The organism is Bacillus sp. ATD (assembly GCF_050585765.1).
GTDB classification, from domain to species: Bacteria; Bacillota; Bacilli; order Bacillales; family Bacillaceae; genus Bacillus; species Bacillus stercoris.
Window position 1 is genome coordinate 1 of record NZ_JBOBQH010000015.1, and the last position, 55,249, is coordinate 55,249.

Sequence of the window (55,249 nt, forward strand, 5' to 3'; positions counted from 1 at the left end):
TTACCCAAGATCGAGAAAAACAAACAAATACAAACACCGAGAGCTTATATAGCCCATATACTGATTCCAAGTTTCAAAAAGATCTAAATAGTGTATACAATAGCCGTTTTAAGGAGAGGCTAATTGTACGGAGGTGGAGAAGGTGGACGAAACAGCTAAACTTAATCATACATGTGTGATTTGTGATCAAGAGAAGAATAGAGGCATTCATCTTTATACGAAATTCATATGCTTAGATTGTGAGAGAAAAGTAATTTCTACATCAACTTCTGATCCTGACTATGCTTTTTACGTGAAAAAACTAAAGAGCATTCATACACCGCCATTATATTCATAGACCTGAAAAGGTCTTTTTTTGTACGCTTCATAATAAAAAGAAGATGAAACTTGTTTAAGGGTTGAACGTAGTAGATAATAATATTAAAACTGAGTATAGACACAGGAGTCGATTATCTCATGCAGAGATTTTTTCACTTTTTGATGTGGAGTTTAACTAGCAGTGCGACTTTTGTTTTCATAGGGATATTGTGCTTTTTCGGTTTAAATCAGTCGCTTTTTTTATCTCTTGTTTATGGGCTTGCTTCAGGAGCAGTCGTATACACAGCAGGTATCTGGAATGCAAGAAGGTTATTTCTTAAAAAGCATGAATTGACAGGAAGAGAGTATGCTTACATTAAGGAAAACCTAGAGGAAGCAAGGCGGAAAATCATACGTCTTAGAAAAGCATTGTTTCAGGCTAAAAGCATTCAAATGTTTAAGCAAAATGCGGAAATCCTTAGGCTTGTCAGAAGGATTTATTTGCTAACCAAAAAAGAGCCAAAGCGGTTTTATCAGGCAGAGCGATTTTTTTATCAAACTCTCGATTCGGTTGTTGAATTGACAGAGAAGTATGCTTTTCTATCATCTCACCCGAAAAAAAGCAAAGAATTGTCGATGTCGTTAAGTGAGACACGCATCACTCTTACTGAATTGACCAAGCGTTTAGAGGAAGATTTAACTCAAGTAATGGGTGATGAAATTGACGAGTTGCAATTTGAATTAGATGCAGCAAAACATTCATTAAAGAAATAATGGAAGAGGGTAAAAGCGATGAACCGAGATCAAAGCGACCTTCATATAGATGAATTATTGGCAGACCCTTTTGGTGGTGATATAGAGATATCAGGTTCGGAGGCTGTAAAAGCAGAGAAAGAGCAAGTACGGCTTGTTGATGTTCTTCCTGAGGAAAACAAGGAAAAAGCAATTCAGCTTGCTGGACAGATTGATCATAAAAATATGCAAAGCATTGTCTTATACGGTTCACAAGCTCAGTCTAAACTGCTGAACTTTTCTCATGATATGATTAACCATGTTCAAAAGAAGGATGTCGGAGAGATTGGCGAAATACTTGGAGAGCTGATGAAAAAGCTGGAGCAAGTAAATCCTGATGATCTTCAATCTAAGAAAAAGGGTTTTTTGGCACGCATGTTTGGAAGAGTATCAAATTCTCTTCAAGAGGTGCTGTCTAAATATCAAAAGACCAGCGTGCAGATAGACAGAATCAGCTTGAAGCTGGAGCACTCTAAAAATGCTTTAATCAGTGACAATAAGCTATTAGAGCAGTTATATGAAAAAAATAAAGAGTATTTCGCAGCGCTGAATGTTTATATTGCTGCAGGAGAACTGAAGCTGGAGGAATTAAAAACAAAAACAATTCCTGAACTGAAGCAACAGGCTGAATCGAGTGATCATAACCAAATGGCCGTTCAAGAAGTAAATGATTTGATGCAATTTGCTGACCGATTAGATAAAAGAGTGCACGATTTGCTGCTGAGCAGGCAAATTACAATCCAAAGTGCTCCGCAAATCAGACTGATTCAAAATACAAACCAAGCGTTAGCTGAAAAGATCCAGTCATCCATTGTGACAGCGATTCCGCTTTGGAAAAATCAAGTTGCGATCGCACTGACACTTTTAAGGCAGCGGAATGCAGTGGATGCACAGCAGAAAGTATCGGATACAACCAATGAGCTTTTGCTGAAAAATGCGGAGCTTTTAAAAACCAATACAATTGAAACCGTACGGGCAAATGAACGAGGCCTAGTTGATATAGATACCTTAAAAAAGGTGCAGGAAAGCTTAATAAGCACGCTTGAAGAAACATTGACTATACAAGAAGAAGGACGGATCAAACGCCGTCAGGCAGAAGAAGAGCTCATGATGATGGAAGGCGACCTAAAGCAAAAGCTGCTTACAATAAAGGAAAGGTAGTTACCAGTAAGTCTGGCTTTAAGTTCTGTCAGAGGCACGATATAATAAAGTGTAAGAAGACACATTCAAAGGATTGTTTTCATGAACACACCTTTATATAAAGCATTAATTCAACATGCGAGAAGAAATTCTCATTCATTTCATGTTCCGGGACATCACAATGGAGATGTCTTTTTTGATGACGCTAAGTCAATATTCGATCCGCTACTCACCATTGATGTAACTGAACTGGCAGGGCTGGATGATCTCCATCATCCTTCCGGGGTAATTAAGGAAGCGCAAGAGCTTGTCAGTCAATTATATGAATCGGCCGAAAGTTTTTTTCTGGTGAACGGTACGACTGTCGGAAACTTAGCGATGATTTTATCTGTTTGTGAACCTGGTGATACAATTTTGGTTCAAAGAAACTGTCATAAGTCTGTATTTCATGCTGTTGATTTGGCTGGTGCAGAGCCGGTTTATCTCGCACCTGACGTTGATCCAGCGATGCATGTGCCTATGCATGTTCCGCTTGGTACAATTAAAGAAGCCTTGGCAGCATATCCTGATGCGAAAGGCTTGGTACTGACCAATCCCACATATTATGGGCATAGTGCTGATTTGACCGAAATCATTACGGAGGCCCATCATTACGGGATTCCTGTTTTGGTGGACGAAGCACATGGCGCACATTTTATTTTAGGAGAGCCTTTTCCAGTCTCAGCTTTAAAAATGGGGGCAGATATTGTTGTTCAGTCGGCCCACAAAACGTTGCCTGCCATGACGATGGGCTCTTATTTGCACCTCAACAGCAGCTGCAGAGTTGACAGGGATCGGGTGGCAGAGTATTTAAACCGATTACAAAGCAGCAGCCCGTCTTATCCGATTATGGCTTCGTTAGACATTGCCCGTGCTTATGTACAGCATATTATAGAAGAACAAAAGCTTCCTGACATTTTGCAGCGAATACAAACACTTAAACAAACGTTTGATTCACTTACAAATGCAGAAGCTGTTAACCCTGCTAATACACAGGTTATAGCGGACCCGCTGAAGCTTACCATTCGTTCAAAACGCGGGCATTCTGGCTATACACTGCAAAGCATATTAGAGCGTGCTAACATATTCACTGAGCTTGCTGACGAAAATCAAGTACTGCTCGTTCTCCCACTGGGAGGAAAACGGAGAATAAACGCTGAAACCATTAGAAGCATTGATGAGGAGATTGAGAAAACGCCTCCGGATCAGCCGTTTGTTCCTGCAGAATGGGGAGCGCAGCCTGTTACTGTCTTGCCTTATCAAAAAAAGGTCTTACATTCGTTTAAGAAAGAATATGTGGACTTTGGGGAAGCAGCAGGCCGGCTGAATGCAGAGGATATCATCCCTTATCCTCCGGGTATCCCGATGATTATGGCGGGAGAAAGAATAACAAAAGAAAGTGTGCAAAAGCTCAGCCGCTTGATCAGCATGAAAACGCATGTTCAAGGGAATATGAAAATCAAAGAGAAACAACTACTTGTTTATATAGAAGAGGAGAAATCATGAGCGGTTTATTTATTACATTCGAAGGTCCTGAAGGGGCGGGGAAAACAACTGTTCTCCAGGAAATCAAAAACATACTTTCAGCTGAAGGCCTTCAGGTTATGGCAACTCGAGAGCCGGGCGGAATAGATATTGCAGAACAAATTCGAGAGGTTATTCTGAATGAGCACAACACATTAATGGACCCAAAAACAGAAGCGCTCTTATATGCGGCTGCGAGACGCCAGCATTTAGTTGAAAAAGTAAAACCTGCTTTAGAAGAGGGGCATGTCGTTCTTTGCGACAGATTCATAGACAGTTCGCTTGCGTATCAAGGATATGCAAGAGGACTTGGGATTGATGAGGTCCTGTCCATTAATGAATTTGCCATTGGAGATATGATGCCCCATGTAACGGTTTATTTTTCAATTGATCCGGAAGAAGGACTGAAGCGTATTTATGCAAACGGCTCACGGGAGAAAAATAGGCTCGATTTAGAAAAACTGGACTTTCATACAAAGGTACAGGAAGGTTATCAAGAGCTGATGAAACGATTTCCGGAAAGATTCCATTCAGTTGATGCCGGGCAATCTAAAGACCTTGTCGTTCAGGATGTTCTAAAGGTGATCAATGAAGCGTTGAAAAAAATTCAATTGTGACCTGTTTCCCAATAGTTGATATAATAATGTAAACGAGATCATGTTGTTTCCAATCTAAAGGAGGCCTTCACAGATGAAATTGATAGTGGCAGTTGTACAAGATCAGGACAGCAACAGACTTTTGAAAACCTTAACGGATCACAACTTCAGGGTCACAAAGCTTGCGACGACGGGAGGATTTCTTAAATCAGGCAATACAACGTTTATGATTGGTGTTGAGGATATACGCGTCAATAAAGCGTTGAGTCTTATTAAAGAAAACGGACAGAAACGTGACCAAATGATTGCCCCTGTATCTCCAATGGGCGGAAATGCTGATTCTTATGTCCCTTATCCAGTCGAAGTTGAAGTTGGCGGAGCGACAGTATTTGTCCTTCCAGTCGATGAATTTCATCAATTTTAAGGATTTGAAACTGTGAAAATTAATAAAGATATACGTACATTTATAGATAATAAGCAGCTTCCCTCTGTGAAAACATCTGAGATCACAGCATCATTTAAAACATCAATGGAAAACCAAAGCAGCAAATTGAAACTTGATCAGCTTACCAGGCTGTTATCCGACATAGAGGCATTTGGAAAAAGGCTGACGAAATCGCGGAACTTTAAAGACTTAGCGAGATTTAAAGGACTTGTGAAACGTTTTGTCAAAGAAGCTGTGGACAGCGGCCTTTCACATGAAACGTCGAAAAGCTTTGATCTTTACGGGAACAGCAGAACGCTGGGACTTGTGAAAGAAATAGATGAAAAATTGATACAGCTTACAGAAGAGATGATGGATCAGGAAAAACCGGCAATTGATTTGCTGGAGCGTATTGGCGAAATAAAAGGTTTATTGATTAACCTTTACACATAGAGAGTGATACAATGGCAATATCCTGGAAGGAAATGAACGAGCTTCAGCCCAGAGTGATGAAGCTTTTATATAATAGTATTGAGAAGGACAGATTATCACACGCTTATTTGTTTGAGGGGAAAAAAGGAACAGGCAAGCTTGATGCCGCGCTGCTTCTTGCAAAAAGCTTCTTTTGTTTGGAGGATGGCGCGGAGCCTTGTGAGAGCTGCCGAAACTGTAAACGGATAGAGTCGGGGAACCATCCCGATCTCCATCTTGTTCAGCCTGATGGCTTATCAATCAAAAAGGCGCAAATTCAAGCGTTGCAAGAAGAGTTTTCTAAGACCGGGCTTGAATCGCATAAAAAGCTGTATATTATTTCGCACGCAGATCAAATGACAGCAAATGCGGCGAACAGCCTGCTGAAATTTTTAGAAGAACCGAATAAAGACACAATGGCCATCCTCATCACTGAGCAGCCCCAAAGGTTATTGGATACCATCATTTCAAGATGCCAAACCCTTCCCTTTCAGCCTTTGCAGCCAAAAGCAATTGAAGACAGACTGATCGAACAGGACGTCTCGCCTCATATGGCAAGGCTTCTGGCCAACATGACCAATAATGTGGCAGAAGCAGTCGAATTAAGTCGAAATGATGAGTTTGCAGAGTCTAGAGCGAAAGTGATAAAATTGTATGAAGTCCTACACCAGCGGAAAGGACATGCCTTTTTCTTTATTCAAGATCAATGGATGCCCTTTTTCAAAGAAAAAACCCATCAAGAAATGGGTCTTGATATGCTCTTATTGATATATCGTGATGTGTTGTCCATCCAAATAGGAAATGAAGATAAATTGATTTATCAAGACTTATTCCAATCAATAAAACAGCATGCGCTACAATCAACACAACAAAGCGTTACGAATCAGATACTTGCTGTTTTAGAAGCAAAGAAACGGCTTCATTCCAATGTGAATGTACAAGGATTAATGGAGCACTTGGTGTTAATGTTGCAGGAGGGATAAGCTTGTACAATGTAATTGGTGTCCGCTTTAAGAAAGCGGGTAAAATATATTATTTTGATCCGAATGGATTTCATATAGAACATGACAGCTGCGTAATTGTAGAAACTGTCAGAGGCGTTGAGTACGGTCAGGTCGTGATTGCAAATAAACAGGTGGATGAGCATGATGTGGTGCTTCCCCTTCGAAAAGTGATACGTGTGGCTGACGAGCGCGATCTTCTCATTGTAGAAGAGAATAAACAAGAAGCACTATCAGCATTTGATATCTGCCAAAAGAAAGTGATTGAACACGGCTTGGATATGAAGCTGGTCGATGTTGAATTCACGTTTGATCGCAATAAAGTCATTTTTTACTTCACTGCTGACGGCCGAGTGGATTTTAGAGAGCTTGTAAAGGATTTGGCTTCTATCTTTAAGACAAGAATTGAGCTGCGCCAAATCGGAGTGAGGGATGAGGCGAAAATGCTCGGAGGAATCGGTCCTTGCGGAAGAATGCTTTGCTGTTCAACGTTTCTTGGAGATTTTGAACCCGTTTCCATTAAAATGGCCAAGGATCAGAACTTGTCTTTAAATCCTACGAAGATTTCAGGTCTTTGCGGACGTTTGATGTGCTGTTTAAAATATGAGAACGATGAGTATGAGACCGCAAAAGAACAGCTTCCGGATATTGGAGAAATGATTACGACAGCAAACGGCCCCGCGAAGGTCGTCGGACTAAATATTCTGGAACGGGTGCTTCAGGTGGAACTGATAAACCGTGAAAAAGTGATAGAATATACTTGGGAAGAGCTCTTGGAAGAGGGCGTCGTATCCGCACAAACCACAGATTAACGAGGTGTGGAACCTTGGATAAAAAAGAGTTATTTGATACAGTCATTAACTTAGAAGAACAAATTGGTTCACTGTACCGGCAGCTGGGGGATTTGAAGCAGCATATCGGTGAGATGATTGAGGAAAATCATCATTTACAGCTTGAAAACAAGCATTTGCGCAAACGGCTGGACGATACGACGCAGCAGATTGAAAAGTTCAAAGCTGATAAAAAAGAATCAAAAACACAGAAGACAGAGCAAACTGATATAGGGGAAGGATATGATAATCTGGCACGACTGTATCAAGAAGGATTTCATATCTGCAATGTCCACTATGGAAGTGTTCGAAAAGAAGATTGTCTTTTCTGTCTGTCATTCTTAAATAAAAAATAGGGAAAAGGCTTCCGCATAAGACGGGAGCCTTTTTCAAAGGTACTGAAAGGATAAGAAGATGGTTTCATTACGTGATGATGAAAGATTAGATTATTTGCTGGCAGAGGACATGAAAATCATACAAAGTCCAACGGTGTTTGCTTTTTCATTGGACGCTGTGCTTCTGTCCAAATTTGCGTACGTTCCGATACAAAAAGGAAAAATTGTTGATTTGTGCACCGGCAATGGCATTGTGCCGCTGCTGCTCAGTACAAGATCAAAAGCAGACATTCTTGGAGTCGAAATTCAAGAAAGGCTGCATGATATGGCTATTCGCAGTGTGGAGTACAATAAGCTGCAGGGTCAGATTCAGATCATACATGATGATCTGAAAAACATGCCGGAGAAGCTGGGGCATAATCGATATGATGTTGTCACCTGCAACCCGCCGTATTTTAAAACGCCGAAACAAACTGAACAAAACATGAACGAGCATCTCCGAATTGCAAGACATGAAATTCACTGCACACTGGAGGATGTCATTTCAGTCAGCAGCAAGCTGCTCAAACAAGGAGGAAAAGCAGCGCTTGTTCACCGGCCGGGACGGCTTCTGGAGATTTTTGAACTGATGAAGGCTTATCAAATCGAGCCAAAGCGTGTGCAATTTGTCTATCCGAAGCAAGGGAAAGAAGCCAATACCATTTTGGTTGAAGGGATCAAAGGCGGGCGTCCAGATTTAAAAATTCTTCCTCCTTTGTTCGTTTATGATGAACAAAATGAATATACAAAAGAGATCAGGACCATTTTATATGGAGACAAATAATCATTTCTTCTACGTCGTGAAATGTAGGGACAATAGCTGGTATGCCGGGTATACCAACGATCTGCATAAACGGGTGAAAACACACAATGACGGAAAGGGCGCAAAGTATACAAAAGTAAGACGTCCGGTTGAATTGATTTTTGCTGAAGCTTTCGATACCAAACGAGAAGCTATGCAGGCTGAATATTATTTCAAAAAACTAACTCGAAAGAAAAAAGAGCTTTATATAGAAGAAAAGCGGAACAGCAAGGAGGCTGTATATGTTAAGGCGCCAAATGAGCTTTAATGGAAAGTCGGACATGGGAATTCTTTACTTGGTCCCAACCCCAATCGGAAATTTAGAGGATATGACATTCCGGGCGATCGATACGCTGAAATCAGTGGATGCGATTGCTGCGGAAGATACGAGGCAAACGAAAAAGCTTTGTCATGTATATGAAATTGAAACACCGCTGGTCAGCTATCATGAACACAATAAAGAAAGCAGCGGGCACAAAATTATTGAATGGCTGAAATCGGGAAAAAACATTGCTCTTGTCAGTGATGCCGGTCTGCCGACAATTTCTGATCCTGGAGCTGAAATCGTGAAAGATTTTACGGATATAGGCGGTTATGTTGTTCCGTTGCCGGGAGCCAACGCTGCATTAACAGCTCTTATTGCTTCAGGTATTGTACCGCAGCCTTTTTTCTTTTATGGTTTTCTCAACAGACAGAAAAAAGAAAAGAAGAAGGAGCTTGAAGCCCTTAAAAAACGGCGGGAAACGATCATTTTTTATGAAGCGCCTCACAGATTGAAGGAAACCTTGTCAGCGATGGCAGAGATATTAGGGGATCGAGAAATCGCTGTAACGCGTGAACTCACTAAAAAATATGAAGAGTTTATCCGAGGAACGATATCCGAGGTCATCGAATGGGCAAACGAGGATCAGATACGCGGCGAGTTTTGTCTTGTCGTAGAAGGAAGTAATAATGAAGAAGCAGATGAGGAAGAACAATGGTGGGAAACCCTCACTGCGAAAGAACATGTCGAGCATTACATCTCGAAAGGCGCTACTTCTAAAGAAGCCATTAAAAAAGCAGCAGTCGACCGCAATGTACCAAAGCGTGAAATGTACGATGCTTACCATATTAAGCAATAAAAAAACGTTCTTGTGTCATAACAAGAACGTTTTTTGTACAAGAAATGATTATTTAAGGTTTTGAAGCTGGTTTTGGATTTCGCTGATGATTTGCTCAGCGCCTTCTTTACTAAGAACCAATTTACCGCCTGCAAGTTTAAGGTTATCATCAGAAACTTCACCAGTTACTTGGCAAGTCATGTTTGGTTTATATTTTTTAAGGATGATTTTTTCATCATCAACATAAATTTCAAGAGCATCTTTTTCTGCGATTCCAAGAGTACGACGCAATTCGATAGGAATAACTACACGTCCTAATTCATCAACTTTACGTACAATACCAGTAGATTTCATAAACATTCTCCTCCCAAGAGATACTTATTTGTTTAAATTATATTTTTCTTCGTCATTATTCGACAAAATCCTTACCTTCATAGCATAACAAGGTTTCCAATAATCGTCAATCATTTTGTTTACTATTGATTGTAAGAATTAGTTCTTATAGTCAGTAATGTCTTGGAAACTACCGAAATAACAGCATTTTATAAATATTTAATAAAGCTATTATCCTACTAAAAATCCTTTTAAATCAAGACTTTCGAACCAAAGTTTTTTATTTCATTTGATTATATACGACAAAATTCGACACGAACAGACTTTTTTTATTTTCATTAAAGATTTTTAATTTTAATTATTCTTTTTCAGGGCATATGTATATATTCTTGATCTTAAAGGCTAAGATGGTATCATAGATAAAGGATAAATATAAAAAATATGCATATATGATTTGCACTTATCGCCGCTCTCGTCCTTTGGGCGGGAGCTTTTTGACATTCTGATTAGGAGGTTTCAAGATGCCGCAAGAAAACAATACATTTTACATTACAACACCGATTTATTATCCGAGCGGAAAATTACATATCGGCCATGCATATACGACAGTCGCGGGAGATGCAATGGCACGCTACAAAAGATTAAAAGGGTTCGATGTTCGCTATTTAACGGGAACGGACGAGCATGGACAAAAGATTCAGCAAAAAGCTGAACAGGAAAACATTACACCTCAGGAGTATGTGGATCGTGCAGCGGCAGATATTCAAAAACTGTGGAAGCAGCTTGAAATCTCAAACGACGACTTTATCCGTACGACAGAAAAACGGCATAAAGTTGTCATTGAAAAGGTGTTTCAAAAGCTTCTAGATAATGGGGACATCTATCTTGATGAGTATGAAGGCTGGTACAGCATCCCTGATGAAACGTTCTACACGGAAACGCAGCTTGTTGATATCGAGCGGAATGAAAAGGGAGAGGTCATCGGCGGAAAAAGCCCTGACAGCGGTCACCCAGTTGAATTGATCAAAGAGGAGTCTTATTTCTTCCGTATGGGCAAATACGCGGATCGTCTCTTGAAATACTATGAAGAAAATCCGACCTTCATCCAGCCGGAATCACGCAAAAATGAAATGATTAATAACTTTATCAAGCCTGGACTCGAGGATTTGGCAGTATCACGTACCACTTTTGATTGGGGCGTAAAGGTGCCGGAAAATCCAAAGCACGTTGTATATGTTTGGATTGACGCACTATTTAACTATTTAACAGCACTAGGTTATGATACAGAAAATGATGAGCTGTATCAAAAATATTGGCCTGCCGATGTTCATTTAGTCGGTAAGGAGATTGTACGATTCCATACGATTTACTGGCCAATTATGCTGATGGCTCTGGATCTGCCTCTGCCAAAGCAAGTATTCGCTCACGGCTGGCTTTTGATGAAAGATGGAAAAATGTCGAAATCAAAAGGAAACGTTGTAGATCCGGTTACATTAATTGAACGCTATGGGTTAGACGAGCTTCGCTATTACCTGCTTCGCGAAGTGCCATTCGGATCTGACGGTGTATTCACACCGGAAGGATTTGTTGAGCGGATCAACTATGATCTAGCGAATGATTTAGGAAACCTATTGAATCGTACTGTTGCGATGATCAATAAGTATTTTGACGGACAGATCGGTTCTTACAAAGGTGCTGTTACGGAATTTGACCAAACGCTCACTTCGGTTGCTGAAGAAACAGTGAAAGCTTATGAGAAAGCAATGGAAAACATGGAATTCTCGGTAGCACTTTCGACTTTATGGCAGCTCATCAGCCGCACCAACAAATACATTGATGAGACAGCTCCATGGGTGCTTGCGAAAGATCCGGCAAAAGAAGAAGAATTGCGATCCGTTATGTATCATCTCGCTGAATCATTGCGTATTTCAGCGGTACTGCTTCAGCCATTCTTAACAAAAACACCGGAAAAAATGTTCGAGCAGTTGGGCATTACTGATGAATCTTTAAAAGCTTGGGACAGCATTACAGCTTTCGGCCAGCTGAAAGATACAAAAGTACAAAAAGGCGAGCCGTTGTTCCCACGCTTAGAGGCAGAGGAAGAAATTGCTTATATCAAAGGGAAAATGCAAGGTTCGGCACCAGCGAAAGAAGAAACAAAAGAAGAAGAGCCGCAAGAGGTCGATCGTTTACCTGAAATTACGATTGATCAATTCATGGATGTAGAGCTTCGCGTAGCTGAGGTCATTGAGGTAGAGCCAGTAAAAAAAGCAGACCGGTTATTGAAGCTGCAGCTGGATCTTGGTTTTGAAAAGCGCCAAGTGGTATCCGGCATAGCGAAGCATTATACGCCTGAAGAGCTTGTTGGAAAGAAACTCGTTTGTGTAACAAATCTAAAACCGGTTAAACTGAGAGGCGAGCTTTCTCAAGGTATGATCCTTGCAGGGGAAGCAGACGGCGTCCTAAAAGTCGTATCTATCGATCAGTCGTTACCAAAAGGCACAAGAATTAAATAATGATAAACAAAAGGTGTTTCACGTGTAACAATTCGTCGAACACCTTTTGTGTTTCGACAAGAAAGGAGTTTTTCACTTATGTTGTTTGACACACACGCGCATTTAAATGCGGAACAATATGATACTGATCTGGAAGAGGTTATTGAACGGGCAAAAGCTGAAAAAGTTGAACGAATTGTCGTAGTTGGTTTTGACCGTCCAACGATTACCCGTGCGATGGAAATGATTGAGGAATATGATTTTATTTATGCAGCCATCGGCTGGCACCCTGTTGACGCGATTGACATGACAGAGGAAGATTTAGCATGGATTAAAGAGCTTTCTGCTCATGAGAAAGTGGTAGCGATAGGTGAAATGGGACTTGATTATCACTGGGATAAATCACCTAAAGACATTCAAAAAGAGGTGTTTAGAAAACAAATTGCATTAGCGAAAGAGGTCAATCTTCCTATTATCATTCATAACCGTGATGCAACGGAGGATGTCGTGACTATTCTGAAAGAGGAAGGCGCAGAAGCTGTGGGCGGAATCATGCACTGCTTTACAGGAAGTGCGGAAGTGGCAAGAGAATGCATGAAAATGAATTTTTATTTATCATTTGGAGGGCCGGTGACATTCAAAAACGCGAAGAAACCGAAGGAAGTAGTGAAGGAAATTCCGAATGACCGGTTGCTGATTGAAACGGACTGCCCGTTTCTCACGCCTCACCCTTTCCGCGGGAAAAGAAATGAACCGAGCTATGTGAAATATGTGGCAGAACAAATCGCAGAATTAAAAGAAATGACATTTGAGGAGATTGCCTCAATCACTACTGAAAATGCGAAAAGACTTTTCCGTATAAACTGACAAAAAACGCTAGCGGGTTTTGTAAGAGCTTGTCCCTTACAGCGTTTTTCTATAAAAGTTCTACATGCTTTCTTCTCCTCATAGGATAGGTTTGTCGACAAGTCTTTCTTCCGTTTCTCAGTGTATTTCAGGATAATGAAGAAGACACTGAGCTTTTGGGAGAAAGAGAAGGGAGGGTTGACAGCCTTTTAGATACTCTATATAATCTCTCCGAGGAGAAGGAGGCGTTTTTCATCACACAAAAAATGAAAAAGCTGTTTTCCGTAAAGCTTAGCAAAAGCAAAGTCATTCTGGTTGCTGCTTGTTTGCTTTTGGCAGGAAGCGGGACTGCGTACGCGGCTCATGAGCTGACGAAACAATCAGTCTCAGTTTCTATCAATGGCAAAAAGAAACATATACGCACACATGCAAGTACAGTCGGTGATCTTTTGGAGACGCTTGATATCAAGACAAGAGACGAAGACAAGATCACACCTGCTAAACAGACAAAGATAACAGCAGATATGGACGTTGTGTATGAGGCTGCAAAACCTGTGAAGCTTACAATAAACGGGGAAGAAAAGACATTATGGTCAACAGCAAAAACGGTCGGTGCATTACTGGACGAACAAGATGTTGATGTGAAAGAACAAGATCAAGTTGATCCCGCAATAGATACAGATATTTCGAAAGACATGAAGATTAACATAGAGCCCGCATTTCAGGTTACTGTGAATGATGCAGGAAAACAAAAGAAGATCTGGACGACTTCGACTACGGTCGCTGACTTTTTAAAACAGCAAAAGATGCACATAAAAGACGAAGATAAAATCAAGCCTGCGTTAGATGCAAAGCTGACGAAAGGAAAGGCTGATATTACAATTACTCGTATCGAAAAGGTCACCGATGTAGTTGAAGAGAAGATTGCGTTCGATGTGAAAAAGCAAGAAGACGCTTCTCTTGAAAAAGGGGAAGAAAAGGTCGTCCAAAAAGGAAAAGAAGGCAAGCTTAAGAAACATTTCGAGGTCGTTAAAGAAAACGGCAAAGAAGTGTCCAGAGAGCTTGTAAAAGAAGAAACAGCTGAACAAAGCAAAGATAAAGTGATTGCTGTCGGCACAAAGCAGAGCAGTCCAAAAGTTGAAAAGGTCAGCGCTTCAGGTGATTCAAAAACAGTTGTGTCCCGCAGCAATGAATCATCAGGAAAAGTCATGACTGTATCTTCTACGGCTTATACGGCAAGCTGCAGCGGCTGTTCAGGACATACAGCGACAGGCGTCAATTTAAAAAATAATCCGAATGCCAAAGTCATCGCTGTGGATCCCAATGTCATTCCGCTAGGCTCCAAAGTCCACGTGGAAGGCTATGGATATGCCATTGCTGCAGATACTGGTTCAGCGATTAAAGGGAACAAAATAGACGTCTTTTTCCCAGAGAAATCATCGGCGTACCGATGGGGAAATAAAACAGTCAAAATTAAAGTCTTAAATTAATATATACTTATGATTCAGAGGGTTTTGCGCCCTCTGTTTTTTTCGTTATAATAGACAAAGTGTATTTTATGCTTATTAGACGCTCGACATAAGAAAAAGTTTCATAAATATACAAAAGTTTTTATTTTGTCTTGGAGGAAATAATGAAAATAAAAGAGATCATTGTGGTCGAGGGGCGTGACGATACGGCCCGCATCAAATTGGCTGTTGATGCAGACACAATTGAAACAAATGGTTCAGCTATCGACGATCATGTGATTGACCAAATCCGTTTGGCTCAGAAGACAAGAGGCGTGATTATTTTAACGGATCCGGACTTTCCGGGAGAGAAGATCCGCAAAACCATTTCAGAGGCTGTACCCGGCTGTAAGCATGCATTTTTGCCAAAGCACCTTGCCAAACCTAAAAACAAGCGGGGAATTGGTGTGGAGCATGCATCGGTTGAAAGCATTAGGGCATGTTTAGAAAATGTCCATGAAGAGATGGAAGCGCAGCCGAGTGAGATTTCGGCTGAGGATTTGATTCATGCCGGACTAATAGGCGGATCTGCGGCCAAACGCCGCCGCGAACGACTGGGTGATCTGTTGAAAATCGGCTATACAAATGGCAAACAACTTCAAAAACGGCTGCAAATGTTTCAAATTAAAAAAAGTGATTTTATGAGTGCGCTCGATACCGTTATGCGGGAGGAACAGAATGAATAAAGATATTGCGACACCGATTAGAACGAAAGAGATATTGAAGAAATACGGTTTTTCTTTTAAAAAGAGCTTAGGACAGAATTTCTTAATTGATACGAACATTTTAAACCGAATTGTCGATCACGCAGAAGTGACGGAGAAAACAGGTGTCATTGAAATCGGCCCAGGAATCGGTGCTTTAACCGAACAGCTTGCCAAGCGGGCGAAAAAAGTCGTGGCATTTGAGATTGACCAGCGTTTACTGCCGATTCTGAAGGACACGCTGTCACCTTACGACAATGTCACTGTCATTCATCAGGACGTGTTAAAGGCTGATGTCAAATCGGTCATTGAAGAACAATTTCAAGACTGCGATGAGATCATGGTAGTAGCCAACCTTCCTTATTACGTAACAACACCGATTATCATGAAACTGCTTGAAGAGCATCTTCCGCTGAAAGGGATTGTGGTCATGCTGCAAAAAGAAGTGGCTGAGCGCATGGCGGCTGATCCTTCATCTAAGGAATACGGCTCGCTTTCAATCGCGGTGCAGTTTTATACAGAAGCCAAAACGGTGATGATCGTTCCGAAAACCGTATTTGTCCCTCAGCCTAATGTCGATTCCGCAGTCATCCGTCTGATTCTCCGAGACGGCCCGGCAGTGGACGTAGAAAACGAATCCTTTTTCTTTCAGCTCATCAAGGCAAGCTTTGCACAGCGCCGTAAAACGCTGCTCAATAACTTAGTTAACAATCTGCCTGAAGGAAAAGCACAAAAATCAACGATTGAGCAAGTGCTCGAAGAAACAAATATTGACGGCAAGCGCCGAGGTGAATCCCTGTCTATCGAGGAGTTCGCAGCGCTGTCTAACGGATTGTATAAAGCCCTTTTCTAAAAGGGCTTTCAGCGTATCGACAAACCCTCGCATTCGTTGTCAAGGCTGCGCTTCAATGCTCACGAATTATAACATTCGCTGCGCTCCGATGCTCGCCTTTCCTAGACTTCAAGGGTTTTCAATCACGCTGAAAGGAGAAAAAAACGCTAAAGAGAAACCGTTTTAGCGTTTTTTCAACAATAGGAAAGCCCTTTTCTAAAAGGGCTTTTTGTTTTGCGCACCACATGGACTGCCGCTACATAGGCTAGAGAAGGACCTTTCATTCAATGATAAGAAAAAACTTGGACTCAGCGAAAAAAGGCGCTTTCTCAAGGCTCTTTCTTTCATGATGAGGCTTAGTCTATGTGTGGAGTGAGGAACGTGCAATTTCAAATAGGGGATATGGTAGCCAGAAAATCCTATCAGATGGATGTTTTGTTTCGAATTATAGGAATAGAGCAAACAAGCAAAGGAAATTCAATTGCCATTTTGCATGGAGATGAAGTCAGGCTGATTGCTGATTCGGACTTTTCTGATCTGGTGGCAGTGAAAAAGGATGAGCAGATGATGCGGAAAAAGAAAGATGAGAGCAGAATGAATGAGTCGCTCGAATTGCTCCGCCAGGATTATAAGCTGCTCAGAGAAAAGCAGGAGTACTTTGCGACAAGCCAATATCAGCATCAGGAGCATTATTTTCATATGCCTGGCAAAGTGCTTCATCTGGATGGTGACGAAGCATATCTGAAAAAATGCTTGAATGTCTATAAAAAAATAGGAGTGCCGGTCTATGGCATCCATTGTCACGAAAAGAAAATGTCTGCTTCTATTGAAGAATTGCTCGACAAATATCGACCAGATATCCTGGTGATCACAGGGCATGATGCGTATTCGAAGCAAAAGGGCGGCATTGATGATTTGAACGCGTACAGACATTCTAAGCACTTTGTTGAAACCGTTCATAAAGCCCGAAAAAAGATCCCTCACTTAGATCAGCTTGTTATTTTTGCGGGGGCCTGCCAATCCCATTTTGAATCACTCATCAGAGCGGGTGCAAATTTTGCGAGTTCACCATCAAGAGTAAATATTCATGCGCTTGATCCGGTATATATCGTCGCGAAGATCAGCTTTACACCGTTTATGGAACGGATCAATGTATGGGAAGTGCTCCGTAATACGCTGACAAGAGAGAAAGGGCTTGGAGGTATTGAAACAAGAGGAGTACTGAGAATTGGTATGCCTTATAAGTCCAATTAACAGTTGAAAACCTGCATAGTAGATCTATGCGGGTTTTTTATTTTGCATAATGATACATAATTTACCGAAACTTGCGGAACATAATTGAGGAATCATAGAATTTTGTCAAAATAATTTTATTGACAACGTCTTATTAACGTTGATATAATTTAAATTTTATTTGACAAAAATGGGCTCGTGTTGTACAATAAATGTAGTGAGGTGGATGCAATGGCGAAGACGTTGTCCGATATTAAAAGATCGCTTGATGGGAATTTAGGTAAAAGGCTGACGTTAAAAGCAAACGGTGGCCGCCGAAAAACGATTGAGCGTTCGGGCATTTTAGCTGAGACGTACCCTTCTGTTTTTGTGATACAACTAGATCAAGACGAGAACTCGTTTGAAAGAGTTTCATACAGTTATGCTGATATTTTGACTGAGACTGTTGAGCTGACATTTAATGATGACGCAGCAAGCTCAGTGGCATTTTAACGGGCAGTGAACCTTTTGTTTACTGCTTTTTGTTTTGCCCTTTTTTGGTTTCCAGTAATTTTAACGAAAGTTCCATTTGATTTAACAAAAGATAAAACAGTCACATATTATCGTGACGTGCACGAATGGCTATCACTTCTAAAAAAGGGGTTGTTTCGTTTGGGCAGACGTCGTGGAGTTATGTCAGATGAGTTTAAATATGAGCTGGCTAAGGACCTTGGGTTTTATGACACAGTAAAAAATGGCGGTTGGGGCGAAATTCGGGCCCGCGATGCTGGTAATATGGTAAAGCGCGCCATTGAAATCGCTGAACAGCAAATGGCTCAGAATCATAATAACCGATAAGGATGTGACCCGGGGGACGTGCCGTTCCCCGGTTTTTTATATTGGATATAAATACATAATGGGCTGAATATGGATATGTTCATCCTGTACTTCAAATGTGATACAATGTTCATACTTATGTTTAGATGGAGAAGTAGGTGAAAGCTATGCGTATTTTAGAAAAAGCGCCAGCCAAGATCAATCTGTCACTTGATGTCACCCGAAAGCGCCCGGATGGTTATCATGAAGTCGAAATGATCATGACGACAATTGATTTAGCTGATCGAATTGAATTGACGGAGCTGGCAGAGGATGAAGTGAGGGTTTCCTCCCACAACCGTTTTGTGCCTGATGACCAAAGAAACTTAGCTTATCAGGCCGCCAAGCTGATCAAGGACAGATACAACGTGAAAAAGGGAGTTTCCATCATGATTACGAAGGTAATTCCGGTGGCTGCCGGTCTTGCCGGCGGAAGCAGTGATGCGGCGGCGACACTCAGAGGGCTGAACAGACTGTGGAATTTAAATCTTTCTGCGGAAACGCTTGCTGAGCTTGGAGCGGAAATTGGTTCCGACGTTTCATTTTGTGTCTATGGAGGAACTGCACTTGCAACAGGGCGCGGCGAGAAAATTAAACATATCAGCACGCCTCCGCACTGCTGGGTCATTTTAGCGAAGCCGACAATCGGTGTTTCAACTGCTGAAGTGTACAGAGCGCTGAAACTGGATGACATAGAACATCCTGATGTACAAGGCATGATCGAGGCGATAGAGGAAAAGAGTTTTCAGAAGATGTGCAGCCGTTTAGGCAATGTGCTCGAATCTGTTACGCTTGATCTGCATCCTGAAGTCGCGATGATCAAAAACCAGATGAAACGCTTTGGTGCAGATGCCGTGTTAATGAGCGGGAGCGGTCCGACAGTGTTTGGACTGGTTCAGTATGAGTCGAAGGTGCAGAGAATTTATAACGGGTTAAGAGGCTTCTGCGATCAAGTTTATGCGGTGAGAATGATCGGCGAACAGAACGCTCTTGATTAAATCCGTATGTTAAGTTATATTGATCTTAAAATATTCGGATTTTGGGGGTAAGTTCATGAAGTTTCGTCGCAGCGGCAGATTGGTGGACTTAACAAATTACTTGTTAACCCATCCGCACGAGTTAATACCGCTAACCTTTTTCTCTGAGCGGTATGAATCTGCAAAATCATCGATCAGTGAAGATTTAACAATTATTAAACAAACCTTTGAACAGCAGGGGATCGGTACTTTGCTTACTGTTCCCGGTGCTGCCGGAGGCGTTAAATATATTCCGAAAATGAAGCAGGCTGAAGCTGAAGAGTTTGTGCAGACTCTTGGACAGTCGCTGGCAAATCCTGAACGTATCCTTCCGGGCGGTTATGTATATTTAACGGATATCTTAGGAAAGCCATCTGTACTCTCCAAGGTAGGGAAGCTTTTTGCTTCCGTGTTTGCTGAGCGCGATATTGATGTTGTCATGACTGTTGCCACGAAAGGCATCCCTCTTGCGTACGCAGCTGCGAGCTATTTGAATGTGCCTGTTGTGATCGTTCGTAAAGACAATAAGGTAACAGAAGGCTCCACAGTCAGCATTAATTACGTTTCAGGCTCCTCAAACCGCATTCAAACAATGTCACTTGCGAAAAGAAGCATGAAAACGGGTTCAAACGTACTCATTATTGATGACTTTATGAAAGCAGGCGGCACAATAAATGGTATGATTAACCTGTTGGATGAGTTTAACGCAAATGTGGCGGGAATCGGCGTCTTAGTAGAGGCCGAAGGAGTAGATGAACGTCTTGTTGATGAATATATGTCACTTCTTACTCTTTCAACCATCAACATGAAAGAGAAGTCCATTGAAATTCAGAATGGCAATTTTCTGCGTTTTTTTAAAGACAATCTTTTAAAGAATGGAGAGACAGAATCATGACAAAAGCAGTCCACACAAAACATGCCCCAGCGGCAATTGGGCCTTATTCACAAGGGATTATCGTCAACAATATGTTTTACAGCTCAGGCCAAATTCCTTTGACTCCTTCAGGCGAAATGGTGAACGGAGATATTAAGGAGCAGACTCATCAAGTATTCAGCAACTTAAAAGCGATTCTGGAAGAAGCGGGTGCTTCTTTTGAAACAGTTGTAAAAGCAACTGTGTTTATCGCGGATATGGAACAGTTTGCGGAAGTAAACGAAGTGTACGGACAATATTTTGATACTCACAAACCGGCGAGATCTTGTGTGGAAGTCGCAAGACTCCCGAAGGATGCGCTAGTCGAAATTGAAGTTATTGCATTGGTAAAATAATAAGAAAAGTGATTCTGGGAGTGCCCGGGATCACTTTTTTATTTACCTTATGCCCGAAATAAAAGCGATATGACCTAATTGTGTAACTATATCCTATTTTTTCAAAAAATATTTTAAAAACGAGCAGGATTTCAGAGAAAATCGTGGAATTGATACACTAATGCTTTTATATAGGGAAAAGGTGGTGAACTACTGTGGAAGTTACTGACGTAAGATTACGCCGCGTGAATACCGATGGTCGCATGAGAGCGATTGCATCCATCACGCTGGATCACGAATTTGTTGTACATGATATTCGTGTGATTGATGGAAACAATGGTCTTTTCGTTGCGATGCCGAGTAAACGCACCCCTGATGGAGAGTTCCGCGATATTGCTCATCCTATTAATTCAAGCACGCGAGGAAAGATTCAAGATGCCGTGTTAAATGAGTATCATCGTCTGGGTGACACTGAAGCATTAGAATTCGAAGAAGCTGGAGCTTCTTAAAAAATAACCAAAAAGCAAGGACTGCTGAAAGGGCTGACATAAGCCTTTTGCCAGCGGTCCTTTTTTAATTCTGATTTTTCAAACGTATTTGCACTCAATAGAAAATTCTTGCACTTCATGAAGTCTCCTTGAAATCAGAAGATATTTAGGATATATTTTTCTATGGATAAAAGGGATATTGGAGGCCAATAAATGGATAAGCGGTTTGCAGTTGTTTTAGCGGCTGGACAAGGAACGAGAATGAAATCGAAGCTTTATAAAGTCCTTCATCCAGTTTGCGGTAAGCCTATGGTAGAGCACGTCGTGGACGAAGCCTTAAAATTATCTTTATCGAAGCTTGTCACGATTGTCGGACATGGTGCGGAAGAAGTGAAAAAGCAGCTTGGTGATAAAAGCGAGTACGCGCTTCAAGCAGAACAGCTTGGCACTGCTCATGCTGTAAAACAGGCACAGCCATTTCTTGCTGACGAAAAAGGCGTCACGATTGTCATTTGCGGAGATACGCCGCTTTTAACAGCAGAGACGATGGAAGAGATGCTGAAAGAACATACACAAAGAGAAGCGAAAGCTACGATTTTAACTGCGGTTGCAGAAGATCCAACCGGATATGGCCGCATTATACGCAGCCAAAACGGAGCGGTTCAAAAAATCGTTGAGCATAAGGACGCCTCTGAAGAAGAACGTCTTGTAACTGAGATCAATACTGGTACGTATTGTTTTGACAATGAAGCGCTATTCCGGGCTATTGATCAGGTGTCTAATGATAATGCCCAAGGCGAGTATTATTTGCCGGATGTCATAGAGATTCTTAAAAATGAAGGCGAAACTGTTGCCGCTTACCAGACTGGTAATTTCCAAGAAACGCTCGGAGTTAATGATAGAGTTGCTCTTTCTCAAGCAGAACAATTTATGAAAGAGCGTATTAATAAACGGCATATGAAAAATGGCGTGACGTTGATTGACCCGATGAATACGTATATTTCTCCTGACGCTGTTATCGGAAGCGATACTGTGATTTATCCTGGAACTGTAATTAAAGGTGAGGTGCAAATCGGAGAAGATACGATAATTGGCCCTCATACGGAGATTATGAATAGTTCCATCGGCAGCCGTACGGTTATTAAACAATCGGTAGTCAATCACAGTAAAGTGGGGAATGATGTAAACATAGGACCTTTTGCTCACATCAGACCTGATTCTGTCATCGGGAATGAAGTGAAGATCGGAAACTTTGTAGAAATTAAAAAGACTCAATTCGGAGACCGAAGCAAGGCATCTCATCTAAGCTATGTCGGTGATGCTGAGGTAGGCACTGATGTAAACCTGGGCTGCGGTTCAATAACTGTCAATTATGATGGGAAGAATAAGTATTTGACAAAAATTGAAGATGGCGCGTTTATCGGCTGCAACTCCAACTTGGTTGCCCCTGTCACAGTCGGAGAAGGCGCTTATGTGGCGGCAGGTTCAACTGTTACGGAAGATGTACCTGGAAAAGCGCTTGCTATTGCCAGAGCGAGACAAGTTAATAAAGACGATTATGTGAAAAATATTCATAAAAAATAATCCTAAATTCGGAGGTTTATCCATGTCTAATCAATACGGAGATAAGAATTTAAAGATTTTTTCTTTGAATTCGAATCCAGAGCTTGCAAAAGAAATCGCAGATATAGTTGGAGTTCAATTAGGGAAATGTTCTGTCACAAGATTTAGTGACGGGGAAGTCCAAATTAATATCGAAGAAAGTATTCGCGGATGTGATTGTTACATCATCCAGTCTACAAGTGACCCCGTTAACGAGCATATTATGGAACTGCTGATTATGGTAGATGCGTTAAAACGCGCTTCTGCAAAAACGATTAACATTGTTATTCCTTATTACGGTTATGCGCGTCAAGACAGAAAAGCAAGATCCCGTGAGCCAATCACAGCTAAACTTTTCGCTAACCTGCTTGAAACAGCTGGTGCGACTCGTGTGATTGCACTCGACCTGCATGCGCCGCAAATTCAAGGATTCTTTGATATACCGATTGACCACTTAATGGGTGTTCCGATTTTAGGAGAATATTTTGAAGGCAAAAACCTTGAAGATATCGTCATTGTTTCACCAGACCACGGCGGTGTGACACGTGCCCGCAAACTGGCTGACCGACTAAAAGCGCCGATTGCGATTATCGATAAACGCCGTCCGCGTCCAAACGTGGCGGAAGTTATGAATATTGTAGGTAATATCGAAGGGAAGACTGCTATCCTCATCGATGACATTATTGATACTGCAGGTACGATTACACTTGCTGCTAATGCGCTCGTAGAAAACGGAGCGAAAGAAGTATATGCATGCTGTACACACCCTGTACTATCAGGCCCTGCTGTTGAACGGATTAATAATTCAACAATTAAAGAGCTCGTTGTGACAAACAGCATCAAGCTTCCTGAAGAAAAGAAAATTGAACGCTTTAAGCAGCTTTCAGTCGGACCGCTTCTGGCTGAGGCGATTATTCGCGTTCATGAGCAGCAATCAGTCAGCTATCTGTTCAGCTAAACCGTTTTTTGAGGTTTAAATCCTAATCGTTATGGGTATTGTTTGTAATAGGACAATTAAAACGATAATAGGATGGTGCTGAATATGGCAACTTTAACGGCAAAAGAAAGAACGGACTTTACTCGTTCATCTCTTCGGAATATCCGTACTTCAGGACATGTTCCAGGTATCATATATGGGAAGGATACTGGCAACAAACCAGTGTCATTAGACAGTGTGGAGCTGATCAAAACGCTGAGGGATGAAGGCAAAAATGCAGTCATTACGCTTGAGGTCAGCGGAGAAAAACACTCTGTCATGGTGACAGACCTGCAAACGGATCCGCTGAAAAATGAAATCACTCATGCTGATTTTCAAGTAGTCAATATGAGTGAGGACATTGAAGTGGAAGTTCCGATTCATCTGACCGGAGAAGCCATTGGTGTGAAAAACGGAGGCGTATTGCAGCAGCCGCTATATGCACTTACTGTAAAGGCTAAGCCAAAAGCCATTCCGCAAACGATTGAGGCTGATATTTCTAATCTCGATGTAAATGAAGTACTGACGATCGCGGATTTGCCTGCTGGCGGTGACTACTCCTTTCATCATGAATCAGATGAGGTCGTGGCTTCTATCCTTCCTCCGCAGCAGCAGGAAGCAGCTGAGATCGATGAAGAGGAATCTGCTGATGCTCAGCCTGAAGGTGAAAACAAAGAACAATAATAGCTTAAGGCGTAACCCTCCCGCGGTTACGTCTTTTGTGCTAGAATGAGAAGAATTATAGCCCGTTTATGAAGACGGGTGTTATGTGACTAAGGGAGGATTCGCCATGCTTGTGATTGCCGGTCTCGGAAACCCGGGGAAGAACTATGAAAATACACGGCATAATGTCGGATTTATGGTGATAGATCAGCTTGCAAAGGAATGGAATATAGAGCTGAATCAAAATAAATTTAACGGATTATACGGAACCGGATTTGTTTCCGGCAAAAAGGTTCTACTTGTTAAACCGCTTACATATATGAATTTATCAGGAGAATGTTTGCGGCCTTTAATGGATTACTATGATGTGGATAACGAAGATTTGACAGTCATTTACGACGATCTTGACCTTCCGACTGGCAAGATTCGGTTAAGAACGAAAGGAAGCGCCGGAGGGCACAACGGCATCAAATCACTGATCCAGCATCTTGGAACATCCGAGTTTGACCGTATCCGCATCGGAATCGGCCGGCCTGTAAACGGCATGAAGGTCGTTGATTATGTGTTAGGCTCCTTTACAAAGGAGGAGGTACCTGAGATCGGGGAAGCGGTTGATAAATCTGTGAAGGCTTGTGAGGCTTCTCTGAGTAAACCGTTTTTAGAAGTCATGAACGAATTTAACGCAAAGGTATAAAATGAAACTACAAAGTCCATACTACACCAAAATGACTTTTTCATCAGGAGGTCCCTTGTATGGCTTTGCATTATTATTGTCGTCATTGCGGAGTGAAAGTAGGCAGTCTCGAATCTTCAATGGTATCGACAGACTCACTTGGATTTCAGCACTTAACAAATGAGGAAAGAAACGATATGATTTCTTATAAAGAAAATGGAGATGTCCATGTTTTGACGATATGTGAAGACTGCCAAGAGGCGCTTGACCGAAATCCGCATTACCACGAATATCACACATTTATTCAATAAAAAGCTTTGGTGTAGACACTAGACCAAAGCGTTTTTCTGTTCTCACAGGAAACAGAGAGGAGGGGCCATATGGACAACATTCAAACCTTTATAAAAGAAAGCGATGACTTTAAATCCATCATCAACGGTTTACACGAGGGTCTGAAGGAACAGCTGCTCGCGGGTCTGTCGGGTTCCGCGCGTTCTGTTTTTACTTCTGCTCTGGCTAATGAAACGAATAAGCCTATCTTTCTCATCACCCATAACTTATACCAAGCCCAGAAAGTAACAGATGATCTGACTTCACTTCTAGAGGATCGGTCTGTCCTTTTGTACCCCGTCAATGAACTCATTTCATCAGAAATCGCAGTTGCAAGCCCTGAATTGCGGGCGCAGCGATTAGATGTCATTAATAGATTAACGCATGGAGAAGCGCCGATTGTCGTTGCTCCTGTAGCTGCTATCAGAAGAATGCTGCCGCCTGTAGAGGTGTGGAAAAGCAGCCAGATGCTCATTCAAGTGGGTCATGATATCGAACCTGACCAGCTAGCGTCACGGCTGGTGGAGGTAGGGTATGAACGGTCTGATATGGTATCTGCGCCCGGAGAATTCAGTATTCGCGGAGGAATCATTGATATTTATCCGCTAACTTCAGAAAATCCGGTGAGAATTGAACTTTTTGACACCGAAGTCGATTCAATCCGCAGCTTTAATTCAGATGATCAGCGGTCAATTGAGACCCTTACTTCGATCAATATCGGTCCCGCGAAGGAATTAATTATCAGACCGGAAGAAAAAGCACGGGCGATGGAGAAAATCGATAGCGGTCTTGCTGCGAGCTTGAAAAAATTAAAGGCTGACAAGCAAAAAGAAATACTTCATGCGAATATTTCTCACGATAAAGAACGCTTGTCTGAAGGCCAGACAGATCAGGAGCTCGTGAAGTATCTCTCATATTTCTATGAAAAGCCTGCTAGTTTACTAGATTATACACCTGAAAATACACTTCTGATTTTGGATGAAGTCAGCCGGATTCATGAGATGGAAGAACAGCTTCAAAAAGAAGAAGCAGAGTTTATAACAAATCTTCTTGAGGAAGGCAAGATTTTGCATGACATTCGTTTGTCATTCAGTTTCCAAAAAATAGTGGCTGAGCAAAAACGGCCTCTGCTGTACTATTCTTTATTTTTGCGGCATGTACAGCATACGAGTCCGCAAAATATCGTCAATGTGTCAGGCCGTCAAATGCAGAGTTTCCATGGGCAAATGAACGTGCTCGCGGGTGAAATGGAGCGTTTTAAAAAATCAAATTTCACTGTTGTGTTCTTAGGAGCAAACAAGGAACGTACACAGAAATTGTCATCTGTTTTGGCTGATTATGATATCGAGGCCGCCGTGACAGACAGCAAAAAAGCGCTTGTTCAGGGACAGGTCTATATCATGGAAGGCGAGCTCCAATCGGGATTTGAGCTGCCATTAATGAAGCTTGCCGTTATTACGGAAGAAGAACTGTTCAAAAACCGTGTGAAAAAGAAGCCGCGAAAACAGAAGCTTACCAATGCAGAGCGCATCAAGAGCTATTCGGAGCTTCAAATTGGTGATTATGTCGTTCATATTAATCACGGGATCGGAAAATACCTGGGAATCGAAACCCTTGAAATCAACGGAATTCATAAAGACTATTTAAATATTCATTATCAGGGAAGTGACAAGCTTTACGTCCCTGTAGAACAAATTGATCAGGTGCAAAAATATGTCGGCTCCGAAGGAAAAGAGCCGAAGCTGTATAAATTAGGCGGAAGCGAATGGAAACGGGTTAAGAAAAAAGTAGAGACATCTGTTCAGGATATTGCTGATGACTTAATTAAGCTCTATGCCGAAAGAGAAGCGAGCAAGGGATACGCGTTTTCTCCTGACCATGAGATGCAGCGTGAATTCGAATCAGCTTTCCCTTATCAAGAGACTGAGGATCAGCTCCGTTCGATTCACGAAATCAAAAAAGACATGGAAAGAGAACGTCCGATGGACCGCTTGCTGTGCGGAGATGTGGGCTACGGTAAAACAGAGGTTGCCATACGTGCCGCGTTTAAGGCGATTGGCGACGGAAAGCAGGTAGCTCTGCTCGTCCCGACAACCATTTTGGCACAGCAGCACTATGAAACCATTAAAGAGCGCTTCCAGGACTATCCGATTAATATAGGCCTTCTCAGCAGGTTCAGAACAAGAAAAGAAGCAAACGAAACAATCAAAGGATTGAAAAATGGGACGGTTGATATCGTCATCGGGACGCATCGGCTGCTATCAAAAGATGTCGTGTATAAAGACTTAGGGCTCCTCATCATTGATGAAGAGCAGCGTTTCGGTGTAACCCATAAAGAAAAGATCAAGCAAATTAAAGCCAATGTTGATGTTTTAACGCTAACAGCAACGCCGATTCCGCGTACGCTGCATATGTCTATGCTTGGCGTAAGGGATCTTTCAGTCATCGAAACTCCGCCGGAAAACCGCTTCCCTGTACAGACGTATGTTGTGGAATACAATGGCGCTCTTGTCAGAGAGGCAATTGAACGTGAGCTTGCACGCGGTGGCCAGGTCTATTTCTTGTACAACCGGGTAGAGGACATCGAGCGGAAAGCGGATGAGATCTCAATGCTTGTCCCTGACGCAAAGGTGACGTACGCCCACGGAAAAATGACAGAAAATGAATTAGAAACCGTTATGCTGAGTTTTCTTGAAGGAGAATCAGACGTTCTCGTCAGTACAACCATTATTGAAACAGGTGTAGACATCCCGAACGTCAATACGCTGATCGTATTTGACGCCGACAAGATGGGGCTTTCTCAGCTTTACCAGCTGCGGGGGCGTGTCGGCCGTTCTAACCGTGTGGCGTATGCGTACTTCACGTACCGTCGGGATAAAGTGCTGACAGAAGTAGCTGAAAAAAGGCTGCAGGCCATTAAAGAATTCACAGAGCTAGGTTCCGGTTTTAAAATCGCAATGCGTGACTTAACCATTCGCGGAGCCGGGAATCTTCTTGGCGCCCAGCAGCACGGCTTCATCGATTCGGTCGGATTTGACCTCTATTCCCAAATGTTGAAAGAGGCCATTGAAGAACGTAAAGGAGACACAGCGAAGACAGAGCAGTTTGAAACAGAAATTGATGTCGAGCTTGATGCGTATATTCCAGAAACATATATTCAAGACGGCAAACAGAAAATTGATATGTACAAACGCTTTAGATCTGTGGCGACAATCGAAGAGAAGAACGAGCTTCAGGATGAAATGATCGACCGCTTTGGAAACTATCCAAAAGAAGTCGAATACTTGTTTACTGTTGCAGAAATGAAGGTTTATGCGAGACAGGAACGTGTCGAGCTGATTAAGCAGGATAAAGATGCTGTCAGATTGACGATCTCTGAAGAAGCAAGTGCTGAAATTGACGGACAGAAGCTGTTTGAGCTTGGCAATCAATATGGCAGACAAATCGGACTGGGAATGGAAGGGAAAAAACTCAAAATCTCCATACAGACGAAAGGCCGTAGTGCCAATGAGTGGCTCGACACCGTGCTGGGCATGCTGAAGGGCTTAAAAAATGTGAAAAAGCAAACCATTTCATCAACGTAAATTTTGTTACTCTCTGGTGTATATTACATTTGATGTGACGGATACTAATTTCAAGCGAGGCGGAAGGTACATAAAGTAACTGCTTTAGGTCTTTCCCACATATATATACCATCAAATGAAAGAGAGGCACCAGAGATGAAAGCAACCGGTATCGTACGTCGTATTGATGACTTAGGTCGGGTCGTGATTCCTAAAGAAATTCGAAGAACTCTGAGAATCAGGGAAGGCGATCCGCTTGAGATTTTTGTGGATCGTGACGGAGAAGTGATTTTGAAAAAGTACTCTCCGATCAGTGAGCTTGGAGACTTTGCAAAAGAGTATGCAGACGCGCTTTACGACAGTCTCGGCCATTCAGTGCTGATTTGTGATCGTGATGTATATATTGCTGTGTCTGGCAGCTCCAAAAAAGATTACTTAAACAAGTCAATCAGCGAAATGCTGGAAAGAATAATGGATCAGCGCAGCTCTGTGCTTGAGAGTGATGCGAAATCAGTACAGCTTGTGAATGGCATAGATGAGGACATGAATTCTTATACTGTCGGCCCAATAGTGGCGAATGGCGATCCGATAGGTGCTGTGGTGATTTTTTCAAAAGATCAATCAATGGGCGAAGTAGAGCATAAAGCCGTTGAAACAGCAGCTGGATTTTTGGCTCGTCAAATGGAACAGTAGGTCTTATTCCTTTTATCGAAAATAGGTATGAAAAGAACAGCTCTCCTTTGAGACGCTGTTCTTTTTCATGCGTGCCGAAATAGGATTCCAAGGGTTGGGATATGGTATAATAACCTCGTTTTTATTTGTGCCGCGGTAATACGTGAACCGTATTGCCCTTGACGTTGGGAAGGAGCTTTTGGATGGACGATTCAATAGGCGTTAAACGGCATTGGGTTTGGCAGGGGGCATTTGTTTTAATTCTGGCAGGCGTCATCACAAAAATTTTAAGCGCCGTTTACAGAGTCCCGTTTCAAAACATTGTCGGCGATGTTGGATTCTATATATATCAGCAGGTATATCCCTTTCTTGGTATTGCGGTTATGCTGTCAACATCAGGATTTCCGGTCATTATTTCGAAACTGATGAATGATTATAGTGAAAAAAATCATCACACTATATTAAAAATATCAGCGTGGTTTTTGTCTTTAATCGGTATGTTATTATTTCTTTGTTTATATTTGGGGGCTGTTCCCATCGCGCTCTTTATGGGGGATTCGCATCTCGCTGAGTTAATTCAAGTGACCGCGTATACATTTCTGTTGTTCCCATTTGTCGCGTTGCTTAGAGGCGGTTTTCAAGGGCGGCACGAAATGCTCCCTTCGGCTCTATCACAGATGACAGAGCAGTTTCTGCGAGTTGCGGTGCTCTTAGGGTTATCATTTTGGCTCGTCAAAAAAGGAGCCTCACTTTATACTGCGGGAGCGGCAGCAGCTTCCGGATCTCTTGCCGGAAGTTTCGTTGCATTGATAATACTCGGATTTTTTTGGTTCAAAATGAAAAGAGACAAGCAAACGGGTAGACAAAATGAAAATGACATCACAACAAAAGAATTGACGAAAAAACTGCTGTTATATTCGGTTACAATTTGTGTAAGCAGTTTGCTGCTTTTGTTTATCCAGCTTGTTGATGCTTTGAATTTATATGCTTTGCTATCAGGTGGTGAGGCAAGCGAAGAAGCGAAACGCCTAAAGGGAATTTATGATCGGGGACAGCCCTTGCTGCAGCTCGGCTCAGTGTTTGCCATAAGCATTGCGACGTCACTCGTTCCGTATATTTCTATGGCTGTAAAAAACAAAGAGCTGAAGATCATGAAAGAAAAAATCACGTCATCTTTGAAACTATGCCTTGTGCTCGGTACAGGCGCATCGGCTGGATTAATTTGCATTCTTAAGCCGGTGAATATCATGCTGTTTCAAAATGGAGAAGGGACAGGCGCATTACAAGTATTTAGCAGCTCCATTTTGTTTGCATCTATAGCGGTAACGGCAGCGGCAGTCTTACAGGGCGCGGGGTACACAGTTTTTCCTGCGATAGCGGTAGGCATGGGTGTTGTAGTGAAATGGGTGTTAAACACTCTTTTGGTTCCGCGCTATGGGATTGAAGGTGCATCGCTTGCGACAGCGGCTTCTTTTGCTGCTGTCGCCGGCCTTAACTTGTATCAGCTTCGGCAAAAGGAATGGCTCGATAAGCTTAGAGGTGTTTTGATTCCGATTATTGGATCTGCTCTTTTGATGTCAGCTGTTTTGCTTGCTTATACGCGTCTCTGGACTTTCTTGTTTCCTGCAACAGGAAGAGGAGCGGCTGTGATTGAGAGTCTTTCTGCTGTTGCTATTGGTGGCGCGGTGTTTATTTATTGTATGATGAGATTGGGAATATTTACAGATGAAGAGCTGAACAGTGTGCCATTCGGCAGCAAGTTAAGCAAATTCATGAGAAGGAGAGAACAAAATGGCGGGTAAAATTACTGTCGTCGGACTTGGTGCCGGAGACATGGACCAATTGACAATTGGTATACACAAGCTGCTGACGAAGGCAGATACGCTGTATGTCAGAACCAAGGATCATCCTTTAATTGAGGAGCTTGAAAAAGAAACGAAGAACATCCGTTACTTTGACGATATATATGAGAAGCATGATCAGTTTGAGGCGGTATATGAAGAAATTGCTGACATCCTCTTTGAAGCGGCGCAGCGTGAGGATGTGGTTTATGCTGTACCGGGACACCCGTTTGTCGCAGAAAAAACAGTTCAGCTGCTGACGGAGCGGCAAGAAAAGGAAAACGTTCAAGTGAAAGTCGCAGGGGGACAAAGTTTCCTTGATGCCACATTCAATGCCTTGCAAATCGACCCGATTGAAGGTTTTCAATTTGTGGATGCCGGCACATTGTCCGCGGATGAGCTAGAGCTCAGCCATCATTTGATTATATGTCAGGTTTACGACCAAATGACGGCCTCAGAAGTGAAGCTGACATTAATGGAGAAGCTGCCTGATGATTATGAGGTCGTGATCGTGACTGCAGCAGGCAGCCGTGACGAAGATATCAGGACAGTGCCGTTATTTGAGCTGGACCGCAATGTCGCCTTGAATAACTTAACAAGTGTGTATATTCCGCCGATTAAAGAAGAGAAGCTGCTTTATCACGAATTCTCCACGTTCCGAAGCATCATCAGAGAGCTTCGCGGACCTAATGGATGTCCGTGGGATAAAAAACAGACGCATCAATCATTAAAGCAGTACATGATTGAAGAATGTTATGAGCTTCTCGAAGCAATTGACGAAGAAGACACAGACCATATGATCGAAGAGCTTGGCGACGTTTTGCTTCAGGTCTTGCTTCACGCGCAAATTGGTGAAGATGAAGGTTATTTCACAATTGATGATGTCATAAAAGGAATCAGTGAAAAAATGGTCCGAAGACATCCCCATGTGTTTAAAGATGTTAAGGTTCAGGGTGAGAACGATGTATTGGCAAATTGGGAAGATATAAAAAAGGCCGAAAAAAACACATCTGAATCATCGTTATTAGACAGCGTACCGAAGACTCTTCCAGCTCTTTCGAAAGCTGCTAAATTGCAGAAAAAAGCAGCGAAGGTCGGTTTTGACTGGGAAGACGTCAGCGATATTTGGGAAAAGGTAAGTGAGGAAATGAAGGAATTTTCTTCTGAGGTTTCTGAAGCTCCTCATGAACACAATCTTAAAGCCGAGTTTGGCGACATTTTGTTCGCGCTGGTGAATGTAGCCCGCTTCTACAAAATAGAGCCAGAGGAAGCGCTGACTATGACTAATGACAAATTCAGGAGACGGTTCTCATATATTGAAGAAACAGTGAAGGAAAAGGGAATCGAGCTGGCTGATATGTCTCTTGAGGACATGGACAAACTGTGGAACGAAGCAAAAGAAACTGAGAGGAGATCATAGATATGAGATTAGATAAATTTTTAAAAGTATCACGGCTGATCAAACGACGTACACTAGCGAAGGAAGTAGCTGACCAAGGACGAATCTCTATAAACGGAAACCAGGCGAAAGCAAGCTCTGACGTAAAACCGGGAGATGAACTAACGGTCCGCTTCGGCCAAAAGCTTGTAACGGTTCAAGTTAATGAATTGAAAGACACAACGAAAAAAGAAGAAGCTGCAAACATGTATACGATTCTAAAAGAAGAAAAACTCGGCGAATAGGCTTGTTCTAAAAAAATCCCCCTCCTCATACAATGCAGTAATAGTGCTAAAAGTATCGAGGATATGGGGGCTGAATAGATGAATTCATATTATGATCAAAAAGGTTCTTCGTCTGTTCCGGAACAGCATGATGTGACAATGAAAGGCCGGAAGCATTTAGATATTTCTGGGGTTAAGCATGTGGAGAGCTTCGATAATGAAGAATTCCTGCTAGAAACGGTGATGGGAATGCTCTCCGTCAGAGGCCAAAACCTGCAGATGAAAAATCTAGATGTGGAAAAAGGGATTGTTTCTATTAAAGGCAGGGTATTTGATTTAGTGTACTTAGACGAACAACAAGGGGATAAAGCTAAAGGATTTTTTAGCAAGTTGTTTAAATGACGCTGACGACACAATTCTATACAATGCTGGCGATGTCCGGTATGGGTCTCTGGCTTGGTGCTTCGCTTGATACATACCGGCTCTTTGTCATTCGTGCTAAAACAGCCAGATGGCTATTATTTATTCATGATATTCTTTTCTGGATTGTGCAAGGGCTGCTTTTCTTTTATGTCTTGCTTCATGTAAATGAGGGAGAATTCAGGATTTACATCTTTTTAGCGGTTCTGCTGGGCATTGCGACGTATCAGAGCCTTTGCAAACGAATCTATATAAAAATACTGAAATTCGTCATTTACCTTGTTGTTTCTGTTTATCAATTCTTCAAAAAACTCATTCAGCACGTGTTATTTCGTCCTATTGTGTGGACATGCGGAGCGATCATCTGGATGGCGGCATTTTTATTCAAGAAAACATACCGCCTGATCGGTTTTCTCCTGCTGTGTCTTTATAAAATAGTCATGGTTCTGTGTTTTCCGATCCGTTTTATCGTGAAACAATGTTTGAAACTTCTTCCTGTGAGAATGCGTCTAACTTTTAGACGTTTATTTGAAAAAGGTGCAGGATTTCTCAAAAAGAAGAAGAAACTATTGATAACCATAAGAACGACCATCACAAGTTTTTTGAAGAGATGAAAGGAGGACCGTCTGGTTTGAATTTTTCCAGGGAACGAACGATAACTGAAATACAAAACGACTATAAAGAACAAGTGGAACGGCAGAATCAGCTGAAGAAAAGAAGACGCAAAGGGCTGTACAGACGGTTGACTGTATTCGGCGCCCTAGTATTCCTGACGGCAATTGTGCTGGCAAGCTCTGTATGGTCCCAAACATCTTCCCTTAGCGCAAAAGAAGAAAAGAAAGAACAGCTTGAAAAAGAACTGAAAAATTTAAAGACAAAACAAGCGGATTTAAAAGAAGAAATATCCAAATTGAAGGATGAGGATTACGTCACAGAGCTTGCCAGAAGGGACTTATTCATGTCTGGAGACGGAGAAATTATCTTCAATGTGGAGAAGAAGAGCAAGTAGCCTTGTTGACACTTAAATTTTTATTTAGGTATAATTAAGCAAACGATCTTTTTATAAGCCTAAGGAGGAGCACTTTTTTTATGTCGATTGAAGTTGGCAGCAAGTTGCAAGGGAAAATTACAGGTATTACAAATTTTGGAGCATTTGTTGAATTGCCTGGAGGCTCAACCGGTCTCGTTCACATTAGTGAGGTAGCTGATAATTATGTCAAAGACATTAACGACCACTTAAAAGTCGGCGACCAAGTTGAAGTGAAAGTCATCAACGTTGAAAAAGACGGGAAAATTGGTTTATCTATTAAAAAAGCTAAAGACCGTCCGCAAGCCAGACCTAGAAATGATTTCCGTCCGAAAGAATCTTTTGAACAGAAAATGAATAAGTTTTTAAAAGACAGCGAAGATCGCTTGTCATCTTTAAAACGCAATACGGAATCAAAACGTGGAGGGCGCGGAGCAAGAAGAGGATAACTTGCTGCTTTCTATAAAATAAATGAAGCATCCGTTCATCCCGACGGATGCTTTTTTATTATCCTCACCCTCTCCAAGAGTCAGAAAATTACAACATTAAAGTTTCTGTTGACGAAAGAGACAAACCTTTGTATTATATAACTTGTGCTTAGAAGCACAAAACAATATGGCGGTGTAGCTCAGCTGGCTAGAGCGTACGGTTCATACCCGTGAGGTCGGGGGTTCGATCCCCTCCGCCGCTACCATATTTGTTTGGCCCGTTGGTCAAGCGGTTAAGACACCGCCCTTTCACGGCGGTAACACGGGTTCGAATCCCGTACGGGTCATCCTAAAAAATCGGTTTCTCTTGCAGAAACCGATTTTTTTCATTTTTAGACAACATTCCAGAAATTCTTTTGATAAACGAATATCAAGGCAGAAACCGTCGAAGATTTCTTCGGTATTGTTACCTTCTTTTGACAAAATCCTATCTGTGCATTCGCTATAATGACAGGCAACGAATATAACAGGTGGGAGATGAGAGGAATGGAAAAAGCAGAAAGAAGAGTGAACGGGCCAATGGCGGGACAGGCTTTGGAAAAACTCCAATCGTTTTTTAACAGGGGAACGAAGCTGGTGACCCATCATTTGCATTCACTGTTTTTCTATAAAGGATTCATTTATGTCGTCATCGGATTTTTGCTTGGACGAGCTTTCATATTATCCGAGGTGCTTCCTTTCGCACTTCCTTTCTTTGGAGCGATGCTTCTCATCAGAAGAGACAAAGCGTTTTATGCGGTTTTGGCCGTGCTTGCAGGTGCGCTGACTATATCTCCGAAGCACTCATTGCTCATACTAGCGGCATTGCTGGCATTCTTCGTGTTTTCTAAAGTGGCCGCCTTCATTACCGACGATCGTGTAAAAGCACTCCCGATTGTCGTGTTCTTTTCCATGGCTGCAGCAAGAGCCGGGTTTGTTTATGCCCAAAATGGCGCATTTACAACCTATGATTATGTAATGGCTGTCGTTGAGGCTGGACTATCGTTTATCTTAACATTGATTTTCCTTCAGAGCCTTCCAGTTTTCACTGTGAAAAAAGTGAAACAATCATTAAAAATAGAGGAAATCATATGCTTTATGATCCTGATTGCTTCTGTGTTAACGGGACTGGCCGGCTTGTCCTACCAAGGGATGCAGGCAGAACATATATTGGCTCGCTATGTTGTATTGAGTTTTTCCTTTATTGGCGGAGCAAGCATTGGCTGTACGGTTGGCGTCGTGACCGGCCTGATTCTTGGCTTGGCGAATATCGGAAACCTCTATCAAATGAGTCTGCTTGCTTTTTCCGGTTTATTAGGCGGCTTGCTGAAGGAAGGGAAAAAAGCAGGTGCGGCGATCGGCCTGATCGTTGGGTCGCTTCTTATATCTTTATATGGTGAAGGCTCCGCCGGTCTGATGACAACGCTCTATGAGTCACTAATCGCAGTCGGCCTGTTTTTGCTCACACCTCAATCTATTACAAGGAAAGTGGCGAGATATATTCCGGGAACTGTGGAGCATCTTCAAGAGCAGCAGCAATACGCAAGAAAAATCCGAGATGTCACTGCTCAGAAGGTAGACCAGTTCTCCAATGTATTTCACGCGCTGTCTGAAAGCTTTGCAACCTTTTACCAAGCATCAGACGAACAGACAGATGACAGCGAAGTGGATCTGTTTTTAAGCAAAATCACGGAGCATTCCTGTCAGACGTGTTACAAGAAAAACAGGTGCTGGGTACAGAACTTTGATAAAACATATGACTTAATGAAACAAGTTATGCTTGAAACAGAAGAAAAAGAATATGCATCAAACCGAAGGCTGAAAAAAGAGTTTCATCAGCATTGTTCTAAATCAAAGCAGGTTGAAGAGCTGATTGAGGATGAGCTCGCACATCATCATGCCCATTTGACGCTCAAGAAAAAAGTCCAGGACAGCAGGCGTCTTGTTGCCGAACAGCTTTTAGGCGTTTCTGAGGTCATGGCCGACTTTTCTCGGGAAATAAAAAGAGAGCGAGAACAGCATTTTCTGCAGGAAGAGCAAATCATAGAGGCACTTCAGCATTTCGGAATTGAGATTCAGCATGTGGAGATCTATAGCCTTGAACAAGGAAATATCGATATTGAAATGACCATTCCGTTCAGCGGACATGGAGAAAGTGAAAAAATAATTGCCCCTATGCTTTCTGACATTCTGGAAGAACAAATTCTTGTGAAAGCCGAACAGCACTCTCCGCATCCGAATGGATACAGCCATGTCGCCTTTGGGTCAACAAAATCATACAGGGTGTCCACAGGGGCGGCTCACGCTGCGAAGGGCGGCGGCCTTGTCTCCGGCGACAGCTACAGCATGATGGAGCTTGGAGCCAGAAAATATGCTGCGGCAATCAGTGACGGAATGGGCAATGGCGCAAGAGCGCACTTTGAAAGCAATGAAACGATTAAGCTTCTTGAAAAAATCCTTGAATCAGGAATTGATGAAAAAATAGCGATTAAAACCATTAACAGTATATTGTCCCTAAGGACAACTGATGAGATATATTCCACGCTTGACCTGTCTATTATCGATCTTCAAGATGCCAGCTGTAAATTTCTGAAGGTTGGATCGACGCCTAGCTTTATCAAACGGGGTGACCAGGTCATGAAAGTTCAAGCGAGCAATCTGCCAATCGGTATTATTAATGAATTCGATGTGGAGGTTGTGAGTGAACAGCTAAAAGCGGGTGACCTCTTAATTATGATGAGTGATGGCATTTTTGAGGGGCCTAAGCATGTGGAAAATCACGACTTATGGATGAAGCGTAAAATGAAAGGATTGAAAACAAATGACCCGCAGGAGATTGCCGATTTGCTTATGGAAGAAGTCATCCGCACAAGGTCCGGCCAAATTGAGGACGATATGACTGTTGTTGTCGTCCGGATTGATCACAATACACCGAAGTGGGCATCCATTCCTGTTCCGGCAATCTTTCAAAACAAACAAGAAATTTCATAACGCTTTCGTATAAATCAAATTTCTTCTGGCGAAGATGGGAATATATGAATCTGAGAATCCGCGTATTCTCCAGGAGGAATGAATGTGAATAACGGACATTTAAATCAAATTTTGCTGATAACGGATGGCTGCTCGAACCATGGGGAAGACCCGCTTGCAATGGCTGCTTTTGCTAAAGAGCAGGGGATTACGGTAAACGTCATAGGTATAATGGAAGAAAATCAAATTGACCCTGAGGCTATGAAGGAAGTAGAAGGGATTGCACTTGCCGGAGGCGGCGTGCACCAGGTCGTTTATGCATCTCAGCTTTCACAAACCGTTCAAATGGTAACAAAAAAAGCGATGACGCAAACCCTGCAAGGTGTCGTCAATCAAGAACTGAAACAAATTCTCGGAAAGAATGTGGAAATGGAAGAGCTTTCTCCGGAAAAACGCGGCGAAGTCATGGAAGTGGTAGACGAGCTTGGAGAAACGGTGCATCTTCAGGTTTTGGTTCTTGTTGATACAAGTGCAAGCATGGCGCCAAAGCTTCCAACAGTAAAAGAGGCGCTGATTGATTTGTCTGTCAGCCTCAATTCCCGAATCGGGAATAACGAATTTGCGATGTGTATATTTCCCGGGAAAAAACAAGAGGTCGAGCTTGTGCTGAACTGGACACCGAAGCTGCAATCTCTTTCCACCCTCTTTGCAAAGCTTTCGACAGGAGGCATCACGCCGACAGGTCCGGCGATTCGTGAAGCGACACTGCAATTCGAAAAAATACGCTCAAGAAGGGGCATGCTGGCAGATGATGAACGACGCTTTGACGAGTTTGGCATGTAGCCTAAAGCCTGGTACGACAATCAAAGGCAAGTGGAATGGAAACACTTATACATTGCGTAAACAGCTTGGTAAAGGGGCCAATGGAATTGTGTATTTGGCAGAAGCATCAGATGGACATGTTGCCTTAAAGGTGAGTGATGACAGCCTGTCTATTACTTCTGAAGTGAATGTCTTGAAATCTTTCTCAAAGGCCCAGTCCGTTACGATGGGGCCTTCTTTTTTTGATACGGATGATGCCTATATTCCCAGTGCCAATACGAAAGTTTCATTTTATGCAATGGAATACATAAAAGGGCCGCTGCTTTTGAAGTATGTCAGTGATAGAGGAGCAGAATGGATACCGGTATTAATGATTCAGCTATTATCCAGTTTATCGCTGCTTCACCAGCAAGGATGGATATTCGGCGATCTTAAACCTGATAATCTGATCGTAACTGGCCCGCCCGCAAGGATCCGCTGTATTGATGTGGGCGGCACGACAAAGGAAGGCCGGGCGATAAAAGAGTATACGGAGTTTTATGACAGAGGCTATTGGGGGTATGGAACAAGAAAGGCAGAGCCATCCTACGATTTGTTCGCGGTTGCTATGATTATGATCAACAGTGTGCACAAAAAAGAATTTAAGAAAACAAACCAGCCCAAAGAACAGCTTAGGTCGCTCATTGAAGGAAACCCGTTGCTGCATAAGTATAAAAAAGTGCTTCTTTCAGCCTTGAACGGAGAATATCAATCCGCAGATAAAATGAAGAAGGATATGCTCGACGCGGGGCAAAAAGCAGTACAAAGAAAACAACCTATAAAAACATCACCGCAGCCTGCCGGACGACAGAGGCAGCAAAAACCTCGTCAAGGAAAAGTAGCGAAGACCCGGTATACCCCAAAACAGAAACCGGCTAAGTCTGGGGGGTTATTTGAAACAACGCTCATCGTGATCAGTGTTTTAGCGCTTTATTTCGCCTATATAATCTTTTTCTTAATCTGAATGGCGCAAACTCCAGAGCCTATGCTTCTTCTTTGCTTGGAGGGATTGAAAGTGATAGGATATGAATATCTTTAAAATACCTGCTCATTGTGAGGAGGACATTGTGAAAAGTGTCAAAGATTTTTTAAACAAACACAATCTTACGTTAAAAGGGGCGACAATTATTGTAGGCGTTTCCGGCGGTCCGGACTCAATGGCTCTTCTTCACGCATTGCATACTTTATGCGGCCGTTCAGCAAATATTATTGCAGCTCACGTTGATCATCGGTTCAGAGGCGCGGAATCCGAGGAGGATATGCGTTTTGTCCAAGCTTATTGTAAGGCTCAACAGCTCGTGTGTGAAACGGCTCAAATCAATGTAACCGCATATGCACAGGAAAAAGGACTCAATAAGCAGGCTGCAGCACGTGATTGCCGCTATCAGTTTTTTGAGGAAATCATGTCAAAGCACCAAGCGGACTATCTGGCGCTTGCTCATCATGGAGATGACCAGGTTGAAACAATGCTTATGAGATTGGCTAAGGGCGCGCTTGGAACGGGGCTTGCGGGAATGCAGCCGGTTAGACGTTTTGGGACGGGGCGGATCATCAGGCCGTTCCTAACGATTACAAAGGAAGAGATCCTTCGCTATTGCCGTGAAAACGGCTTGAGCTACCGGACGGATGAAAGCAACGCCAAAGATGACTACACAAGAAACAGATTCAGAAAAACAGTGCTCCCGTTCTTGAAAAAGGAGTCTCCGGATGTGCATAAAAGGTTTCAGAAAGTGAGTGAAGCACTGACGGAAGATGAGCAATTCTTACAGTCATTAACGAAAGATGAAATGAATAAAGTAATCACAAGCCAGTCTAATACATCAGTTGAAATCAATTCCTCTCAATTGCTTGCCCTCCCGATGCCTTTACAAAGAAGAGGAGTTCAACTAATATTAAACTATCTTTATGAAAACGTTCCATCATCCTTTTCAGCCCATCACATTCAACAGTTTCTTGATTGGGCGGAAAATGGCGGTCCTTCAGGAGTATTGGACTTTCCGAAAGGGCTGAAGGTGGTCAAATCATATCAGACATGTTTGTTTACATTTGAACAATGGCAGTGCAAAAATGTTCCCTTTGAATACCAAATAAGCGGAGCTGCTGATGAAACGGCAGTGCTCCCCAATGGATATCTGATAGAGGCAAAGCATTATACGGATTCGCCTGAAGAACATGGGAATGCTGTTTTTATCACAAGTGAAAAAAAGGTGCAATTTCCCTTAACTATCCGGACAAGAAAAGCTGGAGACCGGATCAAACTAAAAGGGATGAACGGCTCAAAAAAGGTAAAGGATATATTTATTGATAAGAAAATGCCTCTCCAAGAAAGAGACAACTGGCCGATTGTGACGGACGCAAGCGGTGAAATTATCTGGATACCTGGCCTGAAAAAATCAATTTTTGAAGATCTTGTGATTCCAAACAGCGACCGCATTGTATTACAATATAGACAGCATGAAAAGTGTAGGGGGCAAGCAAAATCATGATGAAACATGATATCGAGAAAGTACTGATCTCAGAGGCAGAGATACAAGAGAAAGTAAAAGAGTTAGGCGCAGAATTAACGAGCGAGTATCAAGATACATTTCCGTTGGCAATCGGTGTGTTAAAAGGAGCACTTCCTTTTATGGCGGATCTTATCAAGCATATTGATACATATTTGGAAATGGATTTCATGGATGTATCAAGCTATGGAAATTCTACGGTTTCTTCTGGAGAAGTCAAAATCATTAAAGATTTGGATACATCTGTAGAGGGCCGGGACATCTTAATTATTGAAGATATCATCGACAGTGGGTTAACCTTAAGTTATCTTGTAGAGCTCTTCCGATACCGTAAAGCAAAATCAATTAAGATTGTTACCCTTTTGGATAAACCGAGCGGAAGAAAAGCGGACATCAAAGCAGACTTTGTAGGTTTTGAAGTTCCTGACGCGTTTGTAGTGGGTTACGGACTTGATTATGCTGAGCGCTATCGCAATCTGCCTTATATCGGAGTGTTAAAACCGGCAGTTTATGAAAGCTGATCGGCAGCCTGCTTCCGAGATGGTTATTGTTTGTATTGGAATGATTTTCTATGGTACTATTGAACATAGTTGTGCTTACTGTGGGAGGAGGTAAGGAATGAATCGGGTCTTCCGTAATACCATTTTTTATTTACTTATTTTATTAGTAGTAATCGGGGTTGTGAGCTACTTCCAGACCTCAAATCCGAAAACAGAAAATATGTCGTACAGTACGTTCATCAAAAACCTGGATGACGGGAAAGTTGATAGCGTATCGGTTCAGCCTGTCAGAGGTGTTTATGAGGTAAAAGGGCAGCTGAAAAACTACGACAAAGATCAATACTTTTTGACTCATGTTCCTGAAGGAAAGGGAGCAGACCAGATATTTAACGCTTTGAAAAAAACGGACGTAAAGGTTGATCCCGCTCAAGAAACAAGCGGATGGGTGACATTCCTGACGACCATCATCCCGTTTGTTATTATCTTTATTCTGTTTTTCTTCCTGCTCAATCAGGCTCAAGGCGGCGGCAGCCGTGTCATGAACTTTGGTAAGAGTAAGGCGAAGCTGTATACAGAGGAAAAGAAACGCGTCAAATTTAAAGACGTTGCAGGGGCTGACGAAGAAAAGCAAGAACTCGTTGAAGTTGTTGAGTTTCTGAAAGATCCCCGCAAGTTTGCCGAGCTTGGCGCCAGAATACCGAAAGGCGTGCTTTTAGTCGGACCTCCGGGTACCGGTAAAACATTGCTTGCCAAGGCTTGTGCAGGTGAAGCCGGCGTACCTTTTTTCAGCATCAGCGGATCTGATTTCGTTGAGATGTTTGTAGGTGTCGGTGCTTCCCGTGTGCGTGACTTGTTTGAAAATGCGAAAAAGAATGCGCCTTGTTTGATTTTCATTGATGAAATTGACGCAGTGGGACGCCAGCGTGGAGCGGGTCTCGGCGGCGGACACGATGAACGTGAACAGACGCTAAACCAATTGCTTGTTGAAATGGACGGATTCAGCGCTAATGAAGGAATTATCATCATTGCTGCGACGAACCGTGCGGACATCTTGGACCCAGCCTTACTTCGTCCGGGACGTTTTGACCGTCAAATCACAGTGGATCGTCCAGATGTCATTGGCCGTGAAGCTGTATTGAAAGTCCATGCGAGAAACAAACCGCTGGATGAAACGGTTAACCTTAAATCAATTGCCATGAGAACACCAGGCTTCTCAGGCGCTGACTTAGAAAATCTCTTGAATGAAGCTGCGCTTGTGGCGGCTCGTCAAAATAAGAAAAAAATCGATGCGCGTGATATTGACGAAGCGACGGACCGTGTAATTGCCGGACCTGCTAAGAAGAGCCGCGTTATCTCCAAGAAAGAACGCAATATCGTGGCTTATCACGAAGGCGGACACACTGTTATCGGACTCGTTTTAGATGAGGCAGATATGGTTCATAAAGTAACGATTGTACCTCGGGGTCAGGCTGGCGGTTATGCTGTTATGCTGCCAAGAGAAGACCGTTACTTCCAAACGAAGCCGGAGCTGCTTGATAAAATTGTCGGCCTCTTGGGCGGGCGTGTTGCTGAAGAGATTATCTTCGGTGAAGTCAGCACAGGAGCGCACAATGACTTCCAGCGTGCGACGAATATTGCAAGACGAATGGTTACGGAATTCGGTATGTCAGAAAAACTGGGGCCGTTGCAATTTGGACAGTCTCAGGGCGGTCAGGTATTCTTAGGCCGTGATTTCAACAACGAACAGAACTACAGTGATCAAATCGCTTACGAAATTGATCAGGAAATTCAGCGCATTATCAAAGAGTGCTATGAGCGCGCGAAACAAATCCTGACTGAAAATCGTGACAAGCTTGAATTGATTGCCCAAACGCTTCTGAAAGTTGAAACGCTTGACGCTGAACAAATCAAACACCTTGTCGATCACGGAACATTGCCAGAACGCAATTTCTCTGATGATGAGAAGAATGATGATGTGAAAGTAAACATTCTGACAAAAACAGAAGAAAAGAAAGACGATACGAAAGAATAATTCGCTTTCTCTCTAAAAACTGCCGGCTGACGCTGGCAGTTTTTTTATGTAAATGATGGGCTCAGCTGCGTCTTTTACAATCATCCAATTCTGGTATCGATTTGTTTACAAATGAGCCGCTGATCGTGTATGGTATTGTAGAATGTTTGTAAAAAGTAAAGTAGAGAAACTATTCAAAAGTGGTGATAGAGGTTGTTACTGGTTATCGATGTTGGGAACACCAATACTGTACTTGGTGTATATCATGATGGAAAATTAGAATATCACTGGCGTATAGAAACAAGCAGGCATAAAACAGAAGATGAGTTTGGAATGATTTTACGCTCGTTATTTGAGCATTCCGGGCTTATGTTTGAACAGATAGATGGCATCATTATTTCATCAGTAGTGCCGCCAATCATGTTTGCGTTAGAAAGAATGTGCACAAAATACTTTCATATCGAACCGCAAATTGTCGGTCCGGGTATGAAAACTGGTTTAAATATAAAATACGACAATCCGAAAGAAGTGGGGGCAGACAGAATCGTAAATGCTGTCGCTGCGATACACTTATACGGCAATCCATTAATTGTCGTTGATTTCGGAACGGCCACAACGTACTGCTATATTGACGAAAATAAACAATACATGGGCGGGGCGATTGCTCCTGGGATTACAATTTCGACAGAGGCGCTTTACTCACGTGCAGCGAAGCTACCGCGTATCGAAATTACCCGGCCCGACAATATTATTGGAAAAAACACTGTAAGCGCGATGCAATCTGGAATTTTATTTGGCTATGTCGGCCAAGTGGAAGGAATCGTTAAGCGAATGAAATGGCAGGCAAAACAGGAACCAAAGGTCATTGCGACAGGAGGACTGGCGCCGCTCATTGCAAACGAATCAGATTGTATTGATATCGTTGATCCATTCCTAACCCTAAAAGGGCTGGAATTGATTTATGAAAGAAACCGCGTAGGAAGTGTATAGGAGGTTTTGTAATGGATTATTTAGTAAAAGCACTTGCGTATGACGGAAAAGTTCGGGCTTATGCAGCGAGAACGACTGATATGGTAAATGAAGGACAGAGACGCCATGGTACGTGGCCGACAGCATCCGCTGCATTAGGGCGCACAATGACAGCTTCACTTATGCTCGGCGCTATGCTGAAGGGCGAAGATAAGCTGACTGTGAAAGTCGAGGGTGGAGGTCCGATTGGAGCTATTGTAGCTGATGCTAATGCCAAAGGAGAAGTCAGAGCCTATGTCTCTAACCCACAAGTTCATTTCGATTTAAATGAACAAGGCAAGCTTGATGTCAGACGTGCGGTTGGAACAAGCGGAACGTTAAGTGTTGTAAAAGATTTAGGTTTGCGTGAGTTCTTCACAGGACAAGTAGAAATCGTTTCAGGAGAATTAGGAGATGATTTTACTTACTATCTTGTGTCATCTGAGCAGGTACCTTCATCAGTGGGTGTAGGTGTGCTCGTCAATCCTGACAATACCATTCTTGCGGCAGGGGGCTTTATTATTCAGCTGATGCCGGGAACAGATGATGAAACCATCACAAAAATTGAACAGCGCCTATCTCAAGTTGAGCCGATTTCTAAGCTCATCCAAAAGGGATTGACACCGGAAGAAATTTTAGAAGAAGTCCTAGGCGAGAAACCAGAGATTTTGGAAACAATGCCTGTCAGATTCCATTGTTCTTGTTCAAAAGAACGGTTTGAAACAGCCATTTTAGGACTAGGCAAAAAAGAAATTCAAGATATGATAGAAGAAGATGGACAAGCCGAAGCAGTATGCCATTTTTGTAATGAAAAGTACTTATTTACAAAAGAAGAGCTGGAAGGGCTTCGTGACCAAACTACCCGCTAAGCTCTTTAGCGGGTTTTTAATTTGAGAAAAGGGGCTGAAAGCAGGTTTGAAATCAAGAACAATCTGGACCATTATTTTAGGGGCGCTGTTGGTTTGCTGTATTGCTGTTGCGTATACGCTGACGAAATCCCAAGCCGGCGCATCGTCATCCGGTGAGTCTATTGCGACTATCGGAGGCAAGAGTGTGACAAGAGAAGAATGGCTGAAAGAAATGGAAGACCAGTATGGGAAGTCAACGCTTGAAGATATGATCAATGTCCGAGTCGTTGAGCAGCTGGCCAAAAAGAACAATCTTAAAGTATCCAAAAGCGAAATTGATCGGGAGTTTTTGCTGATCAAAGCGGTCAATAATTCCTTTTACGAAGATGAACATACGACTGAGAAAGAGTGGAAAGACCAAATTCGTTATAATATCCTCCTTGAACAATTGTTAACAAGGGATATCGACATCTCAAACAAAGAATTGGAATCATTTTATCATAAAAATAAGGAACTATATCAGTTTGATGATTCGTATCGAATTCGGCACATTGTTGTAAAAGATGAAGAAGAAGTGAGAGAAGTCCTGAAAGAACTGAAAGGCGGCTCAAGCTTTGAAGCTGTCGCGGCGGAGAGATCTACTGACAGATATACATCACCATACGGCGGAGATTTAGGTTTTGTCACAGAGGCATCAGACAACATTCCGTCAGCATACATTGAAGAGGCGAAAACACTTAAAACGGATGAATGGTCTCAGGAACCCATCAAGGTCAGCAATGGATATGCCATTATCCAGCTTAAAGAAAAACTAAAAGCAAGAACATTCTCATATGATGAAGTAAAGGACCAGATCAGACGGCAAATCGCAATGGATCAGCTGGGCGATAAAGCGACAGTTAAAACACTTTGGAAAGAAGCCGATGTATCTTGGTTTTATGGGGAAAAAAGTACTAAGTGATTGACAAAAAATTTTGAAATTGATAGATTATATACATAATACCAATACAAATAGTCGGAAATTGAGGTGTCGAGAATGGTACGTGTAGCAAACTCCATTACTGAATTAATTGGGAATACGCCAATCGTTAAATTAAATCGCCTTGCAGATGAAAACAGTGCGGATGTATATCTAAAGCTTGAATACATGAACCCTGGAAGCAGTGTAAAAGACCGTATCGGTTTAGCCATGATTGAAGCGGCTGAAAAAGAAGGAAAATTAAAAGCCGGTGATACAATCATTGAACCGACAAGCGGAAATACTGGAATCGGGCTTGCAATGGTTGCTGCTGCTAAAGGATTAAAAGCTATTTTGGTTATGCCTGATACAATGAGCATGGAGCGCCGCAACCTTCTTCGCGCATACGGCGCAGAGCTTGTGCTGACTCCTGGTGCGGAAGGCATGAAAGGTGCCATTCAGAAAGCTGAAGAGCTTGCTGAAAAGCACGGATACTTTGTGCCGCAGCAGTTCAACAACCCATCTAACCCAGAAATTCACCGCCAAACAACGGGTAAAGAAATCGTCGAGCAATTCGGTGACGACCAGCTTGACGCATTTGTAGCCGGAATTGGCACAGGCGGAACGATTACGGGAGCTGGCGAAGTACTGAAGGAAGCATACCCTTCCATCAAGATTTACGCTGTTGAACCGTCAGATTCCCCAGTGCTTTCAGGAGGAAAACCAGGCCCTCACAAAATTCAGGGAATCGGAGCTGGATTCGTGCCGGACATCTTAAACACTGAAGTATACGATGAAATCTTCCCTGTGAAGAATGAAGAAGCATTCGAGTATGCCCGCAGAGCTGCACGTGAAGAAGGAATTCTCGGAGGCATCTCATCAGGTGCGGCAATTTATGCTGCACTTCAAGTAGCGAAAAAACTCGGAAAAGGCAAAAAAGTATTGGCCATCATTCCAAGTAACGGTGAACGTTATCTAAGCACGCCGCTGTATCAATTCGATTAAAAAAAGCCAAAACTCCCGGTTCGCCGGGAGTTTTTTTATTTCGTGCATCAAATATGCCATGTCTGCGACGAATGTTATTCTTGGAAGAGAAATTCACTTTTTTCACTAACAACATTGCTTTACAATGAAAACAAGCAAAAAAGAAAATAGAGGAATGATACAAATGGCACAACGCAGACCGGCAGGCAAAAAAGTACCTTTTCAAAAAGACTCATTCTTACAACAATTTGAGAAACTTGCGCAATCCCGAAAACACCATGTACTTCTCGAAAGTGCAAGAGGCGGCAGATACAGTATAGCCGGTCTTGATCCAATTGCGACTGTAAAAGGAAAAGACGGAATAACGACTATTAAGCATGGTGATGACATGCTGTTTAGAGAAGGTGACCCATTACGGGCCTTCCACAGCTGGTTTAAAACACTGGAAACAGAAACGAATCATGAGTTCCCCGACTTTCAAGGCGGAGCAATCGGGTTTCTCAGCTATGATTACGCACGTTATATTGAAAATTTTAAAATGCTCTCGTTAGATGATCTAGAAACGCCAGATATTTATTTTCTTGTTTTTGATGATATAGCGGTTTATGACCATCAAGAAGAGTCTCTATGGCTGATTACTCATGTAAATGGTTCTGACCAGGAAACAGCGGATGTGAAGCTATCTGAGTTAGAGCAGATGTGGCTGACTGAGCTTCCCGCTGTCCCTTCGCGAGAGATGAAGCCTAAAACGGATGGTTCCTTCGCGGCGCCATTTACCGAGGATGGATTCTCACAAGCTGTAGAGAAAATCAAACAATACATTGCCAACGGAGATGTGTTTCAAGTTAATCTATCAATAAGGCAGTCACAGTCACTGCCAGCTCATCCATATCAAATTTACAAAACCTTGAGAGAAGTAAATCCTTCTCCGTACATGGCGTATTTAGAAACGCCTGATTTCCAAATCATTTGCGGATCGCCTGAACTGCTTGTCAGCAAAAACGGCAAACGATTAGAGACGAGACCGATCGCTGGCACCCGTTCCAGAGGGAAAACGAATGAAGAAGATGAGGCGCTTGCAAACGAATTGATCCACAACGAAAAAGAACGCGCGGAACATGTCATGCTGGTTGATCTTGAGCGAAATGATCTGGGAAGAGTATCACGTTACGGGTCTGTGCGCGTGAATGAATTCATGGCGATTGAAAAATACTCGCATGTGATGCACATTGTGTCTAACGTCCAGGGTGAACTGCAGGATGGGTATGATGCTGTAGATATTATTCATGCTGTGTTTCCTGGGGGGACCATTACAGGTGCACCAAAAGTAAGGACAATGGAAATTATAGAAGAACTTGAGCCGACACGCCGCGGGCTTTATACTGGATCTATAGGATGGTTTGGATATAATCACGATCTGCAGTTTAATATCGTTATTCGAACCATTTATGCAACCGGAGGGCAGGCATTTATGCAGTCCGGCGCAGGAGTTGTGATTGATTCTGTTCCAAAGCATGAATACAGGGAATCATTCAAAAAAGCTTTTGCGATGCAAAAGGCGTTAGAGCTGAGCAAAGAAGAGACAAAAATTAGATGAGGTGAGCGGAGAAATGATTTTAATGATTGATAACTACGATTCATTCACGTACAACTTGGTACAGTATTTGGGCGAGCTTGGGGAAGAGCTGGTTGTGAAACGCAATGACAGCATCACAATCGAAGAAATTGAAGAACTGTCTCCGGACTTTCTGATGATATCTCCCGGACCGTGCAGCCCTAATGAGGCGGGAATCAGCCTCGAAGCCATTAAACATTTTGCAGGGAAAATTCCTATTTTCGGTGTGTGCCTTGGACATCAGTCCATTGCACAAGTGTTCGGTGGCGACGTGGTTAGGGCAGAACGGCTTATGCACGGGAAAACCTCGGATATCGAGCATGACGGCAAGACCATTTTTGAAGGGTTGAAGAATCCCCTTGTTGCGACACGTTACCACTCGCTGATCGTAAAACCTGAGACGCTGCCAAGCTGTTTTACAATAACAGCCCAAACGAAAGAAGGAGAAATCATGGCTATTCGCCACAATGACCTCCCGATAGAGGGCGTGCAATTTCACCCCGAGTCTATCATGACCTCCTTTGGAAAAGAAATGCTCAGAAATTTTATTGAGACATACCGCAAGGAAGTTATTGCGTGATGATATATGTGAACGGCCGGTATATGGAGGAGAAAGATGCAGTTCTTTCTCCTTTTGACCATGGGTTTTTATACGGAATCGGTGTTTTCGAAACCTTCAGGCTCTACGAAGGCTGTCCGTTTTTGATTGATTGGCATATAGAACGGCTTGAACGCGCGCTTAAGGATCTGCAAATTGAATATACTGTTTCAAAGCATGAGATCCTTGAGATGTTGGACAAGCTGCTAAAGCTAAATGATATTAAGGATGGAAATGCCCGTGTCAGACTGAACATATCAGCGGGGATCAGCGATAAAGGCTTTGTCGCCCAGACGTACGATAGGCCGACCGTTTTATGCTTTGTAAATCAGCTGAAACCAGAAAGCCTCCCATTGCACAAAGAAGGAAAGGTTTTATCGATACGGAGAAACACTCCGGAGGGATCGTTCCGGTTAAAATCTCATCATTATCTAAATAATATGTATGCGAAACGGGAGATTGGAAATGACCCGCGTGTCGAGGGAATATTCTTAACGGAGGATGGAGCTGTTGCAGAGGGTATCATATCTAATGTCTTCTGGAGAAAAGGCAGCTGTATCTATACGCCATCGCTTGATACTGGTATCCTGGACGGCGTCACGAGGCGTTTTATTATAGAAAATGCAAAGAATGCAGGTTTGGATCTGAAAACGGGCCGATATGAGCTAGAAGCTCTCTTGACAGCTGACGAAGCGTGGATGACGAACTCGGTTCTTGAAATCATCCCGTTTACTAAAATAGAAGAGGTAACCTATGGAAGCCAAACAGGAGAAGCAGTCTCCGCTCTTCAATTGCTATATAAAAAAGAGATAAAGAACATGATACATGAAAAGGGAGGAAGAGCATGGCGCAGCAAACGATAAATCAAACACAAGTCATCCACACCAAGCCCAGCGCTTTATCATATAAAGAGAAGACGCTGGTGATGGGAATTTTAAACGTAACGCCTGACTCTTTCTCGGACGGCGGGAAGTATGACAGCTTGGACAAGGCATTGCTGCACGCGAAAGAGATGATCGATGACGGTGCCCATCTCATAGATATCGGAGGAGAATCGACAAGGCCTGGCGCTGAGTGCGTGTCTGAAGATGAGGAGATGTCCAGAGTCATTCCGGTGATTGAGAGAATTACAAAGGAGCTTGGTGTTCCTATTTCTGTAGATACGTACAAGGCTTCTGTCGCAGATGAAGCTGTGAAAGCCGGCGCATCCATTATCAATGATATTTGGGGAGCCAAACATGATCCGAGGATGGCTTCCGTTGCAGCTGAACACAATGTTCCGATTGTTCTCATGCATAACCGCCCAGAAAGAAACTACAATGACTTATTGCCGGATATGCTGTCGGACTTAATGGAGAGTGTAAAAATTGCTGTTGAGGCTGGAGTAGACGAGAAGAACATTATTCTTGATCCCGGTATCGGTTTCGCGAAAACCTATCACGACAACTTGGCAGTGATGAACAAGCTGGAGATTTTCAGCGGATTGGGATATCCGGTTCTTCTGGCAACCTCCCGCAAAAGATTCATCGGACGAGTTCTGGATCTTCCGCCCGAGGAGCGGGCTGAGGGCACGGGTGCGACTGTGTGTCTCGGCATTCAAAAAGGCTGTGACATTGTCAGGGTCCATGATGTAAAACAAATTGCCAGAATGTCGAAAATGATGGACGCGATGCTGAATAAGGGAGGGGTGCACCATGGATAAAGTTTATGTAGAAGGTATGGAGTTTTACGGATATCACGGTGTGTTCAAAGAAGAAAACAAACTTGGCCAGCGGTTTAAAGTCGATTTAACCGCTGAGCTGGATTTAAGCAAAGCCGGACAAACAGACGACCTTGAGCAAACGATCAACTATGCTGAGCTCTATCACGTATGTAAAGATATCGTGGAAGGGGAGCCTGTAAAATTGGTGGAAACGCTGGCAGAACGTATTGCCGACACTGTTCTCAAACAATTTCAGCCGGTTCAGCAATGTACGGTGAAAGTCATTAAGCCAGATCCGCCAATTCCGGGACACTATAAATCAGTAGCAATTGAAATCACGAGAAAAAAGTCATGAACAACATAGCTTATATTGCACTTGGATCTAACATTGGAAATAGAGAAACGTATTTAAGGCAAGCGGTGGCTCTGCTGCATCAGCATGCTGCTGTGACAGTCACTAAAGTGTCGTCTATTTACGAAACTGACCCGGTCGGATACGAAGATCAAGATGAGTTTTTGAATATGGCTGTTGAAATCAAAACATCACTAAACCCTTTTGAACTTCTTGAACTGACGCAGCAGATAGAAAACGAATTAGGCAGAACAAGGGAAGTAAGATGGGGGCCGCGGACGGCAGACCTTGACATTTTGTTATTTAATCGTGAAAATATTGAAACAGAGCAACTAATTGTTCCGCATCCGAGAATGTATGAGCGTTTGTTTGTCCTTGCGCCGCTTGCGGAAATTTGCCAGCAGGTTGAAAAAGAGGCTACAAGCGCTGAAACAAACCAAGAAGGTGTAAGAGTATGGAAGCAGAAATCTGGGGTAGACGAATTCGTGCATTCAGAAAGCTGAAAGGTTATACTCAAGAAGGATTTGCAAAGGCGTTAGGTATATCAGTTTCTATTCTCGGCGAAATTGAACGCGGAAACCGATTGCCGTCGGCTGTCATCATTCAAGATGCGGCAGATGTTTTAAATATAAGTGCGGACGAATTGGCACCGCCAGAAAAATAGAACAAACGAAAGGAGGAGAAAAATTGTTCAAAATCGGAGATATTCAATTGAAAAACCGGGTTGTGCTCGCACCTATGGCTGGTGTCTGCAACTCTGCGTTCAGATTGACTGTAAAGGAATTCGGAGCCGGATTGGTATGCGCTGAAATGGTCAGTGACAAAGCGATTCTTTACAACAATGCAAGAACAATGGGTATGCTTTATATCGATGAACGTGAGAAACCTCTAAGCCTACAAATTTTCGGAGGACAAAAGGATACCCTTGTGGAAGCGGCGAAGTTTGTAGACCAGAACACAACTGCTGATATCATTGATATTAACATGGGATGTCCTGTGCCAAAGATTACAAAATGCGATGCGGGAGCCAAATGGCTTCTTGATCCTGATAAGATTTATGAGATGGTTTCTGCAGTAGTAGATGCCGTCGATAAACCAGTAACAGTGAAAATGAGAATGGGCTGGGATGAAGACCATATTTTCGCGGTAAAAAATGCACAAGCTGTAGAACGTGCGGGCGGTAAAGCAGTTGCGCTTCACGGCCGTACGAGAGTGCAGATGTATGAAGGAACGGCAAACTGGGACATCATCAAGGAAGTGAAACAATCCGTTTCGATTCCGGTTATCGGAAACGGCGATGTTAAAACACCGCAGGATGCTAAGCGCATGCTTGATGAAACAGGAGTAGACGGTGTCATGATCGGACGCGCTGCATTGGGCAACCCGTGGATGATTTACCGTACGGTTCAGTATCTTGAAACAGGTGAATTAAAAGAAGAGCCGCAAGTACGCGAAAAAATGGCCGTATGCAAACTGCATCTTGACCGCCTGATTGACTTAAAAGGTGAAAACGTAGCGGTAAGAGAAATGAGAAAGCATGCTGCATGGTATCTGAAAGGTGTAAAAGGCAATGCGAACGTTCGTAATGAAATCAATCATTGCGAGACAAGAGAAGAGTTTGTACAGCTTTTAGATGCGTTTACGGTTGAAGTTGAGGCAAAAGAGCTTCAAAATGCAAAAGTAGGATAATACCCACCTCTATTTGCTGCTCACTGCTAGTTTTGCGCTGGCAGTTTTTCTGCTTTTTTCATGAAACAATATCTGTAATGGAGTGATAACAATGAGTCAAGAAGAGCATAACCATGAAGAATTGAATGATCAGCTGCAAGTCAGACGCGATAAAATGAATCAGCTGAGAGATAACGGCATCGATCCATTTGGGGCACGTTTTGAAAGAACTCATCAGTCTCAAGAAGTTATTTCGGCATATCAAGATCTAACCAAAGAAGAGTTAGAAGAAAAAGCGATTGAAGTTACAATCGCAGGCCGCATGATGACAAAACGCGGCAAAGGAAAAGCCGGCTTTGCTCATATTCAGGACTTAGAAGGGCAAATCCAAATCTACGTAAGAAAAGACAGTGTCGGTGACGACCAGTATGAAATCTTCAAGTCTTCTGACCTTGGTGATCTGATCGGCGTAACCGGAAAAGTCTTCAAAACAAATGTAGGCGAATTGTCTGTTAAGGCAACTTCCTTTGAATTGCTGACAAAAGCGCTTCGTCCGCTTCCTGACAAATACCATGGTTTAAAAGACGTTGAGCAGCGCTATCGTCAACGCTACCTGGATCTTATCGTAAACCCAGACAGCAAACATACATTCATCACACGAAGCAAGATCATTCAAGCTATGAGAAGATATCTTGATGATCATGGATACTTAGAAGTAGAAACACCTACAATGCACAGCATTCCTGGGGGAGCTTCTGCACGTCCATTTATCACTCACCACAATGCATTAGATATTCCACTCTATATGCGTATTGCAATTGAACTGCATCTAAAACGCCTAATTGTCGGCGGTTTAGAAAAAGTATATGAAATCGGCCGTGTTTTCCGTAACGAAGGTGTCTCTACACGCCATAACCCTGAATTTACGATGATTGAATTATATGAAGCATATGCGGACTATAAAGATATCATGAGCTTAACTGAAAACCTTGTCGCTCATATCGCCCAAGAAGTGCTTGGCACAACTACGATTCAATACGGAGAAGAGGAAATAGACCTTAAACCGGAGTGGAAAAGAATCCATATGGTTGACGCAGTCAAAGAAGCGACTGGCGTTGATTTCTGGAAAGAGGTTACTGTTGAACAGGCGCGTGAATATGCAAAAGAACACGGTGTAGAAATTAAAGATTCTATGACAGTAGGGCATATCATCAACGAATTCTTCGAACAAAAAATTGAAGAAACGCTTATTCAGCCAACGTTTATTTACGGGCATCCTGTAGAAATTTCTCCTCTTGCTAAGAAAAACCCTGAGGACCCGCGTTTTACAGACCGTTTTGAACTGTTTATCGTCGGCCGTGAACATGCCAACGCGTTTACAGAGCTGAATGATCCTATTGATCAAAGAGAACGCTTTGAAGAGCAATTAAAAGAACGTGAAGCCGGTAATGATGAAGCTCATCTAATGGATGAAGACTTTGTTGAAGCTCTGGAATACGGTATGCCGCCAACAGGAGGTTTAGGTATCGGTATCGACCGTCTGGTTATGCTGTTGACGAATGCCCCTTCTATTCGCGATGTGCTGTTATTCCCGCAAATGAGACAACGCTAATAAAGAAGAGCGGTATCCTTTCTCTATGGAGGATACCGCTCTTTTTAAATTGCTTAGTATTTCTTCAAAAAAACTATTGCACTATTATTTACAAGGTGGTATATTATTATTCGTTGCCGCTAAACAAGGCGATAACGAAAAAAAGAACTTCAGAAAAGTTATTGACTTCACTGAGTCAACGAGTTATAATAATAAAGTCGCTTGAACGAAGTGG

At 42.7% G+C, this 55,249-nt stretch carries 59 protein-coding genes and 2 tRNA genes; 60 read left to right on the forward strand and 1 reads right to left on the reverse strand.

The genetic code is table 11. The features are described 5' to 3' along the window. Positions 1-142 precede the first annotated feature (142 nt). The 13 genes from csfB (at position 143) to rsmI (ending at position 9,411) form a co-directional block, all read left to right on the forward strand. On the forward strand, positions 143-337 hold the full coding sequence (gene csfB / locus ACQXR1_RS21225; protein ID WP_071579280.1) for an anti-sigma-G factor: 195 nt from the start codon (positions 143-145) through the stop codon (positions 335-337). Positions 338-456: 119 nt separating this feature from the next. After that, on the forward strand, positions 457-1,071 hold the full coding sequence (locus ACQXR1_RS21230) for a 5-bromo-4-chloroindolyl phosphate hydrolysis family protein (protein WP_014662470.1): 615 nt from the start codon (positions 457-459) through the stop codon (positions 1,069-1,071). Positions 1,072-1,089: 18 nt separating this feature from the next. After that, positions 1,090-2,250, forward strand: coding sequence for a toxic anion resistance protein (locus ACQXR1_RS21235; protein WP_071582144.1), 1,161 nt, complete (start codon positions 1,090-1,092; stop codon positions 2,248-2,250). Positions 2,251-2,331: 81 nt separating this feature from the next. After that, on the forward strand, positions 2,332-3,774 hold the full coding sequence (locus tag ACQXR1_RS21240) for an aminotransferase class I/II-fold pyridoxal phosphate-dependent enzyme (RefSeq protein WP_326274258.1): 1,443 nt from the start codon (positions 2,332-2,334) through the stop codon (positions 3,772-3,774). Then, positions 3,771-4,409, forward strand: a complete 639-nt coding sequence (tmk, locus tag ACQXR1_RS21245; protein WP_014662473.1) for a dTMP kinase — start codon at positions 3,771-3,773, stop codon at positions 4,407-4,409. The genes ACQXR1_RS21240 and tmk overlap by 4 nt, the downstream gene beginning before the upstream one ends. A gap of 73 nt (positions 4,410-4,482) precedes the next feature. Next, positions 4,483-4,812 carry a cyclic di-AMP receptor DarA gene (gene darA / locus ACQXR1_RS21250; protein ID WP_003242755.1) on the forward strand — a complete coding sequence of 110 codons (330 nt, stop codon included), beginning with the start codon at positions 4,483-4,485 and terminating at the stop codon, positions 4,810-4,812. 12 nt (positions 4,813-4,824) lie between these two features. Beyond that, positions 4,825-5,265, forward strand: coding sequence for a YaaR family protein (locus ACQXR1_RS21255; RefSeq protein WP_014662474.1), 441 nt, complete (start codon positions 4,825-4,827; stop codon positions 5,263-5,265). 11 nt (positions 5,266-5,276) lie between these two features. Continuing rightward, positions 5,277-6,266 carry a DNA polymerase III subunit delta' gene (gene holB, locus ACQXR1_RS21260; protein WP_014662475.1) on the forward strand — a complete coding sequence of 330 codons (990 nt, stop codon included), beginning with the start codon at positions 5,277-5,279 and terminating at the stop codon, positions 6,264-6,266. A gap of 2 nt (positions 6,267-6,268) precedes the next feature. Beyond that, complete coding sequence (ricT, locus tag ACQXR1_RS21265) at positions 6,269-7,096, forward strand: competence/sporulation regulator complex protein RicT (protein ID WP_003226767.1); 828 nt, start codon at positions 6,269-6,271, stop codon at positions 7,094-7,096. Positions 7,097-7,110: 14 nt separating this feature from the next. After that, the gene (gene yabA / locus ACQXR1_RS21270; protein WP_003218308.1) at positions 7,111-7,470 is read left to right on the forward strand and encodes a replication initiation-control protein YabA; all 360 of its coding nucleotides are present in this window, start codon (positions 7,111-7,113) and stop codon (positions 7,468-7,470) included. A 58-nt stretch (positions 7,471-7,528) separates the two neighbouring features. Beyond that, positions 7,529-8,272 (forward strand): tRNA1(Val) (adenine(37)-N6)-methyltransferase, encoded by a 744-nt coding sequence (locus ACQXR1_RS21275; protein WP_040081085.1) that lies wholly within the window; start codon positions 7,529-7,531, stop codon positions 8,270-8,272. Next, on the forward strand, positions 8,259-8,558 hold the full coding sequence (locus tag ACQXR1_RS21280) for a GIY-YIG nuclease family protein (protein ID WP_014662477.1): 300 nt from the start codon (positions 8,259-8,261) through the stop codon (positions 8,556-8,558). Before ACQXR1_RS21275 ends, ACQXR1_RS21280 begins: the two co-directional genes overlap by 14 nt. Then, complete coding sequence (gene rsmI, locus ACQXR1_RS21285) at positions 8,533-9,411, forward strand: 16S rRNA (cytidine(1402)-2'-O)-methyltransferase (protein WP_014662478.1); 879 nt, start codon at positions 8,533-8,535, stop codon at positions 9,409-9,411. The genes ACQXR1_RS21280 and rsmI overlap by 26 nt, the downstream gene beginning before the upstream one ends. 48 nt (positions 9,412-9,459) lie before the next feature. Here rsmI and abrB read toward each other — a convergent pair whose 3' ends face one another. Continuing rightward, entirely contained in the window at positions 9,460-9,750 is a 291-nt protein-coding gene (gene abrB / locus ACQXR1_RS21290; protein ID WP_003226760.1) for a transition state genes transcriptional regulator AbrB, read from the reverse strand. A 494-nt stretch (positions 9,751-10,244) separates the two neighbouring features. Here abrB and metG point away from each other — a divergent pair, with 494 nt between their 5' ends. The 47 genes from metG (at position 10,245) to lysS (ending at position 55,035) form a co-directional block, all read left to right on the forward strand. After that, positions 10,245-12,239, forward strand: coding sequence for a methionine--tRNA ligase (metG, locus tag ACQXR1_RS21295; RefSeq protein ID WP_430772807.1), 1,995 nt, complete (start codon positions 10,245-10,247; stop codon positions 12,237-12,239). 78 nt (positions 12,240-12,317) lie between these two features. Then, positions 12,318-13,085: a TatD family hydrolase gene (locus ACQXR1_RS21300; RefSeq protein WP_014475570.1), complete on the forward strand. Its 768-nt coding sequence runs from the start codon at positions 12,318-12,320 to the stop codon at positions 13,083-13,085. A gap of 155 nt (positions 13,086-13,240) precedes the next feature. After that, a complete protein-coding gene (locus ACQXR1_RS21305) occupies positions 13,241-14,554 on the forward strand; it encodes a ubiquitin-like domain-containing protein (protein ID WP_243572838.1) in 1,314 nt (437 codons plus the stop codon). Between the two features lie 143 nt (positions 14,555-14,697). Further along, complete coding sequence (gene rnmV, locus ACQXR1_RS21310; protein ID WP_014662481.1) at positions 14,698-15,258, forward strand: ribonuclease M5; 561 nt, start codon at positions 14,698-14,700, stop codon at positions 15,256-15,258. Continuing rightward, positions 15,251-16,129 carry a 16S rRNA (adenine(1518)-N(6)/adenine(1519)-N(6))-dimethyltransferase RsmA gene (gene rsmA / locus ACQXR1_RS21315; protein ID WP_014662482.1) on the forward strand — a complete coding sequence of 293 codons (879 nt, stop codon included), beginning with the start codon at positions 15,251-15,253 and terminating at the stop codon, positions 16,127-16,129. Before rnmV ends, rsmA begins: the two co-directional genes overlap by 8 nt. Positions 16,130-16,489: 360 nt before the next feature. Then, positions 16,490-17,362, forward strand: coding sequence for a sporulation-specific protease PrtG (gene prtG, locus ACQXR1_RS21320; protein WP_040081075.1), 873 nt, complete (start codon positions 16,490-16,492; stop codon positions 17,360-17,362). Between the two features lie 210 nt (positions 17,363-17,572). Continuing rightward, positions 17,573-17,833, forward strand: coding sequence for a biofilm formation stimulator Veg (veg, locus tag ACQXR1_RS21325; protein WP_003218330.1), 261 nt, complete (start codon positions 17,573-17,575; stop codon positions 17,831-17,833). Positions 17,834-17,992: 159 nt separating this feature from the next. Further along, on the forward strand, positions 17,993-18,178 hold the full coding sequence (locus ACQXR1_RS21330; RefSeq protein ID WP_040081073.1) for a small, acid-soluble spore protein, alpha/beta type: 186 nt from the start codon (positions 17,993-17,995) through the stop codon (positions 18,176-18,178). Between the two features lie 146 nt (positions 18,179-18,324). Further along, positions 18,325-19,194, forward strand: coding sequence for a 4-(cytidine 5'-diphospho)-2-C-methyl-D-erythritol kinase (gene ispE / locus ACQXR1_RS21335; RefSeq protein ID WP_040081072.1), 870 nt, complete (start codon positions 18,325-18,327; stop codon positions 19,192-19,194). Between the two features lie 55 nt (positions 19,195-19,249). Next, positions 19,250-20,107, forward strand: a complete 858-nt coding sequence (purR, locus tag ACQXR1_RS21340; protein ID WP_014662485.1) for a pur operon repressor — start codon at positions 19,250-19,252, stop codon at positions 20,105-20,107. After that, a complete protein-coding gene (gene ridA, locus ACQXR1_RS21345; protein ID WP_430772808.1) occupies positions 20,104-20,481 on the forward strand; it encodes a 2-iminobutanoate/2-iminopropanoate deaminase in 378 nt (125 codons plus the stop codon). The genes purR and ridA overlap by 4 nt, the downstream gene beginning before the upstream one ends. Before the next feature lie 194 nt (positions 20,482-20,675). Continuing rightward, positions 20,676-20,969, forward strand: coding sequence for a septation regulator SpoVG (spoVG, locus tag ACQXR1_RS21350; RefSeq protein WP_003218346.1), 294 nt, complete (start codon positions 20,676-20,678; stop codon positions 20,967-20,969). 192 nt (positions 20,970-21,161) lie between these two features. Further along, positions 21,162-22,532, forward strand: coding sequence for a bifunctional UDP-N-acetylglucosamine diphosphorylase/glucosamine-1-phosphate N-acetyltransferase GlmU (gene glmU, locus ACQXR1_RS21355; RefSeq protein ID WP_430772809.1), 1,371 nt, complete (start codon positions 21,162-21,164; stop codon positions 22,530-22,532). A gap of 22 nt (positions 22,533-22,554) precedes the next feature. Further along, positions 22,555-23,508, forward strand: coding sequence for a ribose-phosphate diphosphokinase (locus ACQXR1_RS21360; protein ID WP_003218353.1), 954 nt, complete (start codon positions 22,555-22,557; stop codon positions 23,506-23,508). Positions 23,509-23,592: 84 nt separating this feature from the next. Then, positions 23,593-24,210, forward strand: coding sequence for a 50S ribosomal protein L25/general stress protein Ctc (locus ACQXR1_RS21365; RefSeq protein WP_041521232.1), 618 nt, complete (start codon positions 23,593-23,595; stop codon positions 24,208-24,210). A gap of 106 nt (positions 24,211-24,316) precedes the next feature. After that, the gene (gene pth / locus ACQXR1_RS21370; protein WP_430772810.1) at positions 24,317-24,883 is read left to right on the forward strand and encodes an aminoacyl-tRNA hydrolase; all 567 of its coding nucleotides are present in this window, start codon (positions 24,317-24,319) and stop codon (positions 24,881-24,883) included. A gap of 59 nt (positions 24,884-24,942) precedes the next feature. Next, a complete protein-coding gene (gene fin / locus ACQXR1_RS21375; protein ID WP_003243417.1) occupies positions 24,943-25,173 on the forward strand; it encodes an anti-sigma-F factor Fin in 231 nt (76 codons plus the stop codon). Positions 25,174-25,242: 69 nt separating this feature from the next. Next, complete coding sequence (mfd, locus tag ACQXR1_RS21380; RefSeq protein ID WP_430772811.1) at positions 25,243-28,776, forward strand: transcription-repair coupling factor; 3,534 nt, start codon at positions 25,243-25,245, stop codon at positions 28,774-28,776. Positions 28,777-28,911: 135 nt separating this feature from the next. Further along, on the forward strand, positions 28,912-29,448 hold the full coding sequence (gene spoVT, locus ACQXR1_RS21385) for a stage V sporulation protein T (RefSeq protein ID WP_014662490.1): 537 nt from the start codon (positions 28,912-28,914) through the stop codon (positions 29,446-29,448). Positions 29,449-29,630: 182 nt separating this feature from the next. Then, the gene (locus ACQXR1_RS21390) at positions 29,631-31,229 is read left to right on the forward strand and encodes a putative polysaccharide biosynthesis protein (RefSeq protein ID WP_430772812.1); all 1,599 of its coding nucleotides are present in this window, start codon (positions 29,631-29,633) and stop codon (positions 31,227-31,229) included. Continuing rightward, entirely contained in the window at positions 31,219-32,688 is a 1,470-nt protein-coding gene (mazG, locus tag ACQXR1_RS21395; RefSeq protein WP_326350699.1) for a nucleoside triphosphate pyrophosphohydrolase, read from the forward strand. Before ACQXR1_RS21390 ends, mazG begins: the two co-directional genes overlap by 11 nt. Before the next feature lie 2 nt (positions 32,689-32,690). Next, positions 32,691-32,951: an RNA-binding S4 domain-containing protein gene (locus tag ACQXR1_RS21400; protein ID WP_003226716.1), complete on the forward strand. Its 261-nt coding sequence runs from the start codon at positions 32,691-32,693 to the stop codon at positions 32,949-32,951. 78 nt (positions 32,952-33,029) lie between these two features. Next, a complete protein-coding gene (gene yabP, locus ACQXR1_RS21405) occupies positions 33,030-33,332 on the forward strand; it encodes a sporulation protein YabP (RefSeq protein ID WP_003226714.1) in 303 nt (100 codons plus the stop codon). Further along, positions 33,329-33,964, forward strand: a complete 636-nt coding sequence (yabQ, locus tag ACQXR1_RS21410) for a spore cortex biosynthesis protein YabQ (RefSeq protein WP_014662494.1) — start codon at positions 33,329-33,331, stop codon at positions 33,962-33,964. The genes yabP and yabQ overlap by 4 nt, the downstream gene beginning before the upstream one ends. A 17-nt stretch (positions 33,965-33,981) precedes the next feature. Continuing rightward, the gene (divIC, locus tag ACQXR1_RS21415) at positions 33,982-34,359 is read left to right on the forward strand and encodes a cell division protein DivIC (RefSeq protein ID WP_040081060.1); all 378 of its coding nucleotides are present in this window, start codon (positions 33,982-33,984) and stop codon (positions 34,357-34,359) included. An 80-nt stretch (positions 34,360-34,439) separates the two neighbouring features. After that, positions 34,440-34,826 carry a S1 domain-containing RNA-binding protein gene (locus ACQXR1_RS21420; RefSeq protein WP_003218379.1) on the forward strand — a complete coding sequence of 129 codons (387 nt, stop codon included), beginning with the start codon at positions 34,440-34,442 and terminating at the stop codon, positions 34,824-34,826. 168 nt (positions 34,827-34,994) lie between these two features. Further along, positions 34,995-35,071, forward strand: a tRNA-Met gene (locus ACQXR1_RS21425). A 9-nt stretch (positions 35,072-35,080) separates the two neighbouring features. Continuing rightward, positions 35,081-35,152: transfer RNA gene (locus tag ACQXR1_RS21430), tRNA-Glu, on the forward strand. A gap of 199 nt (positions 35,153-35,351) precedes the next feature. Continuing rightward, entirely contained in the window at positions 35,352-37,835 is a 2,484-nt protein-coding gene (gene spoIIE / locus ACQXR1_RS21435) for a stage II sporulation protein E (protein WP_040081059.1), read from the forward strand. An 84-nt stretch (positions 37,836-37,919) separates the two neighbouring features. After that, complete coding sequence (locus ACQXR1_RS21440) at positions 37,920-38,657, forward strand: VWA domain-containing protein (RefSeq protein WP_003243782.1); 738 nt, start codon at positions 37,920-37,922, stop codon at positions 38,655-38,657. Next, complete coding sequence (gene prkT / locus ACQXR1_RS21445; protein WP_430772813.1) at positions 38,623-39,639, forward strand: serine/threonine protein kinase PrkT; 1,017 nt, start codon at positions 38,623-38,625, stop codon at positions 39,637-39,639. Before ACQXR1_RS21440 ends, prkT begins: the two co-directional genes overlap by 35 nt. Positions 39,640-39,742: 103 nt before the next feature. Continuing rightward, positions 39,743-41,161, forward strand: a complete 1,419-nt coding sequence (gene tilS, locus ACQXR1_RS21450) for a tRNA lysidine(34) synthetase TilS (protein ID WP_205440457.1) — start codon at positions 39,743-39,745, stop codon at positions 41,159-41,161. Then, the gene (gene hpt, locus ACQXR1_RS21455; protein WP_014662497.1) at positions 41,158-41,700 is read left to right on the forward strand and encodes a hypoxanthine phosphoribosyltransferase; all 543 of its coding nucleotides are present in this window, start codon (positions 41,158-41,160) and stop codon (positions 41,698-41,700) included. Before tilS ends, hpt begins: the two co-directional genes overlap by 4 nt. Positions 41,701-41,797: 97 nt before the next feature. After that, on the forward strand, positions 41,798-43,711 hold the full coding sequence (gene ftsH / locus ACQXR1_RS21460; protein WP_014662498.1) for an ATP-dependent zinc metalloprotease FtsH: 1,914 nt from the start codon (positions 41,798-41,800) through the stop codon (positions 43,709-43,711). Positions 43,712-43,903: 192 nt separating this feature from the next. Next, entirely contained in the window at positions 43,904-44,680 is a 777-nt protein-coding gene (locus ACQXR1_RS21465; RefSeq protein ID WP_003218395.1) for a type III pantothenate kinase, read from the forward strand. Positions 44,681-44,691: 11 nt separating this feature from the next. Beyond that, on the forward strand, positions 44,692-45,567 hold the full coding sequence (hslO, locus tag ACQXR1_RS21470) for a redox-regulated molecular chaperone HslO (protein WP_134976588.1): 876 nt from the start codon (positions 44,692-44,694) through the stop codon (positions 45,565-45,567). Between the two features lie 46 nt (positions 45,568-45,613). After that, positions 45,614-46,507 (forward strand): peptidyl-prolyl cis-trans isomerase, encoded by an 894-nt coding sequence (locus tag ACQXR1_RS21475; protein WP_430772814.1) that lies wholly within the window; start codon positions 45,614-45,616, stop codon positions 46,505-46,507. A gap of 75 nt (positions 46,508-46,582) precedes the next feature. Further along, positions 46,583-47,509 (forward strand): cysteine synthase A, encoded by a 927-nt coding sequence (gene cysK, locus ACQXR1_RS21480; protein WP_014662501.1) that lies wholly within the window; start codon positions 46,583-46,585, stop codon positions 47,507-47,509. 163 nt (positions 47,510-47,672) lie between these two features. Next, entirely contained in the window at positions 47,673-49,085 is a 1,413-nt protein-coding gene (locus tag ACQXR1_RS21485) for an anthranilate synthase component I family protein (RefSeq protein WP_103032377.1), read from the forward strand. A 13-nt stretch (positions 49,086-49,098) separates the two neighbouring features. Next, positions 49,099-49,683, forward strand: a complete 585-nt coding sequence (gene pabA, locus ACQXR1_RS21490; RefSeq protein ID WP_172641354.1) for an aminodeoxychorismate/anthranilate synthase component II — start codon at positions 49,099-49,101, stop codon at positions 49,681-49,683. Continuing rightward, positions 49,683-50,564 (forward strand): aminodeoxychorismate lyase, encoded by an 882-nt coding sequence (pabC, locus tag ACQXR1_RS21495; protein ID WP_430772815.1) that lies wholly within the window; start codon positions 49,683-49,685, stop codon positions 50,562-50,564. Before pabA ends, pabC begins: the two co-directional genes overlap by 1 nt. Continuing rightward, entirely contained in the window at positions 50,546-51,403 is an 858-nt protein-coding gene (gene folP / locus ACQXR1_RS21500) for a dihydropteroate synthase (protein ID WP_040081051.1), read from the forward strand. The genes pabC and folP overlap by 19 nt, the downstream gene beginning before the upstream one ends. Then, entirely contained in the window at positions 51,396-51,758 is a 363-nt protein-coding gene (folB, locus tag ACQXR1_RS21505; RefSeq protein ID WP_040081049.1) for a dihydroneopterin aldolase, read from the forward strand. The genes folP and folB overlap by 8 nt, the downstream gene beginning before the upstream one ends. Next, positions 51,755-52,258, forward strand: coding sequence for a 2-amino-4-hydroxy-6-hydroxymethyldihydropteridine diphosphokinase (folK, locus tag ACQXR1_RS21510; protein WP_014662506.1), 504 nt, complete (start codon positions 51,755-51,757; stop codon positions 52,256-52,258). The genes folB and folK overlap by 4 nt, the downstream gene beginning before the upstream one ends. Continuing rightward, the gene (locus tag ACQXR1_RS21515; RefSeq protein ID WP_014662507.1) at positions 52,210-52,419 is read left to right on the forward strand and encodes a helix-turn-helix domain-containing protein; all 210 of its coding nucleotides are present in this window, start codon (positions 52,210-52,212) and stop codon (positions 52,417-52,419) included. Before folK ends, ACQXR1_RS21515 begins: the two co-directional genes overlap by 49 nt. A 23-nt stretch (positions 52,420-52,442) precedes the next feature. Then, a complete protein-coding gene (gene dusB / locus ACQXR1_RS21520; protein ID WP_069150738.1) occupies positions 52,443-53,444 on the forward strand; it encodes a tRNA dihydrouridine synthase DusB in 1,002 nt (333 codons plus the stop codon). A 91-nt stretch (positions 53,445-53,535) separates the two neighbouring features. Beyond that, positions 53,536-55,035, forward strand: coding sequence for a lysine--tRNA ligase (gene lysS, locus ACQXR1_RS21525; protein ID WP_014662509.1), 1,500 nt, complete (start codon positions 53,536-53,538; stop codon positions 55,033-55,035). Positions 55,036-55,249: the final 214 nt, after the last annotated feature.

Excerpts from the sequence above, each read along its gene's own strand:
- spoIIE (WP_040081059.1), top strand. The coding sequence starts at position 35,352 with ATGGAAAAAGCAGAAAGAAGAGTGAACGGGCCAATGGCGGGACAGGCT.
- spoVT (WP_014662490.1), top strand. The coding sequence starts at position 28,912 with ATGAAAGCAACCGGTATCGTACGTCGTATTGATGACTTAGGTCGGGTC.
- ACQXR1_RS21275 (WP_040081085.1), top strand. The coding sequence starts at position 7,529 with ATGGTTTCATTACGTGATGATGAAAGATTAGATTATTTGCTGGCAGAG.
- ACQXR1_RS21300 (WP_014475570.1), top strand. The coding sequence starts at position 12,318 with ATGTTGTTTGACACACACGCGCATTTAAATGCGGAACAATATGATACT.
- darA (WP_003242755.1), top strand. The coding sequence starts at position 4,483 with ATGAAATTGATAGTGGCAGTTGTACAAGATCAGGACAGCAACAGACTT.
- folK (WP_014662506.1), top strand. The coding sequence starts at position 51,755 with ATGAACAACATAGCTTATATTGCACTTGGATCTAACATTGGAAATAGA.
- hslO (WP_134976588.1), top strand. The coding sequence starts at position 44,692 with ATGGATTATTTAGTAAAAGCACTTGCGTATGACGGAAAAGTTCGGGCT.
- ACQXR1_RS21365 (WP_041521232.1), top strand. The coding sequence starts at position 23,593 with ATGGCAACTTTAACGGCAAAAGAAAGAACGGACTTTACTCGTTCATCT.
- ACQXR1_RS21235 (WP_071582144.1), top strand. The coding sequence starts at position 1,090 with ATGAACCGAGATCAAAGCGACCTTCATATAGATGAATTATTGGCAGAC.
- ACQXR1_RS21390 (WP_430772812.1), top strand. The coding sequence starts at position 29,631 with ATGGACGATTCAATAGGCGTTAAACGGCATTGGGTTTGGCAGGGGGCA.
- yabQ (WP_014662494.1), top strand. The coding sequence starts at position 33,329 with ATGACGCTGACGACACAATTCTATACAATGCTGGCGATGTCCGGTATG.
- ACQXR1_RS21360 (WP_003218353.1), top strand. The coding sequence starts at position 22,555 with ATGTCTAATCAATACGGAGATAAGAATTTAAAGATTTTTTCTTTGAAT.
- pth (WP_430772810.1), top strand. The coding sequence starts at position 24,317 with ATGCTTGTGATTGCCGGTCTCGGAAACCCGGGGAAGAACTATGAAAAT.
- ACQXR1_RS21400 (WP_003226716.1), top strand. The coding sequence starts at position 32,691 with ATGAGATTAGATAAATTTTTAAAAGTATCACGGCTGATCAAACGACGT.
- pabA (WP_172641354.1), top strand. The coding sequence starts at position 49,099 with ATGATTTTAATGATTGATAACTACGATTCATTCACGTACAACTTGGTA.
- ispE (WP_040081072.1), top strand. The coding sequence starts at position 18,325 with ATGCGTATTTTAGAAAAAGCGCCAGCCAAGATCAATCTGTCACTTGAT.
- purR (WP_014662485.1), top strand. The coding sequence starts at position 19,250 with ATGAAGTTTCGTCGCAGCGGCAGATTGGTGGACTTAACAAATTACTTG.
- mfd (WP_430772811.1), top strand. The coding sequence starts at position 25,243 with ATGGACAACATTCAAACCTTTATAAAAGAAAGCGATGACTTTAAATCC.
- mazG (WP_326350699.1), top strand. The coding sequence starts at position 31,219 with ATGGCGGGTAAAATTACTGTCGTCGGACTTGGTGCCGGAGACATGGAC.
- yabP (WP_003226714.1), top strand. The coding sequence starts at position 33,030 with ATGAATTCATATTATGATCAAAAAGGTTCTTCGTCTGTTCCGGAACAG.
- lysS (WP_014662509.1), top strand. The coding sequence starts at position 53,536 with ATGAGTCAAGAAGAGCATAACCATGAAGAATTGAATGATCAGCTGCAA.
- ridA (WP_430772808.1), top strand. The coding sequence starts at position 20,104 with ATGACAAAAGCAGTCCACACAAAACATGCCCCAGCGGCAATTGGGCCT.
- ACQXR1_RS21240 (WP_326274258.1), top strand. The coding sequence starts at position 2,332 with ATGAACACACCTTTATATAAAGCATTAATTCAACATGCGAGAAGAAAT.
- rsmA (WP_014662482.1), top strand. The coding sequence starts at position 15,251 with ATGAATAAAGATATTGCGACACCGATTAGAACGAAAGAGATATTGAAG.
- rsmI (WP_014662478.1), top strand. The coding sequence starts at position 8,533 with ATGTTAAGGCGCCAAATGAGCTTTAATGGAAAGTCGGACATGGGAATT.
- pabC (WP_430772815.1), top strand. The coding sequence starts at position 49,683 with ATGATATATGTGAACGGCCGGTATATGGAGGAGAAAGATGCAGTTCTT.
- rnmV (WP_014662481.1), top strand. The coding sequence starts at position 14,698 with ATGAAAATAAAAGAGATCATTGTGGTCGAGGGGCGTGACGATACGGCC.
- ACQXR1_RS21230 (WP_014662470.1), top strand. The coding sequence starts at position 457 with ATGCAGAGATTTTTTCACTTTTTGATGTGGAGTTTAACTAGCAGTGCG.
- metG (WP_430772807.1), top strand. The coding sequence starts at position 10,245 with ATGCCGCAAGAAAACAATACATTTTACATTACAACACCGATTTATTAT.
- veg (WP_003218330.1), top strand. The coding sequence starts at position 17,573 with ATGGCGAAGACGTTGTCCGATATTAAAAGATCGCTTGATGGGAATTTA.
- ACQXR1_RS21420 (WP_003218379.1), top strand. The coding sequence starts at position 34,440 with ATGTCGATTGAAGTTGGCAGCAAGTTGCAAGGGAAAATTACAGGTATT.
- ACQXR1_RS21485 (WP_103032377.1), top strand. The coding sequence starts at position 47,673 with ATGGCACAACGCAGACCGGCAGGCAAAAAAGTACCTTTTCAAAAAGAC.
- ftsH (WP_014662498.1), top strand. The coding sequence starts at position 41,798 with ATGAATCGGGTCTTCCGTAATACCATTTTTTATTTACTTATTTTATTA.
- folB (WP_040081049.1), top strand. The coding sequence starts at position 51,396 with ATGGATAAAGTTTATGTAGAAGGTATGGAGTTTTACGGATATCACGGT.
- hpt (WP_014662497.1), top strand. The coding sequence starts at position 41,158 with ATGATGAAACATGATATCGAGAAAGTACTGATCTCAGAGGCAGAGATA.
- glmU (WP_430772809.1), top strand. The coding sequence starts at position 21,162 with ATGGATAAGCGGTTTGCAGTTGTTTTAGCGGCTGGACAAGGAACGAGA.
- ACQXR1_RS21515 (WP_014662507.1), top strand. The coding sequence starts at position 52,210 with ATGGAAGCAGAAATCTGGGGTAGACGAATTCGTGCATTCAGAAAGCTG.
- tmk (WP_014662473.1), top strand. The coding sequence starts at position 3,771 with ATGAGCGGTTTATTTATTACATTCGAAGGTCCTGAAGGGGCGGGGAAA.
- holB (WP_014662475.1), top strand. The coding sequence starts at position 5,277 with ATGGCAATATCCTGGAAGGAAATGAACGAGCTTCAGCCCAGAGTGATG.
- folP (WP_040081051.1), top strand. The coding sequence starts at position 50,546 with ATGGCGCAGCAAACGATAAATCAAACACAAGTCATCCACACCAAGCCC.
- fin (WP_003243417.1), top strand. The coding sequence starts at position 24,943 with ATGGCTTTGCATTATTATTGTCGTCATTGCGGAGTGAAAGTAGGCAGT.
- cysK (WP_014662501.1), top strand. The coding sequence starts at position 46,583 with ATGGTACGTGTAGCAAACTCCATTACTGAATTAATTGGGAATACGCCA.
- ACQXR1_RS21280 (WP_014662477.1), top strand. The coding sequence starts at position 8,259 with ATGGAGACAAATAATCATTTCTTCTACGTCGTGAAATGTAGGGACAAT.
- prkT (WP_430772813.1), top strand. The coding sequence starts at position 38,623 with ATGATGAACGACGCTTTGACGAGTTTGGCATGTAGCCTAAAGCCTGGT.
- abrB (WP_003226760.1), bottom strand. The coding sequence starts at position 9,750 with ATGTTTATGAAATCTACTGGTATTGTACGTAAAGTTGATGAATTAGGA.